Raw genomic sequence first — 54,559 nt, forward strand, 5'->3', positions numbered from 1 at the left:
CCTCCGCCGCACCGCGTTCCTCGTGGTGTCCCTGCTGCTGGCGATGGTCGTGCTGTTCTTCCTGCTGCGCGTGCTGCCGGGCGATCCGGCCAACGCCCTGCTGTCGGCCAGCGCGACGCCCGACCAGATCAAGGCGGCGCAGGAGCAGGTGGGCAGCAACCTCCCGCTGCTCCAGCAGTTCGCGAACTGGTTCGGCTCGCTGCTCACGCTGAACCTGGGGCAGTCGTTCATCACATCGCTGCCGGTGGGGCCGGAGATCGCCTCGCGGCTGGCGGTGACCATCCCGCTCACCCTCCTGTCGTTCGTGCTCGCTCTCGTGCTGGCGCTGCCGATCGGCTTCGTCGCGGCCTGGAAGGCCGACCGCTGGTACGGGCTGGTGCTGTCCGCCTTCTCGCAGCTCGGCATCGCCGTCCCGGTGTTCTGGGTGGGCATCCTGCTCGTGGACGCCTTCGCGGTGAACCTGCGCTGGTTCCCGTCCGGCGGGTTCCCGCGCGACGACTGGGCCGACCCCGCGGCGGCGTTGCAGTCGCTCGCGCTGCCGGTCATCACCATCGCCATCGTGATGAGCGCCTCCATCTCGCGGTACGTGCGCAGTGCGACGCTCGACGTCATCGGCAGCGACTACCTGCGCAACGCCCGCGCGCTCGGCTCCGGTTTCGGGAGGGCGATGTGGCGGCACGGCCTGCGCAACGGCGCGGTCCCGGTCATCTCCATCCTCGGCATCGAGCTGGCGACGACCTTCCTCGGCGCTGTCGTGGTCGAGAGCGTCTACACGCTGCCGGGCCTGGGCAGCATGCTGCTCACGGCGATCCAGCAGCACGACTATCCCGACATCCAGGGCATCCTGTTTGTCTCGACGCTGCTGGTGCTGATCGTCGGCTTCCTCGCCGACATCGTGCAGCGGCTGATCGACCCGCGTCTGCGGCAGAGCATCTCGGGCAACCGATGAGCGCGGTGGTGCAGCAGGCGGCGCAGACGGCGCCGGATCCGCAGGAGCGGGCGCGCCGTCGCGCGCGGCGGTCGGTGACGCTCGGGATCGGCCTCACCCTGGTGGGCATCGTGGTGCTCGTCGCCGCGCTCTCGTTCGTGTGGCTGCCGTTCGCCCAGGGCGACACGTCGGGAGGCCGGCTGGCGCCGCCGGACGGCACGCACTGGCTCGGTACCGACCGCTTCGGACGCGACCTGACGACGCAGCTCATGATCGGCGCGCGCATCGCGCTCGCCGTCGGGGTCGGCGCGGTCGTGATCGGCGCCGTCATCGGCATCACGATCGGGATGCTCGCGGCATTCGCGACGCGCTGGCTGGACGACACGATCTCGGCGGTGCTCGACATCATCATCGCCTTCCCCGTCCTGCTGCTCGCCATGCTCATCGTGGCCGCGCAGGGCGCCTCCCTCGGCACCGCGATCCTGGCCATCGGGCTGGCGATGTCGGCGGTGGTCGCCCGGCTCACGCGGGTGCTGTCCAAGCGGGTGCTCGCCCAGCAGTACGTCACCGCGGCTCGCACCTCCGGCACGTCGTGGGGCGGTGTCGTCGCCCGCCACGTCCTGCCCAACATCTGGCCGACGCTCGGCGTCAACCTGGCCCTCCAGTTCGGCGTCGCCGTGCTCGCGGAGGCCAGCCTCTCGTACCTGGGCCTCGGCGCACCGCCGCCCAACGCGTCGTGGGGCCGGCTGCTGCAGGAGGCGCAGGGGACGGTCGCGGTCGCTCCCGTCGGCGCCATCGCGCCCGGCGTCGCGCTTGTCGTCCTGGTGGTCGGCGTCAACCTGATCGCCGACGGCCTGCGGGACGTCGCCGACCCGACGCGGAGGAGGTCGCGATGATCCTCGACGTGCAGAACCTCGGCGTGACGGCCCGTGACGGTTCGCCGCTGCTGTCGGACGTCTCCTTCCGGCTCGACGCCGGGGAGCGGCTGAGCCTGATCGGGGAGTCCGGGTCGGGCAAGTCGCTGACCTCCTTCGCGATCACCGGTCTCCTGCCGGACGGCCTGACGGCGACCGGAAGCGTCGAGCTCGCGGGCGTCCAGGTGATCGGCGCGAAGGAGCGGGCGCTGGTCCCGCTGCGCGGCCGCACCGCATCGACGGTCTTCCAGGAGCCGCTGACCGCGCTCGACCCGCTGATGCGCCTCGGCGCCCAGGTGGCGGAGCCGCTGCGCCGGCACCTCGGACTCCGTGGCGCCGCACTGCGCGACGCCGTCCACGCGGCGCTGGCGGAGGTCCGCCTCCCCGACCCGGAGCGGATCGCGCGCGCGTACCCGCACGAGATCTCCGGAGGCCAGCGTCAGCGCGTCGCCATCGCCGCGGCGCTCGCCTGCCGGCCTCAGCTGCTCATCGCCGACGAGCCGACGACCGCGCTCGACGTGACCGTGCAGGCGGACATCCTCGCCCTCATCGACTCCCTCGTGGCCGAGCGGGGGATGGCGCTGCTGTTCGTCAGCCACGATCTCGCGGTCGTCTCGCGCATGACGGAGCGGGCGCTCGTGCTGCGCGCGGGCCGCGTCGTCGAGGAGAGCACGATCGAGCGCATCCTCAGCAACCCCGCCGACCCGTACACGGCCGAGCTCGTCCGCAGCGCGCGCGAGCTGGACGCCGCCCTGGAGGTGCGATGACCGCCGTCCTCGAGCTCCGCGACGCGGGCTTCCGCTACCGCCGGTCGAGCACCCCGGCTCTGGAAGACGTGTCGTTCGCCGTCGAGCCCGGCCGCAGCGTCGGGCTGGTGGGGGAGTCCGGCGCGGGCAAGACCACCTTGCTCTCGCTGCTTCTCGGGCTCGCGAGCCCGACCTCCGGGAGCGTGCTGTTCGACGGGAGGCCGCTCGATCGCGGCGACCGGACGCTGATGCGGGAGTTCCGTCGCAGTGTGCAGACGGTGTTCCAGGACCCGTACTCGTCCCTCGACCCGCGCCAGAGCGTCGGCAGGATCGTCGCAGAGCCCCTGGCCTCGCTCCGGATCGCGTCCGGCGCCGACGCGCGCTCGCGCGTCGCGGACGCCCTGCGGGCGGTCGCCCTGCCGGAGGACGCGGCGGCCCGCTACCCGCACGAGTTCTCCGGCGGTCAGCGCCAGCGCATCGCGATCGCGCGCGCGATCGTCTCGCGCCCCCGCGTCCTCCTCGCGGACGAGCCGGTCAGCGCACTCGACGTGACCACGCGCATCCAGATCATCGAGCTACTGGGGGAGCTCGCGGCGCAGGAGGGGATGACCGTGGTGATGGTGTCGCACGACCTCAGCGTGGTCGCGACCCTGTGCGAGCAGACCGTCGTGCTGCGCTCCGGCCGCGTGGTGGAGCAGGGGGCGACGCGGGACGTGCTCGGCGCGCCGCAGGATGCCTACACGCAGCGCCTCATCGCGTCGGTGCCGCGGCTGCCCGCCTGAGCGCGGGTCGGCCGGGCCTCCCGGCGCTCAGGCGCGCGGCCAGACCGGCAGCACGTCGCGCTTCCAGGTCGCGTTCGTGACGCCCGCCCACGAGGTGTAGAGGGCGACGGCGGCGGTCGCCAGTCCCAGCCAGCCGCCGGTCTGCGTCGCTCCCGGCGCTCCCGCCAGGTCCCCGATCGACAGGGCGACGAAGGTCAGGGTCAGCAGCACGAACACCGTCAGCGTCGCTCCGTTGGTCTTCGCCGCAGCGACTGTCATCAGCGCCGTGAAGATCGTCCACGCGAGCAGGAAGAAGCCGACGCCGACCGAGCCGGCGTCCTCCGCCAGCCCGGGGGCGGTGCGCAGCCACCAGAACGCCAGCCAGAAGGCGCCGTACGAGGTGAAGGCGGTGGCTCCGAAGGTGTTGCCTCGCGCGAACTCCCACAGCCCGGCCGCGAACTGGGTCAGGCCGCCGTAGAACAGCGCCATCGCGACGGCCGTGGCCCCCGCCTCGCCGACCAGGCCTGCGTTGGCGAGGCTCAGCAGCATCGTCGTCAGCGCGAACGCGGCGAGCCCGAGCGGGCCGGGATCGGCGACCCCGGCGCGGGCCGGGTTCGTGGCCGGGGTCGTGGGGCGGGCGATGGTCCGCTCGGCGGTCGCGCTCATGCGGTGCACTCCTTCGTACGTGGTCGGCCGGAACGGCCGTCCCTCGACATTAGAATGCCAGATCGCAGATTGCAAACACCTATTGTCAGGCGATTCGGCTGGGCTCAGTCCAGGCCGAGCTTCTTCCGCAGCGAGGCGACGTGGCCGGTCGCCTTCACGTTGTAGAGCGGCAGCCGCACGGTGCCGTCCGGGTTGAGCACGAAGGTGGAGCGGATGACGCCGGTGACCGTCTTGCCGTAGAGCTTCTTCTCGCCGTACGCGCCGTACGCGTTGTGCACCGCGAGGTCCTCGTCCGACAGCAGCGGGAAGTTGAGGCGCTCCTGCTCCTGGAACTCCTTGTTCTTGGCCGGGACGTCCTTCGAGATGCCGATGACCTTGTAGCCGCTGGAGGCGAGCGAGTTGAGGTTGTCGCGGAAGTCGCAGGCCTCGGTGGTGCAGCCGGGCGTCATCGCGGCCGGGTAGAAGTAGACGATCACGTTGTCGCCCGAGTAGTCGGCGAGCGAGACGGCGTTGCCGTCCTGGTCCTGAAGGGTGAAGGTGGGCGCGGGCTGTCCCGCTTCGAGTCGAACGTCAGTCATACTCCCCATTCTGCCGCGATCCGACGAGGGGCACGCAAACGCCCCTAAGACCGCGCCTGAGGGGCGTTTACGTGCCCCTCGGCGACTGCTGGGCGGGGGCGAAGGTGGCGAGGAGGCGCTGCAGCGAGTCGAGGCGGGCTCGGCCGGTCTCGCCGAGGCGGCCCTCCTCGACGGCCTCGATGATCGCGCAGTCCGGCGCATCGGGGAGGTGCGTGCAGCCGCGCGGGCAGTCCTCGGCGATCGCGGCCAGGTCGGTGAACGACTTCAGGATGCTCGCGGTGTCCACGTGGCCGAGCCCGAACGAGCGCACCCCGGGGGTGTCGATCACCCAGCCGCGGCCTTCGGCGCTCTCCACCCGCAGCGACACCGTGGAGGACGACGTGTGCCGGCCGCGTCCCGTCACCACGTTGACGTGGCCGGTCGCGCGCTTGGCGCCGGGCACGATCGCGTTCACCAGGGTCGACTTGCCGACGCCGGAGTGGCCGACCACCACGGTGTCGTGGCCGACGAGCGCCGCCGTGATCTCGTCCACCGGGATGTGGTCCTCCCTGCTGGTGAACACCGGGAGGTCGAGCCCGGCGAAGTTCTCCAGGAACGGCGCGGGGTCGGCGAGGTCGATCTTGGTGACGCACAGCATCGGCTCGATGCCCGCGTCGTAGGCGGCGACCAGGTAGCGGTCCACCAGCCGGGTGCGCGGTTCCGGGTTGGCCGCGGCGACCACGATGAGCATCTGGTCGGCGTTGGCGACGACCACGCGCTCCACCTCGTCGGTGTCGTCGGCGCTGCGCCGCAGCAGGGTCGACCGGGGCTCGATGCGCACGATCCGCGAGAGCGTGCCCTCCTCGCCGGTGGTGTCGCCGACCACGGCCACCCGGTCGCCGGTCACGATCGGCTTGCGCCTCAGCTCGCTCGCCCGCGCTGCGACGACCTGTCGCTCCTCGGGAGTGTCCTCATCCAGGAGCACCGTGTACCGGCCGCGGTCGACGCCGAGGACGCGCGCGATCTCCGCGTCGGCGTGCTCCGGCCGGGTCTTGGTGCGCGGACGGTTCCCCTTGGGGTTCGGCCGGGAGCGGATGGCCGACTCGTCGTAGAGGTCGTACTCGTCGTCCTCGTCGCCGTCATCCGACCACCAGGACATCTACGCCGCCGCACCTTCGGCCAGCATCCGGGTCCAGAGCTGCGGGAACTGCGGCAGGGTCTTGGCGGTCGTCGCGATGTTCTCGATCTCCACGCCGGGGACGACCAGGCCGACGATCGCGCCCGCGGTCGCCATCCTGTGGTCCTCGTAGCTGCGCCAGACGCCGCCGGTCAGCGGGCGCGGCTCGATGCGGAGGCCGTCCTCCAGCTCGGTCACGGCGCCGCCGAGGCCGTTGAGCTCGGCCGCGAGGGCGGCGAGTCGGTCGGTCTCGTGGTGGCGGATGTGGCCGATGCCGGTGATCTCGCTCGGGCCGTCGGCGAACGCCGCGATGGCCGCGATCGCCGGGACCAGCTCGCCGCCGGTGGAGAGGTCGATCGAGATCGGCTGGATGCGCTCCGGGCCGGCCACGGTGAGGCGGTCGCCGTCCTTCGCCACCGTCGCCCCGAACAGCGGAAGCAGGTCGGCGAGGTCGGCGCCCACCTGGGTGGTCGACTCCGGCCAGCCGGTGATCGTCACGGAGCCCCCGGTGACGACCGCGGCGGCCAGGAACGGGGCCGCGTTGGACAGGTCGGGCTCGATGTCCACGTCACGCGCGCCGATGGCGCCGGGCCGGACGATCCAGCGCCCGACCTCCGGCGACTCGACCGTCACGTCACGCGCGGCGAGGGCGGCGATGGTCATCTCGATGTGCGGGAGGCTCGGGAGGCGCTCGCCGGAGTGCGTCAGGTCGAGGCCCTCCTCGAACCGGCTCGCCGACAGCAGCAGCGCGCTGACGAACTGGCTGGAGCTGGACGCGTCGATCCCGATGGCGCCGCCCGTGACGGTCCCGGTGCCGTGGACGGTGAAGGGGAGGGCGCCGCGGCCGTCGTCGTTCACGTCGACGCCGAGCGCCCGCAACGCCGCGATGATCGCGCCCATCGGCCGGCCGCGCGCCGAGTCGTCTGCGTCGAACATGGTCGGCCCGAGCGCGAGGCCGGCGAGCGGCGGCACGAAGCGCATGACCGTGCCCGCCTGGCCGCACTCGATCGTGGTGCTGCCGAGCAGCTCCTCCGCCGGCGTGATCAGGAAGTCGGCGCCGAACTCGCTCTCGCCCGGCTTCTCGACGATCGAGACGCCGAGCGCGCGCAGCGCCTCCACCATGTTGGCGGAGTCGCGGGAGTGCAGCGGCGCGCGCAGCAGCGACGGGCCGTCGGCAAGGGCGGAGAGCACCAGCTCGCGAGCCGTCAGGGACTTGGAGCCGGGCAGCGAGACGGAGGCCGTGACCGGGCCGCCGGCGACGGGCGCGGGCCACAGCGGGTTCGGCTCCTCGGCGCGGTTGTCGCCGTACGGGTCGAACTCGGGGGCGGAATATTTCGAGATGAGCATTGTTGTCAAGGGTATCCGTGATCGAGCCCGAAGGAAGGACCGGCCCGTGCCCGCAGCCAGCGCTGTTCTCGACGCCCCTCGCACCCGTGCGCTGGCGCCGTCGAGGGTCCGACCCTCCCGTCGGGTCGCTCAGCGGTCGCCGCAACTAGACTGGCCCCTGATGAGCACCGAAACCGAGGACAAGGGCGCGCTGTTCGAAGAGCAGGCGCTTCCCTTCATGGACCAGCTCTACGCGGCCGCCCTGCGCATGACGCGCAACCCGGCGGACGCGCAAGACCTCGTCCAGGAGACGTACGTCAAGGCGTATGCCGCCTTCGCGCAGTTCCAGCAGGGCACGAACCTGAAGGCGTGGCTGTACCGCATCCTCACCAACACGTTCATCAACACCTATCGCAAGAAGCAGCGCGAGCCGTACCAGGGGACGATCGACGAACTCGAGGACTGGCAGCTCGGAGGCGCGGAGTCGACCACCGCGTCCTCCAGCCGCTCGGCCGAGGCGGAGGCGATCGACCACCTGCCCGACAGTGCCGTCAAGGACGCGCTGCAGGCCATCCCGGAGGACTTCCGGCTGGCCGTCTATCTCGCCGATGTCGAGGGATTCTCCTACCAGGAGATCGCCGACATCATGAAGACCCCGATCGGCACCGTCATGAGCCGCCTCCACCGCGGCCGCCGGATGCTCCGGGAGCTTCTGACCGACTACGCGCACGAACGCGGGCTCTCAGCGGTCCAGGGCCCGGCCGTGCAGACCACCAGGAGAACGAAATGACCGACTGCGGCTGTGAGAAGGCGAAAGCCGAACTCGAGGAGTACCTGCGCAACGAGCTCTGCAACGAGGATGCTGCAGACGTGCGCGAGCACCTCGCGAACTGCGACGGCTGCTCGAGCGAGGCGCACCTGAACGTCGTGCTCACCGAAGTGGTGCAGCGCGCCTGCAAGGAGACGGCGCCCGAGACGCTGCGCACCGAGGTGCTGCTGCGCATCCGGTCGTTCCAGGCGTCGGTGCACTGAGACCTAGCACCCGATTCGTCACGAATGTCGACTCTGACGCGCTGAAACGCGCGATTCGTGCCGAATGTCGGCGCCTCAGGCGATCGACCCCGGCACCTCGTGGAGGAAGAAGAGGCCGCCGAGGGGGTCGGTGACCTGCGCGAAGCGTCCGAACTCGCTGTCCCAGGGGTCGCGGATAGCGGTGCCGCCGAGTTCCACCACGCGCGCGACGGCCGCCGCGGCGTCTTGGACGCCGAAGTACACCACCCAGTGCGACGGGACGTCCGGCGGGAGCATCCCGTCCGCGTCGAAGACGCCGCCGCTCGGTGAGTCGGGGTCGCCGAACGTCTCGTAGCGGAAGTCCGCGGTGTCGCCGAGTACGGTCGTCCTCCAGCCGAACACCCGCTTGTAGAACTCGACCTGCTCGGCGTAGCTGCGGGCGTACAGCTCGTGCCAGGAGAGCCCGCCGACCTCGGCGACGAGCTCGAAGCCGCGGTGCTGCTCCGGCTCCCAGAGCCCGACGACCGCGCCGCCCGGGTCGGCCACGACGGCGAGCCTGCCCTGGTCGCCGACCGCCATCGTGGGGGAGAGCACCTGCGCGCCCGCGTTCTCCGACGCCCGCTCCCCGGCCGAGGCGTCCTCGACGAGCAGGTACGTGAGCCAGGCGTTCGGCTGCTGGCCCTCCATCGCCTCGCCCATCCCGGCGACGAGGTGCCCGTCGCGCCGGAAGGTCACGTAGCCGCCGTACTCGCCGCCGCCGGTCTCGGCGGTCCAGCCGAACAGCGACGTGTAGAACTCCTGGGCGCGGGGGAGGTCGGTGGCGGCGAAGTCCACCCAGCAGGGCTCACCGAGACGGTGCGTGGTCAGGACGGTCATGCGGTCAACGTACGCCCCGCGGAGGCCGCCCCGCTAGCTGCCTGTCACCGGTATTGCGCGCGGTCGTACGCCCGCAGCTCGCGCCCGTGCACGGTGAGCGCGTAGATGACGATGAGGTCGAGGGCGAACACGATGATCGACCACCACGGCTGGGCAGGCAGCGACAGCAACTGACTCACGGCGTTGACGGCGACCACGATCACAGCGAAGACCCGTGCCCAGGTGCGGCCGTTCGCGAGCGCGATGCCGGCGGCGACGAGCACCACGCCGATCAGGAGGTGCCACCACCCCCACAGCGACACGTAGTAGACAGTGGTTCCCTCGCTCGTCGTGAAGTACTGGCTCGCCGGCAGGAGGATCGCGAGGATCCCGAACAGGATCTCGATGGCGCCGCTGATCAGGATCATGATGGCGGCGAACCAGCCCCACCCGATCCACGCGGTCGGTCTTTCGTCGCTCATGGCAGCCTCCCCGGTCGGCCACACGGTACAACGGCGCCCGGCGCCGCGACAATGCCTGTCAGGCGGGCGCCGGCTCGGCCACCGCGCGCGGAAGCAGCAGCGCCGCGATCAGCCCCGTCGCCCCGAGCACCGCGACCACGGCCATCGCGATGCCGTACGCCTCGCCTCCGCGCTGGAGGTTCGCCACCAGGATGGTGCCGGCGATGGCGGTGCCGAAGGTCGAGCCGAGGTTGGAGACGCTGCGCGAGAGCCCGGAGATCTCGCCCTGGACCCGCTCCGGGAACGCCGACTGCACCACGTTCACCGACGGCGTCAGCATGAGGCCGAGCCCGGCGCCGATCAGGAAGAGTCCTGGCACGAACGGCCAGCCTCCCGTGGCGCCCGCCGCGAGCCAGATCAGCAGCACGACGCCCGGAACGCAGAGCACGAAGCCGGTGACGATCAGCCCGCGCTGCGAGAACCGGCGCGCCAGCCTCCCGGCGAGCAGGGAGGTCAGCAGCAGCCCGACCGTCGCAGCGGTGAAGATCACGCCGGTCTGGATGGCGTTGTAGCCGCGGATCACCTGGAGGTACGCCGAGACGGTGAACGAGGTCCCCATCAGGATGACCCACTGCAGGTTCTGGGTGATCAGCGCGAGGTTCGACACCCGCACCCGGAACAGGCTCGTGGACAGCAGGGGTGCCTTCCCGGTCCGCTCGCGCCGGCGCACCCAGAGGAAGAACCCCACCAGGATCGCGACCCCCGCGAGCACCAGGACGATCATCAGCGGCACGCTCGTGTCGGCGGCGAGGATCCCCATCACCAGCACGAAGAGGCCCAGCGCCGACAGGATCGCGCCCACGAGGTCGAACGGCCGCGTCGGGTCGGCCGGCAGCGGGTCGGTCAGCGACCGGCTGAGCAGCAGGATGACCACGATCACGAGGGCCTGGAACAGGAACGCCGCCCGCCAGCTGATCCCGGTCGTGATCAGGCCGCCGATCAGCGGACCCGCCGCGGCGCCGACGCCGCCCATCCCGCTGATGATCCCGAACGCGACCGCCCGGGTTGGGATGTCCGGCAGGCAGATCGTGGTGAGGATGTAGACCGGCGGGATGAGCATGGCGGTGCCGACGCCCTCCAGGATCGAGTTGCCCAGGATGACCGCCCACAGCCCGGGCGCGAGGGCTGTGATCACGGCGCCGACGCCGTAGACGATCAGGCCGATGATGAAGCTCCGCTTGCGGCCGATGTTGTCGGTCAGCTTGCCCATCGGGATCATCAGGGCCGCCATCGTGAGCAGGAACAGCGTGATGCTGATCTGGATGCCCTGGACCGTCGTGCCGAGATCGCGCGACATGTCGTTGATCATCACGTTCATGTTCGAGCCGGCGAAGCTGCAGATGAACTGCGCCAGCGCCAGCGGCGCGATGATGCGGCGGATGGTGGCTTGCGAAGCTGCTGCGGTCGTTCCGGTCATGTCGGCTCCCGGTGTCTGCCCTGCTCCCACTGTGTGCTCTGGCCGGATGCTACTGCGCGCGGATCGGCCGGTGCAATCGGGGTTGCCGCCGCTGGAAGGGCGGCGTTAGGGTGCGGCCGTCCGGGGTCTGGCGTCGCCTGGCGGACCCGCACAGATCGAAGGGGGACACCATGCCCGCACCGTTCCGAGGCCGGATCGACCTGGACATCCGGGACGCGGAGCCCGACTGGGCGCCGTTCGAGCCGCCCAAAGCCCCGGAGGGCGCGCCGAACGTCGTCCTCATCGTGCTGGACGACGTCGGCTTCTCGGCGATGAGCTGCTACGGCGGCCCGATCGACACCCCGAACATCGACCGGCTGGCCGACTCGGGCGTGCGGTTCACGCAGTGGCACACGACAGCGCTGTGCTCGCCGACGCGCTCCGCCCTGCTCACCGGGCGCAACCACACCCGCAACTCGATGGCGTGCATCACGGAGGCCGCGACCGGGTTCCCGAACGCGAGCGGCACCATCCCGCAGGAGAACGGGATGCTCTCGCAGATCCTGGGGGAGCAGGGCTGGAACACCTACATCGTGGGCAAGTGGCACCTCTGCCCGTCCGACGAGATGAACCTGGCCTCCACCCGCCGCAACTGGCCGACCGGCCGCGGGTTCGAGCGCTTCTACGGCTTCCTCGGCGCCGAGACGAACCAGTGGTATCCAGACCTCGTCTACGACAACCATCCTGTCGACCAGCCGGCGTCGCCGGAGGACGGCTACCACCTCACCGTCGACCTGACGGACAAGGCCATCGAGTTCATCGGCGACGCGAAGGCGCTCGCGCCCGACAAGCCGTTCTTCCTGTACTACGCGCCGGGCGCCGCGCACGCGCCGCACCATGCGCCGAAGGAGTGGATCGAGAAGTTCGCCGGGCGCTTCGACGGCGGGTACGAGGCGATCCGCGAGGAGATCCTGCAGCGGCAGATCGCGCTCGGGCTGGTCCCGGAGGGCACGGAGCTGCCTCCCATCAACCCGATCGGCACGCCGGAGACCCGCAGCGGCCCGGAGGGCCAGCCGTTCCCGCCGCTCGACGTGACCAAGCCGTGGGACTCGCTCGGCGACGACGAGAAGCACCTCTATTCGCGGATGGCGGAGGTCTACGCCGGCTTCCTCGCCCACGCCGACGACCAGATCGGCCGGTTGCTGGACTACCTGGAGGAGTCGGGCGTCCGCGACGACACGCTGATCGTGCTGGTCTCCGACAACGGCGCGAGCGGCGAGGGCGGCCCGGAGGGGTCGGTGAACGAGAACAAGTTCTTCAACGGCATCCCGGACAGCCTGGAGGAGAACCTCGCCATGCTGGACCAGCTCGGCGGCCCGAAGACCTACAACCACTACCCGAACGGCTGGGCGATGGCCTTCAACACCCCGTTCAAGATGTGGAAGCGCTACGACTACAACGGCGGGACGGCGGATCCGTGCATCGTGTCCTGGCCGAAGAAGCTCGGGCACGGCGGCGAGCTGCGGCACCAGTACCACCACGCGGTCGACATCGTGCCGACCATCCTCGACCTGCTGGAGGTGGAGGTCCCCGACCAGATCGGCGGGCACGTGCAGTCCCGGATGGACGGGGTGAGCATGCGCTCGGCGGTCGCGGACGCCGACTCCCCGACCACGCGTCCGACGCAGTTCTACGCGATGCTGGGCTCGCGGTCCATCTGGCACAACGGCTGGAAGGCGGTGTCGAACCACCCCGTGCTCAGCGGCTGGAGCCGTTTCAACGACGACACCTGGGAGCTGTACCACACCGACGTCGACCGCTCGGAGGTCCACGATCTGGCGGCCGAGCATCCGGACCGGGTGCGTGAGCTGGTCAACCTGTGGTTCGCCGAGGCGGGCGCCAACCAGGCGTTCCCGCTGGACGACCGCTCCGCCATCGAGATCCTGCTCACGCCGCGGCCGACGCTGACGAGCCCGCGGAACCGCTACGTCTACCGGGTGGGCGGCGCGGAGGTCCCGGAGTCGCAGGCGGTCAACATCCGCAATCGCTCGTACGCGATCGGCGCGCTCGTTGACCTGCCGTCGCCGGGAGCCCAGGGTGTGATCTTCGCGCACGGCGCCCGGTTCGGCGGCCACGCCCTCTACGTGAAGGACGGGAGGCTGCACTACGTCTACAACTTCGTGGGCAGCCTGGAGCAGCGCGTCGATGCGACAGAGGACCTCCCGACCGGCGAGAGCCTCATCCTCTCGGCCGCGTTCGAGAAGGACGGCGAGGAGGCGCCGGGCCTGGCGACGGGCATCCTGAGCCTGTACCACGGCGAGCACAAGGTCGGCGAGGGGCGCATCAAGACGCAGCCCGGCTACTTCTCGCTCGCCGGGGAGGGCCTGTGCGTCGGGTACGACAGCGGCGAGCCGGTGACCGACGACTATCCGGGGGAGCGGCCGTTCCGGTTCACGGGCGGCACGCTGCACCGCGTGGTCGTGGATGTCAGCGGGGAGCCGTACCTCGACCTGGAACGGCAGGCGGCGGCGATGCTGGCGCGGGAGTAGCGGCCCGGCGGTCACGGCTGTCGGGCGCTCCCGCTACGGTGGCCGCATGGCCATCGACGACTTCCGTATCCAGGTGCCCGACGACGTGCTCGCCGACCTGAGGGACCGCCTCGCCCGCACCCGCTACCTGCGCTCGCCGCGGTCGGGCTGGGAGGGCGGGCTCGGCGGGGAAGGGTTGCGCGCGCTGGTCGACGGCTGGCTGGCGTTCGACTGGCGCGCCGAGGAGGAGCGGCTGAACACGGTGGAGCAGCACGTCGCCACGGTGGCGGGTCATCGCCTGCACTTCGCGCGGGTGCGCGGCACGGGCGCCGGCCCGCACACCCCGCTCCTGCTCGTGCACGGCTGGCCGAGCGCGTTCGTCGAATACCTCCCGCTCGCGCGTCTGCTCTCGGACTCGTTCGACGTCATCGTCCCGTCGCTTCCCGGGTTCGTGTTCTCCGAGGCGCTGGAGCCGCCGCTGACCCGGCGCGCCATCGCTGATGCGCTGCACGGGCTGATGACAGAGGTGCTCGGGTTCGAGCGCTACGCGACGTTCGGCGGCGACATCGGCGGCGGAGCCTCCACCTGGCTCGGCGTCGACCACCCGGACAGCGTGGTCGGCATCCAGGTGCTGAGCGGCCTGTTCCCGGAGGGCGATGCGGCGGACGACGACGAGGCCCGCTACCTCGCTGCGCTGGACGAGTACGACCGGCTGGACGGCGGCTACAGCGAGATCATGCTCACGCGCCCCGACACCATCGCGGCGGCGCTGAACGACTCCCCGGCCGGGTTGCTGGCCTGGATCGCCGACAAGTGGCACGACTGGATCGACGACCGGGAGGGCGGCGCCTGGCAGCGCGTGGTCGACTCCGGCATCCTCTACACGATCGCGACCTTGTACTGGACGACCGAGAGCATCGGGACGTCCTTCCAGCAGTACTACGACTACGAGCAGAACCCGCCCCGGCCGCCGATCGCGGCGCCCGTGGGGGTCTACCTCGGGCGGGAGCCCGGGTTCGCGGGCTTCCCGCGCTCACTGGCCGAGCGCGCGGCCCCGCGGCTGGTGGAGTTCACGGAGGCGCCGGCGGGAGGTCACTTCGCCGGATTCGAGGAACCCGAAGCCGCCGCGGACGCCATCCGTGGTTTCCACGCGCGGCTGCGCGGCGACGCCTGATGCTGGGTCAGACCGACGTCAGGAACGACGACACGATGTCGAGCGAGCCGGGCACGATCCGGTAGTACGCCCAGGTGCCGCGCTTGCTGCGGCTGAGGAATCCGGCCTCCACCAGGATCTTCAGGTGGTGCGACACGGTCGGCTGGGAGAGGTCCAGCGGTTCGGTGAGGTCGCACACGCACGCCTCGCCGTCCTCGTGAGCCGCGACCATCGAGAGCAGCCGGAGCCGCGCCGGATCGGCCAGCGCCTTCATCGCCCGGGCGACGGATACAGCGTTCTCCTCGCTGATCACCTCTTTGGTGATCGGCGCGCAGCACGCCTGGAGGTCGCGCAGGGGGAGGAGCTCGGTGATCGCCATAGCTCGATCCTCCTCGATATATTGACAAACGTCAATGTAGTTGTTCATCCTTGGTTCATCGACAACCGTCGATGAAGAAGGGAGAATGAACATGGGTTGCTGCGACACGACCGAATGCCAGCCGCTGCCGGACGGCTCCTGCCCGCCCGACTGCTGCTGACTCCATCGGGCCGTCGCCCGTGCGGCGGCCCACCACCTCGAACCTGGAGAACCGGATGACCGACACCACCCCCACCGTCCTCTTCGTCTGCGTCCACAACGCCGGCCGTTCCCAGATGGCCGCCGGCTACCTGAGCGCCCTCGCGGGAGACCGGGTGCAGGTCCTCTCCGCCGGCTCGGAGCCCGCGGACCGGCTCAACCCGATCGCCGTGCAGGCGATGGCCGAGGAGGGCATCGACATCGCGGCGAACACCCCAGCGATCCTCACCACCGAGGCGGTCAAGGAGTCCGACGTCGTCATCACGATGGGCTGCGGCGACACCTGCCCGATCTTCCCGGGCAAGCGCTACGAGGACTGGGACCTGACCGATCCCGCGGGGCGGCCGATCGAGGAGGTTCGGCCGATCCGGGACGAGATCAGGCAGCGGGTGGAGGCGCTGGTCGCCGAGATCGTGGCCTGATCGGGGCGCGGCTAACGGAGGACATCCGCCCCGCCACGCCCGGGAAAAGCAGGAAACGGAGGAGCCGCGGCCCGAATCGGGTCGCGGCTCCTCCGTTGTCAGCGCGAGGGCTAGAGCGTCAGCGCGCGCTGGATGAGCAGCGACTGCTCCTGCGCGTGGCGCTTCGCGGAGCCTGCGGCGGGCGACGCGGACGCGGGGCGCGAGATGACCCCGATCGGGCGCGGGCCCAGCTTGGAGGTCTCCAGGATGATGAACGGCCAGGCGCCCTGGTTCTCTGGCTCGTCCTGCGTCCAGACCAGCTCGGCGTTCGGGTAGGAGTCGGCCACGGCCTTGAGCTCCTCGCCGGGGAGCGGGTAGAACTGCTCCACCCGCACAAGCGCGATCTCCGGGTTCGGGTTCTTCTCCAGCTCGTTCGCGAGGTCGTGGTAGAGCTTGCCCGCCATGAACAGCACGCGCTTCACGGCCGCCTTGTCGGTGATCCGTGCGTCGTCGATGACCGGCTCGAACTTGCCGTTCGTGAAGTCGGCGACCTCGCTGGAGGCGCCGCGCAGGCGCAGCATCGCCTTCGGCGTGAACACCACCAGCGGACGGCGCGGCCGGGCATAGGCCTGGCGACGCAGCAGGTGGAAGTACGACGCCGGGGTCGACGGCCGCGCGACGGTCATGTTGTTCTCGGCGCAGAGCTGCAGGTAGCGCTCGATGCGAGCGCTGGAGTGGTCAGGCCCCTGGCCCTCGTAGCCGTGCGGGAGCAGGAGCACGAGCGACGAGCGCTGGCCCCACTTCTGCTCGGCCGAGGAGATGAACTCGTCGATGATGATCTGGGCGCCGTTCGCGAAGTCGCCGAACTGGGCCTCCCAGAGCACGAGCGCGTCGGCCCGCTCGACCGAGTAGCCGTACTCGAAGCCCATCGCCGCGTACTCGCTCAGCAGCGAGTCGTAGATCCAGAACTTCGCCTGGTTGTCGCTGAGGTTCGCCAGCGGCAGCCACTCCTGGCCGTTCATCCGGTCGTGGAGGACGGCGTGGCGCTGCACGAAGGTGCCGCGGCGCGAGTCCTGGCCGACGAGGCGCACCGGGGTGCCCTCCAGCAGCACGCTGCCGAGCGCCAGCAGCTCGCCGAAGCCCCAGTCCACGCCGCCATTGCGGCTCATGTCGCTGCGCTTGTTGAGGAGCTGCTGCAGCTTCGGGTGCACGGTGAAGCCCGCGGGCGGGTTGTTGAACGCGTCGCCGATGAGCGAGATGACCTGGGCGCTGACGGCCGTGGTGTCCGGCTCGCCGACGTTGTCGTTCTCGTCCTGCTGCGCGATCGGGTGCTCGAGGTCGGCCGTGGCCTCGCCCTGCGTGATGATCGGCACCGAGTTGGTCTGGGCGGCGTGCGTCTCCATGAAGGCGCGCTCGAGGCGGTCCTGGAAGTCGGCGTGCGCCGCCTGGTACTCCTCCTCGGTGATGTCGCCGCGGCCGACGAGGGCCTCGGTGTACAGGCGGCGCACCGAGCGCTTGGCCTCGATGAGGTTGTACATCAGCGGCTGCGTCATCGAGGGGTCGTCGCCCTCGTTGTGGCCGCGGCGGCGGTAGACGATGAGGTCGACGACCACGTCGCGCTTGAACTCCTGGCGGTACTCGAACGCGAGCTGCGCCACGCGGACCACGGCCTCCGGGTCGTCGCCGTTCACGTGGAAGATCGGCGCCTGGATGGTCTTCGCCACGTCCGTCGAGTAGACCGACGTGCGGCCCTCGCCGGGAGGCGTGGTGAAGCCGACCTGGTTGTTGATGTTGACGTGGATGGTGCCGCCCGTGCGGTACGCCCGCAGCTGGGACATCTGCATCTGCTCGACCACGATGCCCTGGCCGGCCATCGCCGCGTCGCCGTGGACGAGGATCGGCAGGGTGAGGAAGGTGCCGGCGGGGCGGCGGTCCTGCTTGGCGCGGACGATGCCCTCCAGGACGCCGTCGGCGGCCTCCAGGTGCGACGGGTTCGCGGCGAGGTACACCGGGATCTCGGCGTCGTCGGCGCCCTTGAAGGTGCCCTCCGTGCCGAGGTGGTACTTGACGTCGCCGGAGCCCTGCACGGTGCGCGGGTCCTGGGTGCCCTCGAACTCGCGGAAGATCTGACCGTAGGTCTTGCCCGCGATGTTGGTGAGGACGTTCAGCCGGCCGCGGTGGGCCATGCCGATGGCGGCCTCGTCGAGCCCGGCCTCCGCTGCGCCCTGCAGGATGGTGTCGAGCAGCGCGATGGTCGACTCGCCGCCCTCCAGGCTGAAGCGCTTCTGGCCGACGTACTTGGTCTGCAGGAAGGTCTCGAACGCCTCCGCCTCGTTGAGCTTGCCCATGATGCGCAACTGCTCGTCGTGGGTCGGCTTCTCGTAGGGGCGCTCCAGCTTGTCCTGGAACCACTTGCGCTGGGCCGGGTCCTGGATGTGCATGTACTCGACGCCGACGGTGCGGCAGTACGAGTCGCGCAGAACGCCGAGGATGTCGCGCAGCTTCATCTTCCGCTTGTCGCCGCCGAACGCGCCGGTGACGAACTCGCGGTCGAGGTCCCAGAACGTGAGGCCGTGGTTCTCGATCTCGAGGTCCGGGTGGCTGCGCTGGACGTACTCCAGCGGGTCGATGTCGGCCATCAGGTGGCCGCGGACCCGGTAGGAGTTGATCAGCTCCTGGACGCGGGCGGTCTTGTCGACGGCGCTGGCCAGGTCGACCGAGATGTCCGGGTTCCAATGGATCGGGATGTAGGGGATGCGCAGCTCGGCGAAGATGTCCTCGTAGAAGCTGCGCTTGCCGATCAGCAGCTCGTGCACGATCTTCAGGAACTCGCCGGAGCCCGCGCCCTGGATGACCCGGTGGTCGTAGGTGCTGGTCAGGGTGATGGTCTTGCCGATCGCGAGGCCGGCCAGCGTCTTCTCGCTGGAGCCCTGGAACTCGGCCGGGTACTCGAGCGCGCCGGCGCCGATGATGGCGCCCTGGCCCTTCATCAGGCGCGGGACGGAGTGCACCGTGCCGATGCCGCCCGGGTTCGTCAGCGAGATGGTGGTGCCGGCGAAGTCGCCAGCGGTCAGCTTGTTGTTGCGGGCCTTGGACACCAGGTCCTCGTAGGCGGAGAGGTACTCGCCGAAGGCCATCGTGTCCGCACGCTTGATGCTCGGCACGAGCAGGGCGCGGGTGCCGTCCGGCTTCGGGAGGTCGATCGCGATGCCGAGGTTGATGTGCGCGGGGGCGACGACGGAGGGCTTGCCGTCGACCTCCTCGTAGAACACGTTCTGGCTCGGGAAGTCCTTGAGCGCCTGGATGAGCGCCCAGCCGATCAGGTGGGTGAACGACACCTTGCCGCCGCGGGCGCGCTTGAGGTGGTTGTTGATGACGATGCGGTTGTCGATCATCAGCTTGGCGGGGATGGTCCGCACGCTCGTCGCGGTCGGGACGCTGAGCGAGGCGTCCATGTTGGTCGCCAGCGACTTCGCCATGCCGCGCAGCGGGGTGACCTTGTCCTCTTCGGCCGCCTCGACGGTGGCGTTGGGGGAGGTGACCGGCGCGTCGGCCGGGACCGGCTGCGGCTTGGGCGCGATCGACGTGGTGCGCGCGACCGGCTGGGCGCCGATGATCGGGATGGGAGTCGTGACCGGGCGGGGCTCGGACGACTGAGCTGATCCGGACGACTGGGCAGGGCCGGACGGCTGCTCGGGGGCGCCGGGCGCCGGAGTCGGGGTCGCGGGCTGCGCGGGAGGCGTCGGGACCGTCGGCTCGGCCGGGGCCGGGAAGGTCGGCTCGCTGGGGGTGGGGACACCCGGCTCTGCCGGGGTCGGGGCGGGCGTCTCGCTCGGCGTCGAGGCCTCGCCCTCCTTGATGGTCGGCTTGTAGTTCTCCAGGATCGGCCACCAGGACTTGTCGACCGAGTTCCTGTCCCGGAGGAACTGTTCGTACAGCTCCTCGACGAGCCACTCATTGGCTCCGAACTCACCCGACGATCCGTCGTCGGTTCCCACACCGGTCAATTGGCTCGACACAGCCGATCGCCCACTCTCTCCATTGATTTCGTTACGATCGGGCGGTCTCGGACCGCCCGTTCCATCCGAGGTTCAAGCCTAATCCCATCCGCGACCGGGTGCGGGCGTCCGACCCGGGAGGATACCGTTATTCTCATGCAGTTCTATGCGACGACCCCGCGGCACGACCTCACGTACTCGGACGTCTTCCTGGTCCCCTCCCGATCGAACGTGACGAGCCGTCTCGACGTGTCGCTCGCGCCGCAGGACGGCACGGGGGCGACCATCCCGATCGTCTCGGCGAACATGAACTCGGTGACCGGCAAGCGCCTGGCCGCCACGCTCGCCCGCCGCGGCGGTCTCGGAGTGCTCCCGCAGGACATGCACCTGCAGGACCTGGACGAGGCGATCCGCTGGGTCAAGGCGCAGCCGGTCGGCTTCGACACCCCGTACGAGGCGCGCCCGGAGGAGACCGTGGCCGATGTGCTGCGGCGCGTGCCCGCCGTCGAGGGGCACGGCGTGGTCGTGAGCGACGACGCCGGGAAGTACCTCGGCTGCCTCGCGGCCGTCCAGCTCGGGTCGGCGCTGCCCGACGCGCGGATCGGCGACCTCCTGCACGGCGCGCTCACGTCCCTGGACGCTGACGACCTGCCGGACGGCCGGGCCGCGTTCGAGGTCATGGACGCCGCCGGGCTCGCCTTCGCGCCTGTGCTCTCGCACGGCCGGGTGGTCGGCACGCTGAGCCGCACGAGCGCGCTGCGCTCCACGATCTACACGCCGGCGCTCGACGCCCACGGCCGCCTGCGCGTGGCGGCGGCGGTCGGCATCAACGGCGACGTCGCGTCGAAGGCCAAGGCCCTCGCCGCGGCCGGCGTCGACGTGCTGGTGATCGACGCCGCGCACGGCGACCAGGACGGCATGCGCCGCGCCATCCACACCGTCAGGAAGCTCGGGCTCGGCCTGCCGATCGTCGCGGGCAACGTCGTGACGGAGCAGGCCGTGCGCGATCTGGTCGCGGCGGGCGCCGACATCCTCAAGGTCGGGGTCGGGCCTGGCGCCATGTGCACCACGCGCATGATGACCGCCGTCGGCCGCCCGCAGTTCTCCGCCGTGCTGGAGACCAGCGCGACCGCGCGCGAGCTCGGAGCGCACGTCTGGGCGGACGGCGGCGTGCGGTACCCGCGCGACGTCGCGCTGGCGCTCGCCGCGGGCGGTGCGTCGGTGATGATCGGCTCGTGGTTCGCCGGCACGATCGAGGCGCCGGGTTCGATCGTGAGCGACGAGCGCGGCGCGCTGTACAAGGAGAGCTGGGGGATGGCCTCCACCAAGGCGGTCACCGGCCGGTTCGAGCGGCTCGACGCGTTCGACCGTGCCCGCAAGACACTGTTCGCCGAAGGCATCTCCAGCTCGCGCATCTACCTGGACCCGCTGCGCCCCTCGGTGGAGGACCTCCTCGACATGATCACGACCGGCCTGCGCAGCTCCTTCACGTACGCGGGCGCCCGCACGCTGGCCGAGTTCCACGACCGCGCCCTCGTCGGCATCCAGTCCGCCGCCGGCTACGAGGAGGGCAAGGCCCTCCCCGTCAGCTGGTAGCGCTCCCGCTAGGAGCCGTTGCCGGAACCGGTGCCCGAACCGGTTCCGGAACCCGATTGGCCGCCGAAGCCGTTGCCGGACTGGCCGCCGAAGCCGCCGTTTCCCCCGAACTGGCGCGGTGAGAAGTTCTGGTTCGTGCCGAACCCGGCGCGCGCTCCGCCGTCGACGGCGTGGGCGGTGAAGTAGCCGGCGAAGAAGACGATGACGAGCACGGCGACCGCGCCGACCGCCAGCGCGGTGTTCTGCGCCCAGGTGGGCCAGCGGTGGAGCACGCTGCCGTGCGACTCCTTGGCCGGGGGTACGGATCCTTGCGGCGCGTAGTGCGGCGCGGGCGGCGCGTACTGCGGCGCCGGCTGGCCGTACTGCGGGTCCGGTTGCCAGGGCTGGCCGGGGTTCGGGGCTGTGGTGCTCATGGAACGTTCCTCTCGGTGGACTTCTGCCGTGAGGATGCCGCCGCCCGCTCCGGAGGCGCTATGGCGATTCGATGCGTCCGCTGGGAATCGCGCGGGCGGTCCGATCCCCGGCATTTCCGCGGGACGCGCAGCTATACTTCTCGGGAAATGGACGACCCTCCTTCTGCCAGCCCATTCCAACCGTTGAGCCCGCCCGAGTGGGGTGGTCGCCATGCTCTCTGAGTGGATCATGCTGGGGGTCGGCCTCCTCCTGATCGTCGGCACCGGCCTCTTCGTCGCCAGCGAGTTCGCCCTGGTGAACCTCGACCGCGGCGACCTCGAAGCGCGGCGCGAGCGGGGCGAGTCCCGGCTGACCATGACGATCGCCGCGCTCAAGATCACCTCGACGCACCTGTCGAGCGCCCAGCTCGGGATCACCCTGACGACGCTGCTGACCGGTTACACGATGGAGCCCGCGATCAGCTCGCTGCTGCGCGGCCCGCTCACCGCCCTCGGCCTCCCGGACGGCGCGGTCGTGGTGATCGCGTCGGTAGTCGCGATCACCGTGGCGACGCTGCTGTCGATGATCCTCGGCGAGCTCGTGCCCAAGAACTTCGCGCTCGCGCTGCCGATCGCGACGGCCAAGCTGGTCATCCCCTTCCAGACGGCGTTCACGACGGTGTTCCGGCCGTTCGTGTTCATCCTCAACGGCACGGCCAACGGCTTCCTGCGGCTGTTTGGCATCGAGCCGAAGGAGGAGCTGTCGGCGGCCCGCACCGCCGACGAACTGTCCTCCCTCGTGCGGAGGTCGGCGAGCGCAGGCGTGCTGGAGGCCGACACGGCCACGCTGCTGAGCCGCACGCTCGCCTTCGCGTCCCGCACCGCCTCCGACGTGATGACGCCGCGGCCCCGGGTGGAGGCCGTCAAGCGCACCGACCCGGCGCAGACCGTGATCGGGCTCGCCCGCAGCACCGGCTACTCGCGCTTCCCCGTCATGGACGAGGACGTCGACGACGTCGTCGGCTTCGTGCACGTCAAGCAGGCCGTCGCCGTCCCGCGCCAGCGCCGCGCACGGGTGCCCGTCTCCGCACTCCAGACCGAGGCGCTCCGCGTACCGGAGACGATGACGCTCGACACCCTGCTCGGCGAGCTCCGCGGCCGCGGCTACCAGATGGCGGTCGTCGTGGACGAGTACGGCGGCACCTCCGGCATCGCGACGCTGGAGGACCTGGTCGAGGAGATCGTCGGCGACGTCGCGGACGAGCACGACCGCACCCGGGCCGGCGTGGTCCGCGGCCGCGACTCCATCACGTTCCCCGGCATCCTGCGCCCGGACGAGCTGCGGGAACAGGCCGGCGTGACCGTTCCGGAGGAGGGTCCGTACGAGACGGTGGCCGGCTTCGTCATGAACGAGCTCGGCCGCCTCCCGAAGGTGGGCGACGAGGTCCTGATCGACGGCGGCACGCTGCGCGTCGAGCGGCTGGACGGGCGGAGGGTCGACCGGATCCGCTACACGCCCGATCCGGACGAGCCGCCGACGGGAGGTGCCGCATGAGCGACTGGGCCGGCATCGCCTGGCTGGTGGTGCTCCTCCTCGTGAACGCGTTCTTCGTCGGTGCGGAGTTCGCGGTCATCTCCGCGCGCCGCTCGCAGATCGAGCCGCTCGCCGAGCGCGGCAAGCGCAGCGCGAAGACCGCGCTGTACGCGATGGAGCACGCGACCCTCATGCTCGCGACGACGCAGCTCGGCATCACCGTGTGCTCGCTGCTGATCCTGAACGTCTCCGAGCCCGCCATCCACCACCTGCTGGAGGCGCCGCTGGAGGCGACGGGCTGGTCGGAGGACGTGATCGGCACGGTGGCGTTCATCATCGCGCTCGTGCTGGTGTCGTTCCTGCACGTGGTCTTCGGCGAGATGGTGCCGAAGAACATCTCGTTCTCGATGCCGGACCGGGCGGCGCTGCTCCTCGCGCCTCCGCTGGTCGGGATCGGCCGGGCCGTCCGCCCGATCATCGTGGCGCTGAACGCGAGCGCGAATGCCGTGCTCCGCCTGTTCCGGGTGGAGCCGAAGGACGAGGCGGCCAGCACCTTCACGCTCGACGAGGTCGCCACGATCGTGAGCCAGTCGCAGCGGGAGGGTCTGCTGACCGACCGGATCGGCGCCCTGACCGCCGCGTTCGAGTTCACCGAGAAGAAGGTGCGCGACGCCATGGTCAAGCCGGAGACGCTGGTCTCGCTGCCGCCCGCGCCGACGCCCGCGGACGTGGAGAAAGCTGTCGCCAAGTACGGCTTCTCGCGCTACGTCGTGCCCGACGCCGACGGTGAGCCGACCGGCTACCTGCACCTCAAGGACGTGCTCGACCTGGAGGAGACCGGCTTCGACCTCCCGGTGCCCGTCAAGCGGATCCGCCGCCTGGTCACGGTGTTTATCGACTCCGACCTGGAGGACGCGCTGGAGAGCATGCGCCGCACCGGCAGCCACCTGGCGCGCGCGGTGGACGGCGAGGGCACGACCGCCGGCGTGGTGTTCCTGGAGGACATCATCGAGGAGCTCGTCGGCGAAGTGCAGGACGCGACGCGGCGCCTCTAGACCGTTCTGTTCAGGGGGCCAAAGCAGCCACCGGCGAGTAGCATGCCGCGCGGAAAGAAGAGGAGGAATTCTCATGTTGTCGTCGAGCAAGACGTACTCCGTCCTTCCTGCTTCGGACCTGGCGCGCGCCACGGCGTGGTTCCGCGACAAGCTCGAACTCGAACCGGAGGACACCAGTGAGCAGGGGGTCCGCTACCGCACGGGCGGGGACTCCTGGATCTACATCTACGAGACATCCAACGCCGGCACTGCGCAGAACACCGCCATGTGCTGGCTGGTGGACGACATCGTCGCCGAGATGGACCACCTGCGCGGCAGGGGAGTGCAGTTCGCGGACTACGACTTCCCCGGCCTGAAGACCGAGAACGGGGTGGCGACGGACGACACCGGCAAGTCGGCCTGGTTCCAGGACAGCGAGGGCAACTACCTCTGCCTGACCCAGCCCATCACGCCTATGTGACGCCCGGGGCCTCAGCCCCGCCAGACCGCGCGCAGGTACTGCGGCGGCCAGTAGTCGATCCTGACGCCGAGCTCGTGAGCGGCCCGCAGCGGGAAGTGCGGGTCGCGCAGGAGTTCGCGCGCCAGCATGACCGCGTCGGCGCTGCCGCCCTCCACGATGTCGGCCGCCTGCTGCGGCGTCGTGATGAGGCCGACCGCGCTCACGTCCACCTCGGCCGAGCTGCGCACGTGCTCGGCGAACGGCACCTGGTAGCCGGGCTGCAGCGGGATGCGCACGCCGGTCTGGATGCCGCCGGAGGAGATGTCGAAGAAGTCGGCGCCGGCCTCCTGCGCCCAGCCGGCGACGGTCGCCGTCTGCTGCTCGTCCCAGCCGCCCGGCGTCCAGTCGCTGCCGGAGAACCGCACGAACAGCGGCAGGTCGTCGCCGATCTCCTCGCGCACCGCGGCGACGATGCGCAGCAGCAGCCGCGCGCGGTTCTCGAGCGAGCCGCCGTACTCGTCGGTGCGGTGGTTGGCGATGGGCGAGAGGAACTCGTGCAGCAGGTAGCCGTGCGCGGCGTGCAGCTCCAGGATGCGGAAGCCCACGTCGACCGCCCGTCGGGCCGCTGCGCGGAAGTCGCCGACGATCGTGTCGATTCCGGCCGAGTCCAATTCCTGCGGCACGGCAAGGTCGCCGAACGCGATCGGGGAGGGCGCGACGGCCGTCCAGCCGCCCTCCTCGGCCGGGACGGAGCCGTGCCGGTCCTCGAAGCCCCAGGCCGGCCAGCTCGACGCCTTGCGGCCGGCGTGCGCGAGCTGGATGGCGGGCACCGCGCCCTGCGACGCGACGAACTCCACGATCGGCCGCCAGGCCTCCGCCTGCTCGCCGGACCAGATGCCGGTGTCGCGCGGCGAGATGCGGCCCTCCGGGCTGACGGCGGTCGCCTCCGTGAAGACGATCCCGCTGCCTCCCGTCGCGAGCGAGCCCAGGTGGACGAGCTGCCAGGTCTGCGGCACCCCCGAGTGGTCGAGCACGGAGTACTGGCACATCGGGGAGGTCCAGATCCGGTTGCGGACCGTCACGCCGCGCAGGGTCAGCGGATCGAAGAGCGAAGTCATACTCGTAACTAAGCCGCCAGAGTCTGGAGATATGCCCGGAGGTCGTCGGCCGACGTGTAGACGTGCCCGGCGATCCCGAGCGCGCGGGCGCCCTCCACGTTCTCGGCCTTGTTGTCGATGAACACGGTCTGGGCGGGCGTCACGCCGAGCTCGGCCATGACGTGCTCGAAGATCTCCGCGCTCGGCTTCACCGTTCCCAGCTCGCCGCTGACGAACACCTGCTCGAACAGGTCGCCGAGCGTGCCGTGCCGGAAGTAGGAGCCGAAGTCGCGGCCCGCGTTCGATAGCAGCGCCAGCCGGGTGCCGCCCTCCTTGAGGTCGAGCAGCACTTGGAGCGTGTCGTGGTCGATGCTCAGCCAGCTCCGGAAGTCCGCGAGCCACAGCCGGTGGATCGTCGCGTCCTCCCAGCTCTCGCCGAGCTCCCGCTCGATGCCGCGCCAGTACTGCTGGATCGACACCGTACCCTGGTCGAGCGCGTTGCGGTGCCGCCAGTACGCCGGCCAGAACTGCTCGGCGTCGCCACCGGCGATCCCGACGAGCGCGGTGCGGTCCGCGTCGCTCGGGGTGACCGAGATGACCTCGCCGTAGTCGAAGACGACCACCGTTCCGGGGATGGAGATGCTCACTACTTCAACCTATCGTGGGCCAGGGAAGTTCGATGGAGGAGATGGCGAGGTTCGATGGAGGAGATGACGGTCCCGTCCGACCTCGCGGTGGGGACGGCCTGGAGCGGTGAGCTCGCCCGCGGCTGGATCGCGGTGCCCACCGAGTCCGACGACAAGTACTCGCGCGGAGTGCTCGGGATGGTCACCGGCTCCGCGCGCTATCCCGGCGCCGCCGTGCTCGGGGCCGAGGCGGCCGCCCGCACCGGCGTGGGGATGATCCGGTACCTGGGCGCCGAGCACGCCGCGCACGAGGTGCTGCGCCGCAGGCCCGAGGTCGTCTCGGCGCCCGGACGCGTGCAGGCGTGGCTCCTCGGCTCCGGGATGGACGCCGACGACCGCGACGACGGCGACCTCCGCCGGCTCCGTGAGGCGCTCGACGACGGGACCCCGCTGGTGATCGACGCCGGCGCGCTCGACCTGGTGAGGCGGGCGCGCGGGCCGGTCGTGATCACCCCGCACTACCGCGAGCTGTCGAAGGCGCTCGCTGCGGCGGCCGACGACGGCGCTCCCACGCCGGAGCCCGACGAGATCCGCCAGGACCCGGGAGGCTGGGCCGAGCGCGCGGCCTCCGCCCTCGGCGCGACGGTGCTGCTGAAGGGCCACACCACCCATGTCGCCACCCCCGACGGCTCGCGCGTCGCCGTCACGGCCGGGCCGCCGTGGCTCGCGACGGCCGGCAGCGGCGACGTGCTCGGCGGCGTCCTCGGCGCGCTCGTCGCGACGCACGCCGACGCCGTCCGGGAGCGCGGGCACGAGGCGCTCGCGGCTCTCGCGGCGACCGCCGCCTGGGTGCACGGCCGGGCCGGCGAGGCAGCCTCGCAGGGCGGCCCGGTAGCGGCTCTCGACGTGGCGGAGGCCGTCCCGGTGGTGCTGCGGAGGCTGCTCGCGGGAAGCTGAGCGACCTCGCACGCTGGCGGCCCTCCCGGGGCGGCACCATCGATACCCGTCCCATAAGATGAGGCGCTATGGGGATAGACGCCGCGGGGATGGACGCCGCTCCGGTACCGGTTCCAGCGCCGCAGGACGCGTCGACTCTGCGCCGGGTCGCGGCCAGCCCGCTGAGCCTGTGGATCGGCTTCCTCGTCGTCCACCTCGTCATCGGCGGCCTCGGACTCCTGCAGCACACGGGCCTCGGCGACGTCTTCTGGGTCTACAAGCCGTGGGCGCAGCTCGCCGCGCAGGGCACTGAGATCGTCGGCCTCAACGCCGACTGGGTGTACCCGTTCGGCGCGATCGTGCCGATCATGCTGCCGCTGCTCTTCGGCGACGACAACTACCTCGGCGGCTGGCTGACCATGGTCATGCTGCTGAACGCCGCCGCGTTCGCCGTCCTCATCGTCGGACGCGAGCCGCGCCGTCTCGTCGCCGCCTGGTGGTGGCTGGGCTTCCTGCTGCTCCTCGGTCCGATCGCGGTCGGCCGCCTCGACGCCGTGTCCGGCTCGCTCTCGATCATCGGGCTGCTCTGGCTGACCTTCCACGAGCGCGCCGCCGTCGTGGTGCTCACCATCGCCACCTGGATCAAGGTGTGGCCGGCCGCCATCATCGTCGCCGCCGTGGTCGCGATGAAGACGCGCTGGCGCATCGTGGTGACCGGAGCGGTGACCAGCCTCATCATCGTGGCCGTGCCGCTCATCTTCGGCGGCGGCATGCACGTCCTCAGCTTCATCACGGCGCAGACCGGACGCGGCATCCAGATCGAGGCGCCCGTCGCGACCTTCTGGATGTGGCAGGCCGCGTTCCACGTCCCCGACGCCGTCGTCTACTACGACAGGGACCTGCTCACCTTCCAGGTGACCGGCCAGGGGACGGTGGAGGCCGGCGCCCTGATGAACCCGCTGCTCGCGATCACCGTGCTCGTCGTCGCGCTCATCGGCATCCGCTCGCTCCGGCGCGGGACGCCGTACACACGCATCCTCCCCGAGCTGTCGCTGGCGCTGGTGACGGCCTTCATCGCGTTCAACAAGGTGGGCTCGCCGCAGTACATCGTCTGGCTCGCCGCCCCGGTCGTGATCGGGCTGGTGTACCAGGGCCGAGGGTTCAAGACGCCGGCGATCCTGGTGCTGACCACGGCGGCGCTCACCCAGCTCATCTATCCGTACCTGTACGACGGCCTCCTCGTCCCGCTGCCCGCGATGGTCGCGGTGCTCACGGCGCGCAACCTGATGTACTTCGTCATCCTCGGCTGGACCATCGGGGCGCTCTGGCGCAAGCGGCACCGGGACGAGGCGGCGGGCGACCTGCTGCCGGCGCACGCGTGGCCGTTCCGCTCGGCGCCGGATGCGCACCCGGTTCCCGTGAGCGAGGCGCCGTAGCCCGGGCTCGCGTCTCCGCTCCCTCCTAGACTGGTTCGGGTGCCGGACGTACCATCCCGGTGCACGACACAAGGAGGGCTCATGCTGGTCGCATTCTCGGTTGCTCCGAGCGGGGGAGAGGCGCCGGACGCCTCGGTGCACGACGCGGTCGCCGCCGCGGTCCGGATCGTCCGCGAGTCGGGCCTCCCGAACCGTACGAACTCGATGTTCACCGAGCTCGAGGGCGAGTGGGACGAGGTCTTCGACGTGATCCGCCGCGCCACGGAGGCCGTCGGCGCCTACGGCACGCGCGTCTCGCTGGTGCTGAAGGCCGACATCCGCCCCGGCCACACGGGCGAGCTCGACGGCAAGGTCGAACGGCTGGAGGCCGCGCTGCGGCAGGGCGAGGCGGCGGGCGAGTAGGTGGATCCGAACCCGCTCCTCACGATCGGCTACTTCGTGCTGCTCTACGGGTGGCCGATCTACCTGCCGGTGCTCGTGCTCATCGCGGGCACCCTCACGGGCGCCGTGGTCGTCGCGATCGTCGGCGCGGTCCGGTCCGGTCTCCGCCGCCCGGAGCGGTCGGAGCAAGGCGTGGACGTGGACGTGGCGGAATTCTTCGAGGACGGGGCGCGGTAGCCGCCGGTCAGTCGATCGGGACGGGGTCGGGGTGCTGCGCGTGCACGACCCCGGTGTCCACCCCGCGCCGGGCGCGCGAGTGGTCGATCCCGAACGACACCAGCGCGAGCACGATGCCTGCGACCGCGAGGATCGCGCCGACGACGATCGGCGAGAGGTAGCCGAAGCCTGCCGCGATGGTCAGGCCGCCGAGGAAGGCGCCGGAGGCGTTCGCGATGTTGAGCGCCGAGTGGTTGAGTGCCGCCGCGATCGACTGGCTGTCGTGGGCGACGTCCATCAGGCGGGTCTGGATCATCGGCGACAGCGCGGAGGCGGCAGCGGCGATGACGAAGACCGAGATCAGGAGGCCGACGAGACTCCACGCGGTGAAGAACAGCGCGGCCAGTCCGGCGAGCATGATCGCGAAGAACACCAGCATCCCGCGTTCGACGCTGCGGTCGGCCATCCGTCCGCCGAGCAGGTTGCCGACCGTCATCCCGATGCCGATCAGGATGAGGACCAGCGGGACGGCCGAAGCGGAGAGCCCGGTGACCGTCGTGACCATCGGCGCCACGTACGTGTAGACCGCGAAGAAGCCGCCGAAGCCGATCGCGCCGATGAGCAGCGCCAGCCAGACCTGGAGGCGGGTGAAGGCCCTCAGCTCGTTGCGCAGCGTGGCCTTCGGGTCCCCCGCCTGCCACGGCACCAGGAGTGCGACGGCGGCGAAGGTGAGGGCGAAGATCGCGGCGACCACGATGTAGGCGATGCGCCAGCCGTGCTGCTGCCCGATCCAGGTGATGAACGGGACGCCGATGACGTTCGCGATGGTGAGCCCCGAGAGCACGAACGCGACGCCCTGGCCGCGCTTGCCCGGTCCCATCAGCGACGCGGCGACAAGGGAGGCGATGCCGAAGTACGCGCCGTGCGGCAGCGCGGAGAGGAACCGGGCGACCAGTACGAGCTGGAAGGTCGGGGCGAGCGCCGACGCGATCGTGCCGATCGTGAAGGCGACGAGCAGCCAGAGCAGCAGCTTCTTGCGCGGCCAGCGCGCGGCGAACGCGGCGATGGTCGGCGCCCCGACGACGACGCCGAGCGCGTAGGCCGAGATGATCCAGCCGGCCTGCGCGTTGGCGGCCGTCGGGGAGGCCGCGTAGAGCTGGGGCAGGAGGTCGTGGGCGATGTTCGGCAGCAGGCCCATGGCGACGAATTCGGTCGAGCCGATGCCGAAGCCGCCGAGGGCGAGCGCGAGGAGCGCAAGACGAGTACGGGCCGGCGACAACGTCGTCGGCCCGTCGATTACCGGGTTCACCGTGAAAGTCTATCGAATCGTTTCGACTATGACGTTTCAATCACGTTACGACCAAACGAACTGACAGAACACGCCGCCTGCGCGCGGCGCGAGACGGCGTGTCCTGTCAGGTGGATTGCGCGGGCGGTGCGCGTCAGTCGTTCTGGAGGAGGATGCCGTCCTGGATGGCGCGCTTGCGGAGGGCGACCTTGGTGCCGACGTCGTAGCCGGCCACGCGGTACTTCTCGCGGATGCGCTTGAGGTAGCTCTTGGCCGTCTCGTCCGAGATGCCGAGCTGGAAGGCCACGGCCTTCACCGGCTCGCCCGCGCCGTACAGCGCCATCACGCGGCGCTCCTGCGCGCTCAGCTTGGGCGCGCCACCCAGCTCGCCCGCATTGAGCGCGAGGTCGAGCTCGGCGGAGATGAAGGACTCGCCCTTGCTCGCGGCGCGGATGGCCTCCACGATCATCTCGGCGTCCTCGCTCTTGACGAGGTAGCCGAGGGCGCCGGCGGCCAGCGCCTCGCGCACGACGGCCGGCTCCGAGTACGTGCTCATCAGCACGGTGCGCACGCCGGTCGTCTTCAGCGTCGACAGCTTCAGCGAGATCGGGATGTTGTCCTTGAGGTCGAGGTCGAGCAGCACGACGTCCACCGGGAACTCGGGGTGCGTCAGCAGCTCCGGCCAGCTCGCGACGGCCGCGACCATGCTGATGTCGTCGGCAGCACCCCTGATCCACTCGGTGAGTGCGCCGAGGAGCATCTTGTGATCGTCGACGATGGCGATCCTGATGGGGGGAGTCTCGCTCATGAGCAGCCCTTTCTTCCGGTGTGACCGGTCTTCCTGGTTGGCCGGCTGGGTCAGGTCAGCTCGGCCGTCGTGTCGCTCACGGTGGTGATCTCGATCCGCAACGCCGAATCGCTGAACGACTCGGCGTGACGCCCCACCTTACGGATAGCTTGCCACGCCGCAGGGTCTACCCCGTTTCGCGGCACACCGGTGGTCGTGATCACGATGCCCATTGTGGCACCCGTGGCGACGGCCGACCCGGCGGCGACCTGCGGCCCGGCGGCGCGCACGATGTCGAGGGTGAGGCTGCGGGTCTGGCCGGCGCCGGAGCGCACCGGGTCGCTGATGATCAGCCAGACCGCGGTGAGGAGGCCGTCGCGCTGGTCGCGGGTGAGACCGGCGGCGAGGCCGTCCGGGTCGCTGAGGGTCACCGTCGGGCCGAGCAGCGCCGACTCCGTGACCGCGTGGTACAGCCAGGTCTCCTTGCGGCCCTGGATCAGGTGCAGGCGCAGCTCGGTGGCGATCGAGGCCGCCTGGTCCGCGGTCGCCTCGTCGAGCGGGAGGGCGGTGCGGCCGGTCGCGACGCCGTCGAGCAGCCGCTCGGCCGCGAGGTCGAGCCTGGCGAGCTCCTCCGAGGCCATCATCCCGACCGCGTAGCCGGGGGAGGACACCGTGCTCTGCGCCTGGACGAGGTCCAGCTCCAGCTGGACCAGCGTGCTGAGCGAGCGGACGATCTCCACACCGACGAGCGGCGGGGCGACGGCGATCGCGACGGTCGCGATGCCGGGCCCGAGCATCTGGATGTCGTGGAACGACCGCAGCAGCAGGACGACGGACAGCGCCACCCCGAGCGCCGCCGTCGCGACGAGGATGTCGCGCGCCGGACGCACTGGCACGCACAGCAGCAGCGCCGGGCCGACCGAGGCGGCCGCGGTGAGCGGGAGCCAGTCCGTCGGAGACGCCGTGCCGAGGACGTCGAGCACCACGACCGCCGCCCACAGCACGAGCGCGACGCCGAACAGCCAGTCCGGCAGCACGTCGGGCAGCCGGAAGCGGAGGACGAGCGCCGTCACCAGGGTGGCGATCAGCACGGCCCACGCGGCGATGCTGAACGGCAGGTTCGGGTAGTACGGCGCGGTGATGACCATGATCGCGAACAGGAAGGCGATCAGCGCGATGGAGGCGACGTTGAAGCCGAGGTCGAGTCGCGCCCGCCCGAGGGCGTCGCGCTCCTGCCGGCCGCGCGGGAGCGACGCGGCCCCCAGCTTGGCGGTGCCCGACGTGCCGGGCTTGGGCGCGCCGGGCACGCGGCCGCCCAGGATCCCGCGGGAGATCGGGATGGTGCGATCGTTCCTGGTCACTTCGGCACCTCCAGCACGACGGTGGTCCCGCTGCCCGGCGACGAGAACAGCCGGGCGTTGCCGCCGACGTCTCGCAGCCGGGCGACGATCGACTCGGTGAAGCCGAGCCTGCCCTCCTCGATGCTCGCGACGTCGAAGCCCTTGCCCGCGTCGGTGACCATCGCGCGCACGGTGGTCTCGTCGTCGGTGATGGTCACGTGCGCCTCGAGGACGCCGGAGTGCCTGCGCACGTTCTCCAGGCACTCGCCGAGCGCCAGCAGGAACGAGTCGAGCACGTCGCTGGGCAGCAGCACCTGGCCGGCCCCGTGCCAGTTGACCTCCAGCCCCATCCGGCGGAAGCGCTGCTTCACCGATTCGAGCGTGTTGCCGAGGGTGGACTCCTCCACGGGCTTCAGCCGGTAGTCGCCGGAACGCGCAGGGTCGGGGGTGAAGCCGAGCCGGAGCTGGCGGAGCAGCGCCGCGTCCTCCGCGGCCTGCTCGCGCAGCGCGCCGACGCCGACTCCGACACCGGAGTGGGCCAGCAGTGTGAGCGTGGCGAGCACGGTGTCGTGCAGCAGGCGCGCGCCCTGGCGGCGGCGCGCCTCCGTCTCGCTGGCCTGCCGCTCCACCCGGTAGGCGCGGCTCATGGTGGAGATGCGCTTCAGGCTCCGCGGCACCGCCCGCGACAGCCAGATGCCGGTCGCGGTCAGGGCGACCCAGCCGGCCGCGATGAAGATCAGGATCTCGACCAGCAGCGATCCGCCGCCCCGCACCGCGAGCACCGTCGCGCCGATGGTCGCGACGCCGGCCAGGACGGCCACCACCGTACGGGTGCGGGAGGTCGGTGCGACCACCGAGACGCTGGCGATCCCGACCGCGCCGACGACGCCGATCGTGGTCAGCGCGGACGGACCGAGTCCGGTCCGCGGGAGCAGGTGCAGGAGCATGAGCCCGAGCCCGGCGACCACGGTCACGCACATCCAGATCGTGAGCCGGTTGAGCGCGGTGAACTGGAACTGGGCGACGGCCATGCAGGCCAGCAGGACGAGCGAGGCGAAGTACAGGGGCAGCGGAATGGTGCCTGGAACGCTCAGGGTGAGCAATGTCGTCGCCGTGGCGGTGAGGCCGACGGTGCGGGCGGTGGTGGCGAGCAGCCGATCACGCTCCTTCTGGATGCGCGACATGCCCCTCCGTTCCCCTCTACGCCGCGAACAGCCTCCTGAGCTGCTCGCTGACGGCATCGTCCTCGATCAGGAATCCGTCGTGACCGAAGTCGGAGCGGATCACCACCGGAAGCCTACCGTCGATCGTCTCCGGGAGGTGGGATGCGATGAGCTGCTGTCCCTCGAGCGGGAAGAGCCGGTCGCTGTCGATGCCGACCACCAGAGTGCGGGATTCCACGCGTGAGAGCGCGGCCGCGAGTCCGCCGCGACCCCGTCCGACATCGTGCGAATTCATCGCCTCGACCAGCGTGAGATAGCTGTTCGCGTCGAAACGCCGGGTGAATTTGTTGCCGTGGAAGTCGAGGTACGACTCCACCGCGAACCGTCCGCCGCCCCCGAGCGGGCTGATCCCGCTCTGCCAGGCGCGCTCGAACCGCTCGTTCAGCTCTGACGGGCTGCGGTAGTTGAGCAGCGCCATCCGGCGCGCCAGCGCGAGGCCGCGGTGCGGGCCCTCGCCGTCCTTCTCGTCGTAGTAGTAGCCGCCGTGGAACAGCGGGTCGGTGCGCACCGCCTCGATCTGCACCGAGTTGAGCGCGATCTGGTCTGCGGTGGAGAACGGGGGCGCGGCGATGACCGCGAGCCGCTCGACGCGCTCCGGGAATGTCACGGCCCACTCCAGCGCCTGCATGCCGCCCATCGAGCCGCCGACGACAGCGGCCCAGCGGTCGACGCCGATGGCGTCGGCGAACGCGGCCTGCGCGTTCACCTGGTCGCGGATGGTCGTGAACGGGAAGCGCGGTCCCCACTCGGCGCCGTCCGGCGCGATCGAGGCGGGGCCGGTGGTCCCCTGGCAGCCGCCCAGCATGTTCGGCGCGACGACGAACCAGCGGTCGGTGTCGATCGCCTTGCCCGGCCCGATGATGCCCTGCCACCAGCCGGCGGTGGGATGCCCTGGGCCGTTGGCGCCGACCGCGTGGCTGTCGCCGGTCAGGGCGTGCAGCACCAGCACCGCGTTGTCGCGTGCCGCGGACAGCTCGCCCCAGGTCTCGTAGGCGACCCGGACGAACGGGAGGCTCTCGCCGCTCTCGAACGCGAACGCGCCGATCCCTGCGAACGATCGCGCCCCGGCCGGGTCGGACTCCTTCCAGGCGCCGCTCGCCGCGGGCTTGCCGAGGAGCGACCGCGCCTGAGCCTCCGTGATGAAGCTCGAGGGTGCCGTGTCCGCCGAGGTCTGCCACTCCATGCGCCCATTCTCGCGGAGCGGGGGAGTGCGCGGTGCAGTGTTACGGCCGACCGGCCTCAGCCGTCGTCGGGGCGGGGCGGGTCGGAGTCCTCGACAGGCCTCGGCCCGTCGTGCCGCTCGTGCTCGCGTTCCCTGCGGTCCCTGGCCTGCTGCGTCTGCTCGCTGAGGTAGTTGACGATGGTGGCGCTCGCGGTGCCGACGATCGCCACGCCGCCGATCATGAGCACGATCGCCAGCAGGCGCCCCGTCACCGTCACCGGGTAGTAGTCGCCGTAGCCGACGGTCGCCATCGTCACGCACGCCCACCAGAGCGAGTCGCCGAACGAGTGGATGTTGGACCCGGGGGCGTAGCGCTCCACCTGGTAGACGGCGAGCGAGATGACGTAGATGAACATCAGGACGAACGTGCCGGCGATGATGATGATGCGTCTGCGCAGGTGGCTCCCGCTCCCGCCGCGCAGGCTCGGGATGCGGAAGAGGTCGCCGATCAGGCGGAACGGCCGGGCGACCGGGATCAGCACCGACAGCAGGTCGATCACGTTGTGCTGCACGAACCTGCGCTTGTCCTCCGCGAGGTGGAAGCGCACCACGTAGTCGACGAGGAACGCCACCCAGATCAGCGCGAGCAGCGAGATGAGCGTCCCGTAGAGCAGACGGCCCATCCGCGGATCGAGCACCGTCCACGAGTACGCGACCAGGAAGACGACGCTCGCGACGACGCCCGGCCACACCGTGGCCGACTCCCACCGCCTCCGCTTCGCGTCGTCCGCCATCGTCAGTCCTTGACCGCCAGCGCGCCCTTGGCGAACCGGTAGGACGCCGCCTGCGCCACCGGCTTCACCACGATCAGGTCGAGGTCCACGTGCCGCGGCAGCTCGAGCGCGTGCACGATCGTCCCGGCGACGTCCTCCGCGGTCAGCGGCTCCGGCACGTCCTCGTAGACGGCGTCGCGGCGGGCCCGGTCGCCGTCGAAGCGGACCAGCGAGAACTCCTCGGTCGCGACCATGCCCGGTGCGACCTCCACGACGCGGATGGGCTCGCCGTTCAGCTCCAGGCGCAGCACCTCGGTGAGGGCGTGCTCGGCGAACTTCGCCGCGTTGTACCCGCCGCCGCCGACGTAGGCGTTGAGGCCGGCGATGGAGGTCAGGTTGAGGATGTCGGCGTGGCCGGTCTCCCTGGCTCCGTCGCGCAGCAGGGGGAGCAGTGCGCTGATCACGCGCTTGGTGCCGATGACGTTGATCTCGTACATCCACACCCAGTCGTCGACGCTGGAGGCCTCCACCGAGTCGAGCCCCTTGGCGCCGCCCGCGTTGTTGACGAGGGCGTGGATCGGGCCGGTCGCGGCGAGGTGGTCGCGCAGCGCGTCCACGTCCTCCTGGCGGGTCAGGTCGGCGGCGAACACCTCGGCGCCGGTCTCGGCCGCGAGCTCGTCCAGGCGCTCCTGCCGGCGCGCGACGCCGACGACCTCCCAGCCCCGCTCGCGGAACAGGCGGACCGTCGCCGCACCGATCCCCGAACTCGCACCCGTCACGACCACACGTCTGTTGCTCATGCTGCCTATTCTCACGGGTTACGGCATGTTTCGGGCACGTTGCCCACGCGCGGCCGCGAGTCTAGCGTGTGAGCGACCACCGAACGGTGCCACCCACCCGCAGGACATCACCCGAACAAGGAGCTCAAGCCATGACCGACGCCGCCGACTGGCAGTTCGAGACCAAGCAGATCCACAGCGGCGCCGCGCCGGACCCCGTGACCAACGCCCGCGCGACCCCGATCTACCAGACGACCTCCTACGTCTTCAACAACGCCCAGCACGCCAAGAACCTGTTCGCGCTCGCCGAGTTCGGCAACATCTACACCCGCATCCAGAACCCGACCCAGGCGGTCGTCGAGGAGCGCGTCGCCGCGCTCGAAGGGGGCACCGGCGCCCTCCTCGTCGCGTCGGGCCAGGCGGCGGAGACCTTCGCGGTGCTGAACATCGCACAGGCCGGCGACCACATCGTGTCGTCCAGCTCGATCTACGGCGGCACCTACAACCTGTTCAAGTACACGCTCGCCAAGCTCGGCATCGAGACCACCTTCGTGGAGAACCAGGACGACGCCGAGGAGTGGCGTCGCGCGGTCCGCCCGAACACCAAGCTGTTCTTCGCGGAGACGATCGGCAACCCGAAGATCAACATCCTCGACATCGAGCTCGTCGCCGAGGTGGCGCACGAGTCCGGCGTCCCGCTGATCGTGGACAACACGATCGCGACCCCGTACCTGATCCGCCCGTTCGAGCACGGCGCCGACATCATCGTGCACTCGGCCACCAAGTTCCTCGGCGGCCACGGCACGGTCATCGGCGGTGTCGTCGTGGACGGCGGGAAGTTCGAGTGGTCGAAGAACGCCGACAAGTTCCCCGGCCTGACCCAGCCGGACCCGTCGTACCACGGCGCCGTCTACACGGCCGCGGTCGGCGACGGCCTGGCCTACATCATCAAGGCCCGCGTCCAGCTCCTCCGCGACCTCGGCGCGGCGATCGCGCCGGCGAGCGCCTGGCAGCTCATCCAGGGCATCGAGACGCTCTCGCTGCGCGTCGAGCGGCACACCCAGAACGCGCAGGAGATCGCGGAGTTCCTGGAGGCCCACCCGGACGTGGCCACCGTGAACTACTCCGGCCTGCCGACCAGCCCGTGGTACGCCGCGGCCAACCGGTACGCCCCGAAGGGTGTCGGCGCCGTGCTGTCCTTCGAGCTCAAGGGCGGCGTGGACGCGGGCGCGGCCCTCGTCGACAGCCTGAAGCTGTTCAGCCACCTCGCCAACATCGGCGATGTGCGCAGCCTGGTCATCCACCCGGCGTCGACCACGCACTCCCAGCTCACCCCGGAGCAGCAGCTCACCGCGGGCGTGACGCCGGGACTGGTGCGCCTCTCGGTCGGCCTGGAGAACATCGACGACCTGAAGGCCGACCTGTCGGCCGGCCTCGCCGCCGCCCGCGCCGTCGCCGACGCCGCCCGGGTCTGACCCGCGCGTCCTACTCAGCCGAGGGGCACGTTGTTGTCACTTTTCCGCGAGAAAAGTGACAACGACGTGCCCCTCGGTCGTCTGCTCAGGCGCGGGCGAGGGTGACGCACTGGCGCAGTAGGGCAATGGCCTCCCGGGCGTCGGCGGTGACGAAGGTCTGGTGGTCGCCGGCGCGGTCGCGGATGGTGCGGTCGAGCAGCTCTGCGTGCTCCGGCCAGCGCGACGCGGCCCTGCGGGCGGCGTCGGTCTTCGACAGGATGCGGCCCGACTCCATCGTCTCCACCAGCCGGATCGGCCCGAGCGCCAGCCAGCGCACCGTCTCCGCGCGCACAGGGTCGCCGGGTTCGCGGTCGGCGAGCTCGGCCTCCGCACTGTCGCCCACCGGCCCCCAGAACTCGATGAGGTCGCTGCGGGAGCGGGCGCCCACCCGCGCCGCCGTGTCCGGGTGCCGGTCGGCGGTCGGCGTCCAGATCACGTCGCCGCCGTCCACGACGCCCTGCACGCCATCCTCCAGCTCCAGCCAGGTCGCCCAGTTGAGCTGACCGCCGGCAAGGGCGCTGACCAGCACGCCCTCCACCACCTGCGGTGCGGTCTCCACCTGATCCGGCCCGCGCGCGATCTCGGACTCGGTGAGGTAGACGCCGTCGATGTGCGGCGACGACTCCGCGTGCAGGGGCGCGAGGGCCGGGAGGTCGTCGACCGGGTCGCGCGTGACGACGAAGACCACGTCGATGTCGCTGACGCCGTCGTACCAGTCGCCGGTCGCCGCCGAGCCGGTCACGACCGCGCGGCTGACCAGTCCGGGCGCCAGGCGGCGCTGTTCGAGCAGGAACCGGGTGAGTGCCTCGCCGACCTGCGGCGGTAGTTGAGCGTCCATGATTCCCCCTCCGTGGCGAACCCTAGTCGATCGTCGCCGCCGTGCCCACTGCCGAATCCGCGGCGATGGTCGCCGCCTCCGCGTCGGCGAACGCCAGGCGCGGCACGAAGAACAGCAGCACCGCCGCCACCAGGGCGCCGAGCCCGCAGATCGTCCAGACCAGCATGTAGCCGAACAGGCTCGCGGCCGTGGCGGTCACGGTCGCCGCTCCCGTGAGCAGCACGACGCCGAAGACGGCGGAGGCGAAGGACCCGCCGATCGTCTTGGTCGTGTTCGTCATCGCGGTCGCGACGCCGGTCTGGCCGCGCGGGGCGGCGGCGGCCGCGGCAGCGGGGAGCGCGCCGACCAGCGCGCCGGAGCCGATGCCCGCGATCGCCATGTTGGTGAACACCTGCCAGGTCTCCAGATGGAACGGCAGGAACAGCAGGTACCCGATGGCCACCAGGAAGGACGCGCCGATGAGCGTCACGCGCGGGCTCAGCCAGGACGACACCACGGGGAAGAGCACCGCGCCGACGATCATCGAGATGAGGTAGGCGCCGATCAGGATGCTGCGCTGCCCGGCGCTGAGCCCCAGGCCGTACCCGTTGACCGGGTCGGTCCCGGCGTACGTGCTGAGCGGGGCCTGCGCGCCGAGGAGGCTGATCCCGATGAGGCCCGCGGTGAGCTGCACCGGCCACATGTTCGGCTGCCGCAGCACGCGCAGGTCGATGGCCGGGTCCTTCTGCTTCAGCTCCCAGCGCCCGAACGGGATGAAGGCGAGCACGCCGAGCACGATCAGCGCCCAGACCCACCAGGTGCCGACGCCGTTGATCCGCAGGAACGTCAGGCCGGACGTGATGAGCAGCAGGGCGAGCGTCAGGAGGATGAACCCGACGCCGTCCAGCGTCCGGCCGCGGACCGGCTCCGACTCGGGGACGCCGAACAGGATGGCGAAGAACACGAGCGTGACCGCCGCGGCGGGGACCATCAGGGTGGTCGTCACGTTCTGGCCGAACGCGTCGAACAGCAGTCCGGCCCCGATCGCGCCGACGATGGCGCCGAACTCCAGGGCCACCACGAGGAGGCCGGCCGCCCGCCGGGTGCGCGACGCCGCGGTGCCGGTGCGCCGGCCGCGGTCGAAGATGAGCGCGATCTCCAGCGGCAGCCAGACCACGTAGAAGCCCTGCAGCGCGAACGCGATGAGGTACGTCGTGAAGTCGTGCGAGAACGCGAGTGCCCAGCTCGACAGCGCGGTGAGCACAGTCGCGACCAGCAGGATCCGCTTGTGCCCGAACATGTCGCCGAGCTTCGCGAGCACTGGCACGACGAGCGCGGAGAGCAGGAGCTGGGCGGCCTCGAACCAGTTGTAGTCGGCGTCGTGGATGCCCAGATGCTTGACGATGTCGGAGATCAGCGGGACGTAGTAGCCCTGAAGGATGCCGCTGGTGAGCTCGACCAGTGCGAGCCAGCCGATCAGCGCAGCGGTCGCGCCGATCGCGGTGGTCGCCCGACGCTGGGCGACCGTCTTCTCCGATGTCATGCGCGGATGCTAACACCTGGCGCAGCCTTGTACGGTAGAGGCGTGGCCAGCGAACTCGACGATTCAGGTGCAGACGTCCTCGAAGAGACGGAGCGGGAGGTCCTGGGCTGGCTCGAGTTCGGCGACGCGGCCCGACACCTGGCCGGCGAGGTGGTCGAATCCGGCTTCGAGCCCGACCTGGTCGTGGCCATCGCGCGCGGCGGCCTCCTGCTCGCCGGCGCCATCTCGTACGCCCTCGGCATCAAGGCCTGCGGCGCCCTCAACGTCGAGTTCTACACCGGTGTCGACACCCGGCTGCCCGAGCCCGTCGTGCTGCCGCCCATGCTCGACTCGTCCGCTCTGGAGTCCAAGCGCGTGCTGCTCGTGGACGACGTCTCCGACTCCGGCCGCACCCTCGCGATGGTCGTCGACCTGATCGCAGCCTCCGGCGCCGACGTACGCACGGTCTGCCTGTACTCGAAGCCGCGCACGGTGCTGGAGCCCGACTTCGTCTGGCGCCGGACCGACAGGTGGATCACCTTCCCGTGGTCGGCGCTGCCGCCGGTGACGGCCTCCACGCACTGAGCGCCTCATGAGCAAGTCTTTGGCCGAGCTCGCCGCCGACGGCTCGATGGATCCCGGCTGGGCGCAGGCCCTCGCCCCGGTCGCCGACCGCATCGCCGGGATGGGCGACTTCCTGCGCGCCGAGGTCGCGGCGGGGAGGCCCTACCTGCCCGCCGGCGACAACGTGCTGCGGGCGTTCCGCGCGCCGTACGCCGACGTGCGCGTGCTGATCGTGGGCCAGGACCCCTACCCGACGCCCGGCCATCCGATCGGCCTGTCCTTCGCGGTGGAGCGTCACGTCCGGCCGATCCCGCGCAGCCTCCAGAACATCTACCGTGAGCTGCGCGACGACCTCGGCGTCGTGCCGCCCCCGCACGGCGACCTCAGCGCGTGGGCGGCGAACGGCGTGATGCTGCTCAACCGGGTGCTCACGGTGCGCCCGGGAGAGCCGGCCTCGCACCGCGGCACGGGCTGGGAGGCCGTCACCGAGCACGCGATCCGCGCCCTCGTCGCGCGCGGCCGGCCGTTCGTCAGCATCCTCTGGGGGAGGGACGCCGCCACCCTGAAGCCGATGCTCGGCGGCAACCCGGTCATCGAGTCCCCGCACCCCAGCCCGCTCTCCGCCTCCCGCGGCTTCTTCGGCTCGCGGCCGTTCTCCCGGGCGAACGCGCTGCTGGAGGGGGCGGGGGAGAAGCCCGTGGACTGGTCGCTGGAACCGTAACGCGGGCGAAACGCGCGACGACGTACCCTGGAACGGTGCTGGAAGAGGAATATGAGACGCGCCGGGTCCTGCCGAGACACCTGCGCAAGCCGGAGCCGTCCGAGACGCCGTTCGACTACAGCATCCGCGAGGCGCGCCCGGAGGACCTGCCCGACGTGCGCGAGATCTACAACCACTACGTCGCCAACAGCACCGTGACCTTCGACGAGGACGCCATGACGCTGAAGGAGTGGAAGAGCAAGTTCGCCTACCTGAAGAAGCTCGGGATGCCGTTCATCGTCGCCGAGTCGCCGAGCGGGCAGATCCTCGGCTACGCGCTCGTCTCGCCGTGGAAGCAGAAGCGTGCCTACCGCTTCACGGTCGAGAACTCGATCTACCTGGGCGCGGCCTCCACCGGCAAGGGCCTCGGCCCCATCCTGATGCAGGAGCTGATCGACCGCTCGAAGGCCGCCGGCCTGAAGGAGATGATCGCGGTTATCGCGGACAAGGGCGCGGAGGCCTCGATCAAGATGCACGAGAACTTCGGCTTCACCGAGATCGGCCGCATGGGCCGCGTCGGCTACAAGTTCGAGCGCTGGCTCGGCACGGTGCTGATGCAGAAATCGCTCAAGTAGGCGGCGCGGGAGCGGTTTCAGTCGGCCGCCACCAGGAAGAGCCGCAAGAGCGTGCCCTCGGCAGGGTAGCTCGACCGAGCGGGCCAGACGTTGTCGGCGACGAACGGGCCGGCCTCCCACCGCATCACGAGCCGGACGCGTTCGCCGAAGTGGTCCTGTCCCCAGCCGTCTGTGCCGCGAAGGACGAACGGATCCGAGGCCGCCGTACGTGTGGCGAGCGAATATCGGATGGTAGCCGGGTCACGTTCGGTGATCTCACGGGCCAGCGCCGGGCGTGTATCGAAGACGTCCTCGCGTCCGAAGGTGACACCGCTCGTGCCCGTATCCGAGGCGCGGAACATGCGCGACTCCACGGTGCCTCTGGCGGGATTCGCGCATGCGTAGCGCACGACGAGTCGACCATCCTCGAGGGAGACCGGCTCGGTGTGCCACATCGTGTTGCTGGTCAGGGTCTGTGCGCCTGACCACGATGACACGTACGACTCCGTCGGGTCGCCCGTCACGTTCTGAGACAGGTTCGCCGTTGCGGTGAGGTCGCTGACCCGCCACACGGAAGCGGGGCCGTTCGCCGGGCCAGAGGGTCTCGCCGCGTACAGCTTGGTCTCACCCCTGGCGTTGTTGCGCGGGTACGTGATCACGATCCGGTTGCTGTAGTCGAAGCCGAGCTGGATCTGCCCGTTCACGAGGCCGCCGAAGGAGCCTGGGTCGACGAGGGTCGCGGGCTGGGCTGGTTGAAAGGGGAGCGTGAGCGGCGCACCCGGGTTCGCCGGCGTGCGGTCGACGGGGAACCAGGAGACCAGATCGCGGCTCCATGCGTAGGACAGTCCGCTGTTCCGGGCGTCGTTCCCCCGCCAGACCCAGGCCACATGGTATGCACCGCCGTCGGCATCGTCTCGCCAGCTCGGCGTCGTCGGGTAGGGTCCGAACGCCGATGGCGATGCTGTGAACGACTCGGCGCCGTTCCAGAGGGGCGCGAGTCCGGTCGCGCTCGACCACGTGGTCGTCGCTGGGTCGTAGTTGTAGATGTACTCGTTGCCGGCGGAGGTCATGCCGTTGCGAAAGATCAGGTGCAGACTCCCGTCACCGCCGGTGAAGAAGCGCGGGTAGCTCACCGTGTTCTCCAGACCGAAGGCGACGAGGAAGCCCCACTTGGCCGTGCCCGCGAGTTCGGTCCGGAACTCGAGGGAGCCGAGGTCGCCGGGAGAGCTCACCCGCCAGTAGAGCATCGGCTGATTGTGGACCGCGCCCGCGAGATGGAGCGCTCCTCGCGAGTCGAGGGCCAGGCTGAGCTCCTCGTGGGAGTCGCTCGCGTTCTCCGGAAGCGTCACCCGTCGCCACCCCACCTGGGTGCCGGACGCGTCGCTCAGGGGCTGTCGCGGGTGCACGGTCGTCCACGAGCCGTCTGCACTGCGGGCGGAGACCGTGAGTGTGAAGGATGCGTCGAAGTACGCGAGATAGTCGATGCCTCGCTCGGCGTCGTGCGCGACCGCCTGTGCGATGGTGATCGCGGCGCCCACTGTGGCATCGCCATCCGGAGTGCTCACTGTGGTCGCGGCGAGAACAGCGGACCCAGCCCCGACCTCGGGCTGCGGTGCGTTCGAGGGATTGCAGGTGAGTGCGGAAACAGCGAAACCCGGCGCCGAACCCGAATCTCCCGCGGCGATCAGGAGAGCGGCCAGTGTGGCGAGTACTGCCAATCGCGTCGGACGGTTGGTGGTCACGGCCATCGACGTTCCTTTCTGAACAGCGGTCTCGGTCATTAAAACCTCTAGCATTAAAACACCATGCCTATGAGTGATAGCTTTAACACATGGGCATAAATCACCTGGATAACCCTGCCGTCTCCTCGCTCCGATTCCGCCGTCAGTTCCTCGTGACTCCGCGCAGCACCCAGCTGCCCGGCTGGACGCACCGCAAGGTGGGTGGCCACAACGTGTATGCCCACCCGGATCTGCCGGTCACGGTGCACGAGCAGTCCACCGGTCTGACGCTCGTGCTCCTCGGGTTCGCGATCGATCCCGACCAGCCCGAGCGGGACGACGCCTCCGTGCTCGAGGCTCTGGCCGTCGAATGGGCTGCGGGGGACGGACTGCCCTTTCTCGACAGACTCTCGGGGCGGTTCGCCCTCTTCGTCTTCACGGACGACGACATCGAGGTCCATATCGACGCGACTGGCACCCGCACGGTCGAGTACACCTGGACAGGCGACGAATTCCACGCGGCGTCCCAGGCATACCTGCTCGCCGAGATCCTCCCGCTGCGCGAGGGGGAGCGCGCTGAGCAGTTCCGGTCGTCGTCCTATGCGAACGAGGACCGGGAGGCCTTCCTCCCTGCGAATACGTCCCTCTACGAGGAAGTCGGGCGCCTCCTTCCCAATCACCGCCTCAGTGCAGCCGATCGGTCCCAGCAGCGGGTATGGCCGCGCGACCCGATCCCACCGGTCACCCTCGCCGATGCTGCCGCGTTCGCGGCGGGCCAACTGACGTCAGCGATCGTCGCCGCCTCGCGACGGTACCGTCTCAGCCTGCCTCTGACGGCAGGGTACGACTCGCGCACTCTGCTTGCCGCAGCGCCGCCCTCGCTGCGCAGCTCGATGCACGTCTACACCCTCCTGTACCGGCATCTCTCCCGGCTCTCGGCGGATGTCAGCATTCCGGCGCGGCTGACCCGCCGCGCGGGGCTCTCCCACCATCGGATCGACTGCCGCGCCCTGCCGGACCGTTCGTGGCGGGAGCTCTACACACGGAACTCTCCGCTGGCGCACTATGACGATTGGGGCATCATCGCGAGCGGCCTTCTCGCCGGGCACCCGAACGATCGTGTGGCACTCAAAGGCAACGCGAGCGAGATCGTCCGCAAGTACTACTGGCAGGACGGGGCGCCTCCGTGTCTGCAGAAGCCGTCCGACCTTCTTGCACTTCAACGCGGTTGGTCGGAATTGCCGTTCGCCGTGGCGTCGATCGAGGAGTGGTTCGCCGCGGCAGCTCCGATCGCCGCCGAAGCAGGAGTCCCGCTGGATGCCCTCTTCTACTGGGAGCACCGCTGCGGCTCCTGGCAGGCTCAGAGCCAGCTCGAGTGGGACATCGCACAGGAGGTCTTCACTCCGTTCGGTAACCGTCGCATGCTGGCTGTCCTTCTCGGCGTGCCCCGAGAGGATGTCGGCGAAGAGGGGACGGCTCTGCTTCGCGAGATCATGGAGCTCAGCGATGCGGACATGCTCCGGCTTCCGTTCAACCCGCGCACGACATGGTTTCGATCCCTCGATGTGCTCCAGCGGGCGCGCCACCGCCTTCGGCGGGAGCTTCGTCGGCTGCGGCCGGCGGGAGCGCGTCGCCTCCTGCGCCAGCCGGGGCCTCGGCGCTAGGCTCGCGTTCGTGACCACCGCCACCCCGCACTCCGGCGAGGTCGCCTCCGCCGCCCCGGCGACGCCCGCGAACCTCCCGCTCCGCAAGCGTCCGTTCGACATCTTCTTCGTCGTGATGTTCTCGCTGTTCAGCCTGACGTGCATCATCAGCGACGCCATCCCGACGCTCGGGATCCCGCAGACGGCGACGACCACCAACATCCTCGCGCAGTGGAACTACACCTACTCATCGCAGTACGACCCGCTGTACCAGCACGAGGCGCTGTGGCTGCGGTTCATCACCGGCACCAGCGCGTTCGTCTACCTGCCCTTCTACATCCTGCTGATCGTGTGCCTGGTCAAGGGCTTCAACTGGATCCAGCTGTTCTGCGTGATCTACGCGACCATGATCATCAGCCTGACCGCCATTCCGATCTTCGGCGTCGAGTTCTTCGGGCCGGTGGGGGAGCGCACCCCGAACCCGGTCGTGTTCCTGCTGTACAACGGACCGTACGTGCTGGTGCCGTTGCTGCTGCTCATCCGGATGCGCAAGCCCATGCCGTTCACCAGGAGGTTCTGAGATGCCGCTGCTGGAAGACCTGTCCGTCTACGAGGACGGAGAGACATTCACCGTCTACGACCACTCCTACGAGGACGAGGACGCCGAGCCCGGCCGCGGGAGACCCCTCGGCGCCATCACGCGCAGCGCGGACGGCGGCTACATCCCGGACGGGCCCGGCGCGATCTTCGCATGGGTGTCGCCCGCGCGCACCATCGACGACGCGCTCGCGGCGTTCGTCGGCTGAGGCCCGGTTCTGCGGCTCAGGCCGCCGGGTGCCGGCCGCCCAGTTCCAGCAGGCCGACGCCGCCGATCAGCAGCACCAACCCGAGGATCTGGACCCAGGTCAGCGACTCCTTGAAGAACACCCAGGCGATCACCGCGATCACGGCGACTCCGACGGCGGACCAGATCGCGTAGGCGACCCCGAGTGGCACGCCGCGCGACAGCGACTGGGACAACGCGATGAACGAAGCGACGTAGCCGACCACGACGATCGCGAACGCCCACCACTTGGGATTGTCACCCGAGGTGAACTTCAGGAAGGTGGTCGCGATGACCTCGGTCGCGATCGCGATGGCGAGGAAGATGTAACCCAGCACGGCACCACGGTAACGATCAGGGAGGACAACGGATGGACGACACAGCGCCGGTGCGGCAGTTGCGCATCGTGGTGGAGGCCGAGGACTACGACGAGGCGCTAGCGTTCTTCCGTGACGTCCTCGGGCTCCCCGAGCAGGCGAGCTACTCCGGCGACGGCGGCGCGCAGGTCGCCATACTCGACGCAGGACGGGCGACGCTCGAGTTGGCGAATCCGGCGCAGAAGGCGATGATCGACGGCGTGGAGGTCGGCCGCCCGGTGGCGCCGCGCATCCGGCTCGCCTTCGAGGTGGACGACGGGCGCACTGTCACCGCGAGGTTGGTGGAGGCCGGCGCTGAGCTGATCGCGCCGCCGACCGTGACGCCGTGGAACTCGCTGAACTCCCGGCTCGCGACGCCGGCCGACCTCCAGGTGACGGTCTTCCAGGAGCTCGGCGGAGACGGCGTATAACGATTCGGGCATGCCCGGCGGGGCGGTCTCCCCGGCGGCCCTAGGATTCGATCACGCGGCGCCCGACCAGACGGTGCGCCCGGTGGACGAGTCGCGGGATTCGATGATGACGATTGTGCGCGCGCCCGGTGCGTTTCGCGCGGCAGGGGCGGCGCTCCTCCTCGTCGCGCTGCTCACGTCGTGCGCCGCGCCCGGCCCGGCCGCGCCGCCCCCGACTTTCCGGCCCAGCACGCCCACCGCGACGGCGACCGCCGCGTCCGCGCCGACCCTGCGCGTGGCGACGACGTGCGACGCCCTGCTTCCGGCCGCCTCGGCGGAGGCCGCTGCCGGCACGGGAGTCCAGGCTCGGGAGTGGGCGCCCACCACCCGGAACCCGGTCGAGTTCGGGGACCTGCGAGCAGGGGCGCTGACCTGCGAGTACCGCGGAGAGCTTGCGGCCGGCTCGACCTGGCTCGCCCCGGACGTCTTCGTCGGAGTGCTGCCGACGCTCGGTGCGAACGACCGCTTCGGCGCACTGGCGACCATCGCCGGAGTGACGGTCGACGGCGACCGCTACTTCGCCTGCCCGGTCTCCGCCGGCTCGACCCCCACGTCCTGCCTGTTCGGAGCGATCGTGGGCGACTACCAGGTGATCGGCACCGTGACGTACCCCGATCGCACCACGCTCGACCAGGCCGCCGTCCGCAAGGTCTTCGACGATGCCACCGCGGTCGTCGGCCGCCTTGGCGCGCCCGCTCCGCTGTGGCAGCCGTCGGGTGGCAGTCTGCGCGGGGTCACCTCGTCGGACGGTTTCGTCCCGTTGGTTCGCATCGCCGCCGGCCTCGGTGTCCCCTCGGTGTACTCGCCGAAGTCCGAGGGCGGTGAGTACACGACGACCCAGCTCGCCTCCGCCCAGCTCAGCGGCGCCTACTGGTCGGACTTCGTCGACGAGGGCAGCGCGGCCTCGGTCGGCATCGCCGTGCTGCCGGGAGGTTCGAGCTACTACGACGACGTCAAGCGCACGCCCGTGCCGGGCACGAGCGACATCCAGGCCGTCCCCGGGCTCGGCGATGACGCCTACCTCTCGATGTTCCGGATCGCCATGCCAGGCGGTCCGGGCAGCCCGATCCCGTACCTGGACGTGAAGGTGAAGAACAGTTGGCTGCAGCTCTCGGACGCGCCGCCCGCCGTGCTCGAGCAGCTCGCGCGCGAGGTCATCGCGAACCTGTCCTGAGTCAGCTATGAGTCTGCTGCGGATCATGTCGCCGTGTCCGGTGCCGACCTAGGCTGACGTCGACGACATCGTCGGACGGCCCGCGTGGCGGGTCGGCCGAGTGAGGCCGATGGCACAAATCGTGGCCGGGAGCGGGGCTCCCGGCCACGTCCATGTCTGCGGCCGGTCGCACATGAGTGCAGTACGATATCTCTTTGGGGGAGCTCCGATATCCCTTTGGCAGAAATGCATCCGCTCGAGGAGATTCAGTATGGCACGCCTGGCTCGTGGCGCACACCGACGGTCGCACCTTGCCCGTTTCGCTACAGCGACCCTGATGCTGGCGGCACTGGCCGGCGGGTTCCTGGCCGTGAACAACGACATCTCCCAGCGTGCGGCGGTGTTCAATCCCTCAGTCGCTCTGGTCAACGAGGACCTCGCTTCCGAGTTCAATGCGAAGACGTACGCGTTCGGCGCGAGCTTCGTCGACCGGGTCTCGAAGGACTCGGAGTACAACTGGTCGGTGCTCTCGCGGCCGATCGCCGAGAAGGCGTATAAAGACGGATCCGTCGACGCGGTCATCTACCTGCCTCAGTCGTTCTCGCACGACATCCTGACCCTCCAAGACCTCGACCCGACGAAGGCGACCGTCGAGTACAAGCTGAGGCCCCAGCTCGACGAGCAGTCGGATCGCGTCCTGAAGAGCAAGATCGTCGACATCGTGCACGGATTCAATCGGAGCGTCGTCACGATGTATTACGCCTCGGTCGCCGACAACATCGCCGAAGCCGACAGCTCGATGCACGCCGCCCTGGGCAACCAGGAGGCTCTCATCGCGGCCCTGACGTCGGACGTGGAGCAACCCTTCTCGTTGACGAAGCCGAGTTTCGAGAACTTCGTCTCGAACGCCACCGGCCTCAAGGACGTGAACGCCGCAACGATCGACGCCCAGAACTCCTTCACGGAATCGGTCACCGACACGCTCGCCCGGACCAGCGAGACGTTCTGGGCGAAGCTGCCCGAGATCGACGAGTATGCGAGCCGGCAGAAGGAGATCGCACACATCAACGCGACGAACAGCAACACCCGGATCACCGATCAGGCCGCCTCCGATCGGGACTTCTACGGCAGCCAGTTCGACGCGTTGAGAACGAACACGTTGTGCACGCTGAGCGGGGTGGATGCCGCCGAGGATGCGGAGCCCTGCACGAATCCGGACGGCACGGTCCCGCCTCACCTCGCCGGACACCTCCTGTCGTTGCGGCAGGCGATCGCCGACTACACCACGGCATACACCGGGCCCGTCAACGAGCTGCAGTCCACCGTCCTCATCATTCGAACCTCCCTCACCGCCAGCATCGCGAACTTGGAGGCCCTCGTCGCGATCCTGGAACCGCTGGCCCAGCCGGCCGAGCCGACCGACCCAACCGAGCCGGCCGCGCCCACCGATCCGACTGATCCCGCCCCTGCCGTCCCGATCGTCGACCCGGCGGTCCTGAAGACCTTGAAGACGGACATCGTCGCCCTGAAGAACGCGAGGGACGCCCTGCGTGCGGACAATCTGCCCGCCCCGAACTTCGATTCGAATCTGACAGACCTCGACTCGTGGTACGCGGACATGCTCGCGACCATCAAGGACTCCGCGCTCACTGCGAGCGGGGTCGGCGGTCTCGACATCACAGACTGGGCCGACTACGACCCCGCCGCCCTCGGACTGTACGTCGACAACAGCGACGGACTTCACTGGAGCATCGCCGACCTGGTGAAACAGACCGCAGAGACCGGCAGCAGGATCGCGAGCGGCAAGCTGGCCGTCCCGGACAACCGCTCCCAGTTCGACACGCTCCTGAGCAGCGCCCTCACCACATTCACCCGCTCCGAGTCCGTGCGCAACGGGGTCGCCGGCCTGCTATCGAAGGGAAGCGCCGGCCTGGGCAAGAACAAGCAGTACTACCAGAACTTCTCAACCGTGCTGGCCAACACGAGAACACAAGGCGTCGACACCGGCAAGCTCCACGACTTCTTCTCCGCCCCGATAGCCGCCACGGACATCACCACGCAACGGCCCGCCGTCCCGGCCGCCTTCGACCCGAAATGGATGATCGTCTTCGCCTGCGGCCTGTTGGCTGGTGCGCTCGTCATGGTGCTCGGGCGGACGTTCCGAGTGAAGAGGGACGGCTGAAGCCATTCCTCGGCGCCCGCCTCGTGCCGGCTCGAGTGTTTGAGCTGTCTTCCCCTCCGTCGGCCCGGCCCGCATGCGCTGCGTGATCCCGTTCACCAGTTCTTCGGGAGTGTAGGGTCGTCCGGATCGATGGGAGCGCACCGGCTGTAGCCCACGAAGTCGGAGTAGTTCTCGCCGATGGTGAACTCGATTGCGAAGCCGTCTGCACGGACTCCGGTGAGGTAGGGCGGGTAGGAGACGACCTTCCGCAGCGGGCTCACTGCGACGATGCGCAGCATGAGGCGGGGGCGGTGTGCGGTGAGGGTGGTCATTGTCCTGCTCGGCACGGGGTCGGGGTCCCGGGGTCGGTGGTTCACCAGTTTTTCGGGAGTCGCGGGTCGTACGGGTCGATTGGAGCGCACCGACTGTAGCCCCGGAAGTCGGAGTAGTTCCCGCCGATCGTGAACACGATCCCGAGTCCGTCTTTGCGGACCCCGGTGAGGTACGGCGGGTAGGACACGACCTTCCGCGGCGGGTAGATGTTGTTGTCCTCGATTACTTTCGTCGGGAAGCCGCGCTTTGTCCACAGCGCCGCGACCCGCTCCGCCGTCTCCTCAGGACTCGACTTGGTCGGGCCCTTGTACTGATTGAAGATGTTCCAGCTCTCCGACTCGGTGCCATCGGCATATTCACCACAGCCGTATCCCCATTCGAACTCTGGTTTGGGCCAGGTGTCCGCGACGAGGGCGGTGGTTTCGTCGTAAAGAGCCTGGATTTCTTGTTGCACGGCGGCGCGGTCGGACCGGTCTTGGTCTTCCATCTGCTGGATCTCCTTCGCAGTTTTAGGCTGTGCTCCACATCCCGTCAGGGTTCCCGTGACGAGCAGAGCGCTCAATGCCACGATGCGCAGCACACTACGGCGGTAGCGTGTGGTCGAGGCGGTCATCGTCTTGGTCCGATTGGGTTCCAGGCAGATCCGGGTAACGGGTTCGACAGGGCTGACCGGTCGAGGGGGGTTCCGCTGACGGGAAGGTCCTGCCCGCGTCCCATTGTCGCCATCGCACTGCCGTACTGGGCGGAAGTGAGGTTGTCGAGGTAGCTGTAGGAATCAGGGTTCTTCTGGCTGTTGCCGAACGGGCCGTGTTTGGTGATCCCTTCGAGCGTGATGCCGTCGAGGACGGTGTTCTCCGCACTGAACGTGTGGGCGCCGAAAGCCGGGTTGGTGGGGTCGGTGCGCCTAGACAAGAACTGCCCGGGCCCGGCCCACTCGTCCTTGGCGCCCTCGGCGGCGAAGACCTCCCCGCCGGGCACGTGCAGTGCGCCGGCAGACGCAACCTCGTTTGCGACACCGGCTGAGCCGAGCAGCACCACATGCCCCGCCGAAACCTCCTTCCCGGTCAGCGCGAGGGTGGCGACGTTGGTCCCGTAGGAGTGCGCGATGACCGAGAGCCCTGCCGCTTGTGACGGCCAGTCCTTCACCGCAGTTAGACCTCGCAGCGTGTTCCCCAACCGTTCCGCCCCAGCTCTGGCGAGATCATCGTGAGTGACACCCCACACATCCATACCACCGGGCGGGTCGTAATCCAGCCACGACAGGACCGCGATCTTGCTCGGATCAACACCAGATGCCTGTGACTGTTGCTGCCGCATGTCTCTGGCAGCATTACCGTATTGGCCGATGTCGTTGGCCGTGGTTCCCATTCCGGGGACGAGGACGCTGATGTGTTCGGCGGTCTCCAGGAGCCCCGTGCTGATGGCGACCTTGGTGCGTTCGCCGGGCTGGTAGACATACAACTCGTGCGGTACGGCGCCGGTCGGGCCGGCACCGTAGGCGATATCGATGCGGGAGAGAGTGTCGGCCAGCTTCTCCGCTTCGGCGAGACGGTTCAGCGCCGCCTGACGAACTCCGGCGAATTGCGAGCCGAGCTCCGGGTCGGCCTTCGCAGCCTTCAGGCGCTCCTTCGCCGCGGCAAGGTCGTCGATCAGGCACTGGCGGTTCGCGTCGGAGCGCACCCGCGGGGGAACACCGTCGAGGTTCCCGACCAGGCGAGGAACCGACCTCGCCCACTCCGCCCGCTGCTTCGCATCCAGGTCGTTCCACCAGGCGAACGTCTTCTCCGGTGCCGGCGGGTGGTCCCAGAACCTCTGAAACAGTTCGGGATGCGCGGCGAGCATCGCCTTCATCTGCGATGGCGACAAGTCCCTCAGAAGCGATGACAGCTCTCCCGGCGTGGCTGACGTCCAGTCCTTCGACGACCCCAGGCCGGCTATGTAGTGGAGAGCCTTCCTCCTCGAGGCGAAAGCACCGAGTCCGGCGCTCAGATCACCGACGAGCGCGACGCCGCCATCGGTGTCGTTCAGGCGCTTCAGCAGAGCCACGGTATCGCGAGTAGCGGCGGCCAGCTTCTCGAGACTGTCGCGGAAGAGCCCGCACGTTGCCGCGTGGAAGCTCCGTACCGCGTGGAGCTTGTCCTCCAGATCGCGGATGTCGTTCTCCAGCTGGGTGAGCACCAGCTCCAGCCGAGAGTCGACGGCACGCAACGCGTCGCCCAGCATCGGCACGGCGATAAGCGTGTTCGCGGCGGCGCGGTTCGCTTCCCTGAGGCTCTCGGTCGCATCCCGCTGGGTCCGGGTCGCGATGAGCTGTATGTTCAGTTCGTCCTCTTTCAGCACGCCGTAACGGCTGATCTTCGAGTCCTCGAACGTGAACGTGTCGAGCTCACGCTGGATGTCGTCGATTTCGCTTTTCGCGTCCGAGAGACACGGTGCAATGATCTGCGAGAACAGCGCGTCGACGGCGGAGTAGCCCTTCCCGGACAGTTCGCCTGTGCCCAGAGCGGCGACAAGGCGATCGGTCGCACTCTCAGCCGCATCCAGCGCGGATTGGGCGGTTCTGAGATTCCCGGAAAGGGCGCTCTTCACACTGCCTGAGTCGCCCGAATCGTACGTCAAGCCCACGCTGCGCCCGCCTTCTCCTGCCGTAGCCGATCCAGCTCCGCCTCAGACGTCGACCGGATCCCCCTCGCCGTCTCCGCCAAGAGCTGTTCCTGTTCGTCGGCGAGTCGTCCCACGTAACTGTCGAGCTCTCTGCGGGCGGCCAACCCCTTCTGCACGAAGTAGTTCTCTGCGCCCATGCCGATCCCGGCCTCTTCGAAGCGGGCGGTGTTCTCGCGCATCACCTGCCGGTGTTCCTCCCACTGCTTCTCGAGCCGGAGGATCGTCGCGAGGTCCTCCGCGGTTCGGGTCTCGTGAGCGCTGATCTCCTGATCGAGCTCACCGCTCTGATGCGGGGGGCTGCTCACGGCTTTCCACTCCAACTTCCGGCGTCTCGGCTGTCGCGCTGCTCGATCTCGGTCGCGAGCGAGGTGACGTTGCCGGCTTGACCCTTCACACCTGCGACCAGCTCGGAGAGGGAGCTCAGGAGCGTGTTCGCTACGGTCGCTCCGTCGTGGATACTCCCGATGGTGCTCGACCCGAGGCTCACCTGTCGGCCACCGCCGTCGAGGTCGACGTCGGCGAACCCTGAGACGGCATCGTGTGCGGCGCCGACATTCGAAGAAAGCTTCACGATTCACTCCCTTGATATTCCGGGTCGACCAGCCTGCGGAGTTCCGAAAAGGGATCGCCGCGGGTCGGCGCGCTGCCGCCCTCCGCAACCACCTCTCTGGCCTCCGGAATGGCGGTGAGCGGTTCCGTGAACTGTTGCGCTCGCGTCGTCCCTCTTCGTCCGTTCTGCATCTGGTCGAGGAGATCCTCGAGAAACGCGGCGTCGGCTTCATCGGTGTAGCCCTCGTGAACGACTTCGCGGACGTCACCGGCCAGGATCGGAAAAGTCTCCTGATCAGGCGTTTCGCCGTAGGGATGCGGCCCGACCAGGTAGCGAGGAACGACCTCGTCCAGATCGCTGTCCGGACGGAAGGCTCCGC

The 54,559-nt window shown here is 69.8% G+C and carries 56 protein-coding genes (2 of these 56 running past the window's edge); 27 read left to right on the top strand and 29 right to left on the bottom strand.

From position 1 onward, the window contains the following. The 4 genes in view from ABH923_RS17140 to ABH923_RS17155 are tightly spaced (each overlapping or abutting the next) and all read left to right on the top strand, a layout consistent with a single transcriptional unit that may run on beyond the window. Positions 1 to 949 carry the 3' portion of an ABC transporter permease gene (locus ABH923_RS17140; protein WP_370056598.1) on the top strand. Its footprint begins 14 nt before the window's first position, so the window shows 949 of its 963 coding nt (coding positions 15–963); its start codon lies off the left edge, out of view; it ends in the stop codon at positions 947 to 949. Next, complete coding sequence (locus ABH923_RS17145) at positions 946 to 1,824, top strand: ABC transporter permease (RefSeq protein WP_370056599.1); 879 nt, start codon at positions 946 to 948, stop codon at positions 1,822 to 1,824. The genes ABH923_RS17140 and ABH923_RS17145 overlap by 4 nt, the downstream gene beginning before the upstream one ends. Further along, the gene (locus ABH923_RS17150; RefSeq protein ID WP_370056600.1) at positions 1,821 to 2,609 is read left to right on the top strand and encodes an ATP-binding cassette domain-containing protein; all 789 of its coding nucleotides are present in this window, start codon (positions 1,821 to 1,823) and stop codon (positions 2,607 to 2,609) included. Before ABH923_RS17145 ends, ABH923_RS17150 begins: the two co-directional genes overlap by 4 nt. Then, positions 2,606 to 3,370 carry an ABC transporter ATP-binding protein gene (locus tag ABH923_RS17155; protein WP_370056601.1) on the top strand — a complete coding sequence of 255 codons (765 nt, stop codon included), beginning with the start codon at positions 2,606 to 2,608 and terminating at the stop codon, positions 3,368 to 3,370. Before ABH923_RS17150 ends, ABH923_RS17155 begins: the two co-directional genes overlap by 4 nt. A 27-nt stretch (positions 3,371 to 3,397) precedes the next feature. Here the strand turns inward: ABH923_RS17155 and ABH923_RS17160 are convergent, their stop codons facing one another. The 4 genes from ABH923_RS17160 to aroA form a co-directional block, all read right to left on the bottom strand. Continuing rightward, a complete protein-coding gene (locus ABH923_RS17160) occupies positions 3,398 to 4,015 on the bottom strand; it encodes an acetate uptake transporter (RefSeq protein ID WP_370056602.1) in 618 nt (205 codons plus the stop codon). A gap of 104 nt (positions 4,016 to 4,119) precedes the next feature. Then, positions 4,120 to 4,593, bottom strand: coding sequence for a thioredoxin-dependent thiol peroxidase (gene bcp / locus ABH923_RS17165; RefSeq protein WP_370056603.1), 474 nt, complete (start codon positions 4,591 to 4,593; stop codon positions 4,120 to 4,122). Between the two features lie 67 nt (positions 4,594 to 4,660). Then, complete coding sequence (gene rsgA / locus ABH923_RS17170; protein WP_370056604.1) at positions 4,661 to 5,731, bottom strand: ribosome small subunit-dependent GTPase A; 1,071 nt, start codon at positions 5,729 to 5,731, stop codon at positions 4,661 to 4,663. Continuing rightward, complete coding sequence (aroA, locus tag ABH923_RS17175) at positions 5,732 to 7,096, bottom strand: 3-phosphoshikimate 1-carboxyvinyltransferase (RefSeq protein ID WP_370056605.1); 1,365 nt, start codon at positions 7,094 to 7,096, stop codon at positions 5,732 to 5,734. It abuts the gene before it with no gap. Positions 7,097 to 7,256: 160 nt separating this feature from the next. On the opposite strand from aroA, the gene ABH923_RS17180 reads away from it, so the two are divergent. Next, a complete protein-coding gene (locus ABH923_RS17180) occupies positions 7,257 to 7,865 on the top strand; it encodes a sigma-70 family RNA polymerase sigma factor (RefSeq protein WP_370056606.1) in 609 nt (202 codons plus the stop codon). Continuing rightward, on the top strand, positions 7,862 to 8,107 hold the full coding sequence (locus ABH923_RS17185; protein ID WP_179607524.1) for a zf-HC2 domain-containing protein: 246 nt from the start codon (positions 7,862 to 7,864) through the stop codon (positions 8,105 to 8,107). Before ABH923_RS17180 ends, ABH923_RS17185 begins: the two co-directional genes overlap by 4 nt. Positions 8,108 to 8,182: 75 nt before the next feature. Here the strand turns inward: ABH923_RS17185 and ABH923_RS17190 are convergent, their stop codons facing one another. Genes ABH923_RS17190 through ABH923_RS17200 form a run of 3 tightly spaced genes read right to left on the bottom strand, consistent with a single transcriptional unit; the run spans position 8,183 to position 10,879 of the window. Then, positions 8,183 to 8,962 carry a VOC family protein gene (locus tag ABH923_RS17190; RefSeq protein ID WP_370056607.1) on the bottom strand — a complete coding sequence of 260 codons (780 nt, stop codon included), beginning with the start codon at positions 8,960 to 8,962 and terminating at the stop codon, positions 8,183 to 8,185. 44 nt (positions 8,963 to 9,006) lie between these two features. Beyond that, positions 9,007 to 9,423 carry a hypothetical protein gene (locus ABH923_RS17195; RefSeq protein WP_370056608.1) on the bottom strand — a complete coding sequence of 139 codons (417 nt, stop codon included), beginning with the start codon at positions 9,421 to 9,423 and terminating at the stop codon, positions 9,007 to 9,009. 58 nt (positions 9,424 to 9,481) lie between these two features. Further along, on the bottom strand, positions 9,482 to 10,879 hold the full coding sequence (locus tag ABH923_RS17200; protein ID WP_370056609.1) for an MFS transporter: 1,398 nt from the start codon (positions 10,877 to 10,879) through the stop codon (positions 9,482 to 9,484). Positions 10,880 to 11,049: 170 nt separating this feature from the next. On the opposite strand from ABH923_RS17200, the gene ABH923_RS17205 reads away from it, so the two are divergent. Next, positions 11,050 to 13,407: an arylsulfatase gene (locus ABH923_RS17205; protein WP_370056610.1), complete on the top strand. Its 2,358-nt coding sequence runs from the start codon at positions 11,050 to 11,052 to the stop codon at positions 13,405 to 13,407. A 46-nt stretch (positions 13,408 to 13,453) separates the two neighbouring features. Next, complete coding sequence (locus ABH923_RS17210; RefSeq protein ID WP_370056611.1) at positions 13,454 to 14,560, top strand: epoxide hydrolase family protein; 1,107 nt, start codon at positions 13,454 to 13,456, stop codon at positions 14,558 to 14,560. A gap of 7 nt (positions 14,561 to 14,567) precedes the next feature. Here ABH923_RS17210 and ABH923_RS17215 read toward each other — a convergent pair whose 3' ends face one another. Further along, positions 14,568 to 14,918: a metalloregulator ArsR/SmtB family transcription factor gene (locus ABH923_RS17215; protein ID WP_370056612.1), complete on the bottom strand. Its 351-nt coding sequence runs from the start codon at positions 14,916 to 14,918 to the stop codon at positions 14,568 to 14,570. Between the two features lie 215 nt (positions 14,919 to 15,133). Between ABH923_RS17215 and ABH923_RS17220 the strand changes: the two genes are divergently transcribed. Continuing rightward, positions 15,134 to 15,538, top strand: a complete 405-nt coding sequence (locus ABH923_RS17220) for an arsenate reductase ArsC (RefSeq protein ID WP_370056614.1) — start codon at positions 15,134 to 15,136, stop codon at positions 15,536 to 15,538. 110 nt (positions 15,539 to 15,648) lie between these two features. Here the strand turns inward: ABH923_RS17220 and ABH923_RS17225 are convergent, their stop codons facing one another. Further along, entirely contained in the window at positions 15,649 to 19,536 is a 3,888-nt protein-coding gene (locus ABH923_RS17225; protein WP_370056615.1) for a multifunctional oxoglutarate decarboxylase/oxoglutarate dehydrogenase thiamine pyrophosphate-binding subunit/dihydrolipoyllysine-residue succinyltransferase subunit, read from the bottom strand. Positions 19,537 to 19,671: 135 nt separating this feature from the next. Here ABH923_RS17225 and ABH923_RS17230 point away from each other — a divergent pair, with 135 nt between their 5' ends. Next, a complete protein-coding gene (locus tag ABH923_RS17230; RefSeq protein WP_370056616.1) occupies positions 19,672 to 21,111 on the top strand; it encodes a GuaB1 family IMP dehydrogenase-related protein in 1,440 nt (479 codons plus the stop codon). A gap of 8 nt (positions 21,112 to 21,119) precedes the next feature. Here ABH923_RS17230 and ABH923_RS17235 read toward each other — a convergent pair whose 3' ends face one another. Then, positions 21,120 to 21,524, bottom strand: coding sequence for a hypothetical protein (locus ABH923_RS17235; protein ID WP_370056617.1), 405 nt, complete (start codon positions 21,522 to 21,524; stop codon positions 21,120 to 21,122). Positions 21,525 to 21,735: 211 nt separating this feature from the next. Between ABH923_RS17235 and ABH923_RS17240 the strand changes: the two genes are divergently transcribed. The 3 genes from ABH923_RS17240 to ABH923_RS17250 all read left to right on the top strand — a co-directional run bounded on the left by ABH923_RS17240 (position 21,736) and on the right by ABH923_RS17250 (position 24,552). Continuing rightward, positions 21,736 to 23,058 (top strand): hemolysin family protein, encoded by a 1,323-nt coding sequence (locus ABH923_RS17240; protein ID WP_370056618.1) that lies wholly within the window; start codon positions 21,736 to 21,738, stop codon positions 23,056 to 23,058. Beyond that, positions 23,055 to 24,092, top strand: a complete 1,038-nt coding sequence (locus tag ABH923_RS17245) for a hemolysin family protein (protein ID WP_370056619.1) — start codon at positions 23,055 to 23,057, stop codon at positions 24,090 to 24,092. Before ABH923_RS17240 ends, ABH923_RS17245 begins: the two co-directional genes overlap by 4 nt. Positions 24,093 to 24,165: 73 nt before the next feature. Further along, positions 24,166 to 24,552, top strand: coding sequence for a VOC family protein (locus ABH923_RS17250; protein ID WP_370056620.1), 387 nt, complete (start codon positions 24,166 to 24,168; stop codon positions 24,550 to 24,552). Positions 24,553 to 24,563: 11 nt separating this feature from the next. Here ABH923_RS17250 and ABH923_RS17255 read toward each other — a convergent pair whose 3' ends face one another. Beyond that, a complete protein-coding gene (locus ABH923_RS17255; protein WP_370056621.1) occupies positions 24,564 to 25,649 on the bottom strand; it encodes an NADH:flavin oxidoreductase/NADH oxidase in 1,086 nt (361 codons plus the stop codon). A gap of 8 nt (positions 25,650 to 25,657) precedes the next feature. Further along, positions 25,658 to 26,275, bottom strand: a complete 618-nt coding sequence (locus ABH923_RS17260; protein WP_370056622.1) for an HAD family hydrolase — start codon at positions 26,273 to 26,275, stop codon at positions 25,658 to 25,660. 63 nt (positions 26,276 to 26,338) lie between these two features. Here ABH923_RS17260 and ABH923_RS17265 point away from each other — a divergent pair, with 63 nt between their 5' ends. The 4 genes from ABH923_RS17265 (at position 26,339) to ABH923_RS17280 (ending at position 29,244) form a co-directional block, all read left to right on the top strand. Beyond that, positions 26,339 to 27,211 carry an NAD(P)H-hydrate dehydratase gene (locus ABH923_RS17265; RefSeq protein ID WP_370056623.1) on the top strand — a complete coding sequence of 291 codons (873 nt, stop codon included), beginning with the start codon at positions 26,339 to 26,341 and terminating at the stop codon, positions 27,209 to 27,211. 68 nt (positions 27,212 to 27,279) lie between these two features. Beyond that, on the top strand, positions 27,280 to 28,626 hold the full coding sequence (locus ABH923_RS17270) for a hypothetical protein (RefSeq protein WP_370056624.1): 1,347 nt from the start codon (positions 27,280 to 27,282) through the stop codon (positions 28,624 to 28,626). 81 nt (positions 28,627 to 28,707) lie between these two features. Then, positions 28,708 to 29,028, top strand: coding sequence for an MTH1187 family thiamine-binding protein (locus ABH923_RS17275; protein WP_370056625.1), 321 nt, complete (start codon positions 28,708 to 28,710; stop codon positions 29,026 to 29,028). After that, entirely contained in the window at positions 29,029 to 29,244 is a 216-nt protein-coding gene (locus ABH923_RS17280; protein WP_370056626.1) for a hypothetical protein, read from the top strand. 7 nt (positions 29,245 to 29,251) lie between these two features. Here the strand turns inward: ABH923_RS17280 and ABH923_RS17285 are convergent, their stop codons facing one another. The 7 genes from ABH923_RS17285 to ABH923_RS17315 all read right to left on the bottom strand — a co-directional run bounded on the left by ABH923_RS17285 (position 29,252) and on the right by ABH923_RS17315 (position 36,596). Continuing rightward, the gene (locus ABH923_RS17285) at positions 29,252 to 30,532 is read right to left on the bottom strand and encodes an MFS transporter (protein ID WP_370056627.1); all 1,281 of its coding nucleotides are present in this window, start codon (positions 30,530 to 30,532) and stop codon (positions 29,252 to 29,254) included. 133 nt (positions 30,533 to 30,665) lie between these two features. Continuing rightward, entirely contained in the window at positions 30,666 to 31,319 is a 654-nt protein-coding gene (locus tag ABH923_RS17290) for a response regulator transcription factor (protein WP_345836675.1), read from the bottom strand. A gap of 50 nt (positions 31,320 to 31,369) precedes the next feature. After that, positions 31,370 to 32,659, bottom strand: coding sequence for a hypothetical protein (locus ABH923_RS17295; RefSeq protein ID WP_370056628.1), 1,290 nt, complete (start codon positions 32,657 to 32,659; stop codon positions 31,370 to 31,372). Continuing rightward, positions 32,656 to 33,822 carry a sensor histidine kinase gene (locus tag ABH923_RS17300; RefSeq protein ID WP_370056629.1) on the bottom strand — a complete coding sequence of 389 codons (1,167 nt, stop codon included), beginning with the start codon at positions 33,820 to 33,822 and terminating at the stop codon, positions 32,656 to 32,658. Before ABH923_RS17300 ends, ABH923_RS17295 begins: the two co-directional genes overlap by 4 nt. 16 nt (positions 33,823 to 33,838) lie before the next feature. Beyond that, on the bottom strand, positions 33,839 to 35,044 hold the full coding sequence (locus tag ABH923_RS17305; protein ID WP_370056630.1) for a homoserine O-acetyltransferase: 1,206 nt from the start codon (positions 35,042 to 35,044) through the stop codon (positions 33,839 to 33,841). 56 nt (positions 35,045 to 35,100) lie between these two features. After that, the gene (locus ABH923_RS17310; RefSeq protein WP_370056631.1) at positions 35,101 to 35,817 is read right to left on the bottom strand and encodes a potassium channel family protein; all 717 of its coding nucleotides are present in this window, start codon (positions 35,815 to 35,817) and stop codon (positions 35,101 to 35,103) included. A 2-nt stretch (positions 35,818 to 35,819) separates the two neighbouring features. Then, on the bottom strand, positions 35,820 to 36,596 hold the full coding sequence (locus tag ABH923_RS17315) for an SDR family oxidoreductase (protein WP_370056632.1): 777 nt from the start codon (positions 36,594 to 36,596) through the stop codon (positions 35,820 to 35,822). Positions 36,597 to 36,727: 131 nt separating this feature from the next. On the opposite strand from ABH923_RS17315, the gene ABH923_RS17320 reads away from it, so the two are divergent. Beyond that, complete coding sequence (locus ABH923_RS17320) at positions 36,728 to 38,050, top strand: bifunctional o-acetylhomoserine/o-acetylserine sulfhydrylase (RefSeq protein WP_370056633.1); 1,323 nt, start codon at positions 36,728 to 36,730, stop codon at positions 38,048 to 38,050. An 85-nt stretch (positions 38,051 to 38,135) separates the two neighbouring features. Here the strand turns inward: ABH923_RS17320 and ABH923_RS17325 are convergent, their stop codons facing one another. Then, entirely contained in the window at positions 38,136 to 38,927 is a 792-nt protein-coding gene (locus ABH923_RS17325) for a nucleotidyltransferase domain-containing protein (protein ID WP_370056634.1), read from the bottom strand. Between the two features lie 22 nt (positions 38,928 to 38,949). Next, a complete protein-coding gene (locus tag ABH923_RS17330) occupies positions 38,950 to 40,449 on the bottom strand; it encodes an MFS transporter (protein ID WP_370056635.1) in 1,500 nt (499 codons plus the stop codon). A 42-nt stretch (positions 40,450 to 40,491) separates the two neighbouring features. Between ABH923_RS17330 and ABH923_RS17335 the strand changes: the two genes are divergently transcribed. Genes ABH923_RS17335 through ABH923_RS17345 form a run of 3 tightly spaced genes read left to right on the top strand, consistent with a single transcriptional unit; the run spans position 40,492 to position 42,327 of the window. Next, positions 40,492 to 41,013 (top strand): phosphoribosyltransferase, encoded by a 522-nt coding sequence (locus ABH923_RS17335; RefSeq protein ID WP_370056636.1) that lies wholly within the window; start codon positions 40,492 to 40,494, stop codon positions 41,011 to 41,013. Between the two features lie 7 nt (positions 41,014 to 41,020). Further along, on the top strand, positions 41,021 to 41,713 hold the full coding sequence (locus ABH923_RS17340; protein ID WP_370056637.1) for a uracil-DNA glycosylase: 693 nt from the start codon (positions 41,021 to 41,023) through the stop codon (positions 41,711 to 41,713). A 35-nt stretch (positions 41,714 to 41,748) separates the two neighbouring features. Beyond that, the gene (locus ABH923_RS17345) at positions 41,749 to 42,327 is read left to right on the top strand and encodes an N-acetyltransferase family protein (RefSeq protein WP_370056638.1); all 579 of its coding nucleotides are present in this window, start codon (positions 41,749 to 41,751) and stop codon (positions 42,325 to 42,327) included. A gap of 17 nt (positions 42,328 to 42,344) precedes the next feature. On the opposite strand, the gene ABH923_RS17350 is transcribed toward ABH923_RS17345, so the two are convergent. Beyond that, complete coding sequence (locus tag ABH923_RS17350; protein ID WP_370056639.1) at positions 42,345 to 43,871, bottom strand: BNR-4 repeat-containing protein; 1,527 nt, start codon at positions 43,869 to 43,871, stop codon at positions 42,345 to 42,347. A 329-nt stretch (positions 43,872 to 44,200) separates the two neighbouring features. Here ABH923_RS17350 and ABH923_RS17355 point away from each other — a divergent pair, with 329 nt between their 5' ends. The 3 genes from ABH923_RS17355 to ABH923_RS17365 are packed head-to-tail and all read left to right on the top strand — an operon-like array spanning position 44,201 to position 46,476. After that, positions 44,201 to 45,691: a hypothetical protein gene (locus ABH923_RS17355; RefSeq protein ID WP_370056640.1), complete on the top strand. Its 1,491-nt coding sequence runs from the start codon at positions 44,201 to 44,203 to the stop codon at positions 45,689 to 45,691. A 10-nt stretch (positions 45,692 to 45,701) separates the two neighbouring features. After that, the gene (locus ABH923_RS17360; protein ID WP_370056641.1) at positions 45,702 to 46,250 is read left to right on the top strand and encodes a DUF2781 domain-containing protein; all 549 of its coding nucleotides are present in this window, start codon (positions 45,702 to 45,704) and stop codon (positions 46,248 to 46,250) included. A gap of 1 nt (position 46,251) precedes the next feature. Continuing rightward, a complete protein-coding gene (locus tag ABH923_RS17365) occupies positions 46,252 to 46,476 on the top strand; it encodes a hypothetical protein (RefSeq protein ID WP_370056642.1) in 225 nt (74 codons plus the stop codon). A 16-nt stretch (positions 46,477 to 46,492) separates the two neighbouring features. Here ABH923_RS17365 and ABH923_RS17370 read toward each other — a convergent pair whose 3' ends face one another. After that, positions 46,493 to 46,831 carry a multidrug efflux SMR transporter gene (locus ABH923_RS17370; RefSeq protein WP_370056643.1) on the bottom strand — a complete coding sequence of 113 codons (339 nt, stop codon included), beginning with the start codon at positions 46,829 to 46,831 and terminating at the stop codon, positions 46,493 to 46,495. A 32-nt stretch (positions 46,832 to 46,863) separates the two neighbouring features. On the opposite strand from ABH923_RS17370, the gene ABH923_RS17375 reads away from it, so the two are divergent. The 3 genes from ABH923_RS17375 (at position 46,864) to esaA (ending at position 50,654) form a co-directional block, all read left to right on the top strand. Further along, positions 46,864 to 47,280 (top strand): VOC family protein, encoded by a 417-nt coding sequence (locus ABH923_RS17375; RefSeq protein WP_370056644.1) that lies wholly within the window; start codon positions 46,864 to 46,866, stop codon positions 47,278 to 47,280. A 10-nt stretch (positions 47,281 to 47,290) separates the two neighbouring features. Beyond that, a complete protein-coding gene (locus ABH923_RS17380; protein WP_370056645.1) occupies positions 47,291 to 48,493 on the top strand; it encodes a hypothetical protein in 1,203 nt (400 codons plus the stop codon). Between the two features lie 316 nt (positions 48,494 to 48,809). Then, the gene (gene esaA, locus ABH923_RS17385) at positions 48,810 to 50,654 is read left to right on the top strand and encodes a type VII secretion protein EsaA (protein WP_370056646.1); all 1,845 of its coding nucleotides are present in this window, start codon (positions 48,810 to 48,812) and stop codon (positions 50,652 to 50,654) included. 92 nt (positions 50,655 to 50,746) lie between these two features. Here esaA and ABH923_RS17390 read toward each other — a convergent pair whose 3' ends face one another. The 6 genes in view from ABH923_RS17390 to ABH923_RS17415 are tightly spaced (at most 41 nt apart) and all read right to left on the bottom strand, a layout consistent with a single transcriptional unit that may run on beyond the window. Then, positions 50,747 to 50,965 (bottom strand): hypothetical protein, encoded by a 219-nt coding sequence (locus tag ABH923_RS17390; RefSeq protein ID WP_370056647.1) that lies wholly within the window; start codon positions 50,963 to 50,965, stop codon positions 50,747 to 50,749. A gap of 41 nt (positions 50,966 to 51,006) precedes the next feature. Continuing rightward, positions 51,007 to 51,579 carry a hypothetical protein gene (locus ABH923_RS17395; protein ID WP_370056648.1) on the bottom strand — a complete coding sequence of 191 codons (573 nt, stop codon included), beginning with the start codon at positions 51,577 to 51,579 and terminating at the stop codon, positions 51,007 to 51,009. Further along, positions 51,576 to 53,555, bottom strand: a complete 1,980-nt coding sequence (locus ABH923_RS17400; protein WP_370056649.1) for an alpha/beta hydrolase — start codon at positions 53,553 to 53,555, stop codon at positions 51,576 to 51,578. Before ABH923_RS17400 ends, ABH923_RS17395 begins: the two co-directional genes overlap by 4 nt. 26 nt (positions 53,556 to 53,581) lie before the next feature. After that, the gene (locus ABH923_RS17405; RefSeq protein WP_370056650.1) at positions 53,582 to 53,935 is read right to left on the bottom strand and encodes a hypothetical protein; all 354 of its coding nucleotides are present in this window, start codon (positions 53,933 to 53,935) and stop codon (positions 53,582 to 53,584) included. Then, a complete protein-coding gene (locus tag ABH923_RS17410) occupies positions 53,932 to 54,201 on the bottom strand; it encodes a hypothetical protein (protein ID WP_370056651.1) in 270 nt (89 codons plus the stop codon). Before ABH923_RS17410 ends, ABH923_RS17405 begins: the two co-directional genes overlap by 4 nt. Continuing rightward, positions 54,198 to 54,559, bottom strand: partial view of a DUF4176 domain-containing protein gene (locus tag ABH923_RS17415; RefSeq protein WP_370056652.1) — the 3' portion only. The gene runs 94 nt beyond the window's last position; 362 of the gene's 456 nt are visible here — the last part of the coding sequence; its start codon lies beyond the right edge, outside the window; it ends in the stop codon at positions 54,198 to 54,200. The genes ABH923_RS17410 and ABH923_RS17415 overlap by 4 nt, the downstream gene beginning before the upstream one ends.

This window comes from Leifsonia sp. EB41, from assembly GCF_041262565.1.
In the GTDB taxonomy this organism is placed as follows: Bacteria; Actinomycetota; Actinomycetes; order Actinomycetales; family Microbacteriaceae; genus Leifsonia.

What these genes read in the sequence shown, in the direction of transcription:
- ABH923_RS17155 (WP_370056601.1), top strand. Translation starts at nt 2,606, where the DNA reads ATGACCGCCGTCCTCGAGCTCCGCGACGCGGGCTTCCGCTACCGCCGG.
- ABH923_RS17365 (WP_370056642.1), top strand. Translation starts at nt 46,252, where the DNA reads ATGCCGCTGCTGGAAGACCTGTCCGTCTACGAGGACGGAGAGACATTC.
- ABH923_RS17255 (WP_370056621.1), bottom strand. Translation starts at nt 25,649, where the DNA reads ATGACTTCGCTCTTCGATCCGCTGACCCTGCGCGGCGTGACGGTCCGC.
- ABH923_RS17320 (WP_370056633.1), top strand. Translation starts at nt 36,728, where the DNA reads ATGACCGACGCCGCCGACTGGCAGTTCGAGACCAAGCAGATCCACAGC.
- ABH923_RS17160 (WP_370056602.1), bottom strand. Translation starts at nt 4,015, where the DNA reads ATGAGCGCGACCGCCGAGCGGACCATCGCCCGCCCCACGACCCCGGCC.
- ABH923_RS17205 (WP_370056610.1), top strand. Translation starts at nt 11,050, where the DNA reads ATGCCCGCACCGTTCCGAGGCCGGATCGACCTGGACATCCGGGACGCG.
- ABH923_RS17250 (WP_370056620.1), top strand. Translation starts at nt 24,166, where the DNA reads ATGTTGTCGTCGAGCAAGACGTACTCCGTCCTTCCTGCTTCGGACCTG.
- ABH923_RS17235 (WP_370056617.1), bottom strand. Translation starts at nt 21,524, where the DNA reads ATGAGCACCACAGCCCCGAACCCCGGCCAGCCCTGGCAACCGGACCCG.
- ABH923_RS17230 (WP_370056616.1), top strand. Translation starts at nt 19,672, where the DNA reads ATGCAGTTCTATGCGACGACCCCGCGGCACGACCTCACGTACTCGGAC.
- ABH923_RS17315 (WP_370056632.1), bottom strand. Translation starts at nt 36,596, where the DNA reads ATGAGCAACAGACGTGTGGTCGTGACGGGTGCGAGTTCGGGGATCGGT.
- ABH923_RS17275 (WP_370056625.1), top strand. Translation starts at nt 28,708, where the DNA reads ATGCTGGTCGCATTCTCGGTTGCTCCGAGCGGGGGAGAGGCGCCGGAC.
- ABH923_RS17325 (WP_370056634.1), bottom strand. Translation starts at nt 38,927, where the DNA reads ATGGACGCTCAACTACCGCCGCAGGTCGGCGAGGCACTCACCCGGTTC.
- ABH923_RS17215 (WP_370056612.1), bottom strand. Translation starts at nt 14,918, where the DNA reads ATGGCGATCACCGAGCTCCTCCCCCTGCGCGACCTCCAGGCGTGCTGC.
- bcp (WP_370056603.1), bottom strand. Translation starts at nt 4,593, where the DNA reads ATGACTGACGTTCGACTCGAAGCGGGACAGCCCGCGCCCACCTTCACC.
- ABH923_RS17180 (WP_370056606.1), top strand. Translation starts at nt 7,257, where the DNA reads ATGAGCACCGAAACCGAGGACAAGGGCGCGCTGTTCGAAGAGCAGGCG.
- ABH923_RS17245 (WP_370056619.1), top strand. Translation starts at nt 23,055, where the DNA reads ATGAGCGACTGGGCCGGCATCGCCTGGCTGGTGGTGCTCCTCCTCGTG.
- esaA (WP_370056646.1), top strand. Translation starts at nt 48,810, where the DNA reads ATGCTGGCGGCACTGGCCGGCGGGTTCCTGGCCGTGAACAACGACATC.
- ABH923_RS17340 (WP_370056637.1), top strand. Translation starts at nt 41,021, where the DNA reads ATGAGCAAGTCTTTGGCCGAGCTCGCCGCCGACGGCTCGATGGATCCC.
- ABH923_RS17150 (WP_370056600.1), top strand. Translation starts at nt 1,821, where the DNA reads ATGATCCTCGACGTGCAGAACCTCGGCGTGACGGCCCGTGACGGTTCG.
- aroA (WP_370056605.1), bottom strand. Translation starts at nt 7,096, where the DNA reads ATGCTCATCTCGAAATATTCCGCCCCCGAGTTCGACCCGTACGGCGAC.
- ABH923_RS17185 (WP_179607524.1), top strand. Translation starts at nt 7,862, where the DNA reads ATGACCGACTGCGGCTGTGAGAAGGCGAAAGCCGAACTCGAGGAGTAC.
- ABH923_RS17190 (WP_370056607.1), bottom strand. Translation starts at nt 8,962, where the DNA reads ATGACCGTCCTGACCACGCACCGTCTCGGTGAGCCCTGCTGGGTGGAC.
- ABH923_RS17300 (WP_370056629.1), bottom strand. Translation starts at nt 33,822, where the DNA reads ATGTCGCGCATCCAGAAGGAGCGTGATCGGCTGCTCGCCACCACCGCC.
- ABH923_RS17375 (WP_370056644.1), top strand. Translation starts at nt 46,864, where the DNA reads ATGGACGACACAGCGCCGGTGCGGCAGTTGCGCATCGTGGTGGAGGCC.
- ABH923_RS17390 (WP_370056647.1), bottom strand. Translation starts at nt 50,965, where the DNA reads ATGACCACCCTCACCGCACACCGCCCCCGCCTCATGCTGCGCATCGTC.
- ABH923_RS17195 (WP_370056608.1), bottom strand. Translation starts at nt 9,423, where the DNA reads ATGAGCGACGAAAGACCGACCGCGTGGATCGGGTGGGGCTGGTTCGCC.
- ABH923_RS17200 (WP_370056609.1), bottom strand. Translation starts at nt 10,879, where the DNA reads ATGACCGGAACGACCGCAGCAGCTTCGCAAGCCACCATCCGCCGCATC.
- ABH923_RS17220 (WP_370056614.1), top strand. Translation starts at nt 15,134, where the DNA reads ATGACCGACACCACCCCCACCGTCCTCTTCGTCTGCGTCCACAACGCC.
- ABH923_RS17305 (WP_370056630.1), bottom strand. Translation starts at nt 35,044, where the DNA reads ATGGAGTGGCAGACCTCGGCGGACACGGCACCCTCGAGCTTCATCACG.
- ABH923_RS17265 (WP_370056623.1), top strand. Translation starts at nt 26,339, where the DNA reads ATGACGGTCCCGTCCGACCTCGCGGTGGGGACGGCCTGGAGCGGTGAG.
- ABH923_RS17310 (WP_370056631.1), bottom strand. Translation starts at nt 35,817, where the DNA reads ATGGCGGACGACGCGAAGCGGAGGCGGTGGGAGTCGGCCACGGTGTGG.
- ABH923_RS17270 (WP_370056624.1), top strand. Translation starts at nt 27,280, where the DNA reads ATGGGGATAGACGCCGCGGGGATGGACGCCGCTCCGGTACCGGTTCCA.
- ABH923_RS17330 (WP_370056635.1), bottom strand. Translation starts at nt 40,449, where the DNA reads ATGACATCGGAGAAGACGGTCGCCCAGCGTCGGGCGACCACCGCGATC.
- ABH923_RS17290 (WP_345836675.1), bottom strand. Translation starts at nt 31,319, where the DNA reads ATGAGCGAGACTCCCCCCATCAGGATCGCCATCGTCGACGATCACAAG.
- ABH923_RS17395 (WP_370056648.1), bottom strand. Translation starts at nt 51,579, where the DNA reads ATGACCGCCTCGACCACACGCTACCGCCGTAGTGTGCTGCGCATCGTG.
- ABH923_RS17240 (WP_370056618.1), top strand. Translation starts at nt 21,736, where the DNA reads ATGCTCTCTGAGTGGATCATGCTGGGGGTCGGCCTCCTCCTGATCGTC.
- ABH923_RS17145 (WP_370056599.1), top strand. Translation starts at nt 946, where the DNA reads ATGAGCGCGGTGGTGCAGCAGGCGGCGCAGACGGCGCCGGATCCGCAG.
- ABH923_RS17210 (WP_370056611.1), top strand. Translation starts at nt 13,454, where the DNA reads ATGGCCATCGACGACTTCCGTATCCAGGTGCCCGACGACGTGCTCGCC.
- rsgA (WP_370056604.1), bottom strand. Translation starts at nt 5,731, where the DNA reads ATGTCCTGGTGGTCGGATGACGGCGACGAGGACGACGAGTACGACCTC.
- ABH923_RS17380 (WP_370056645.1), top strand. Translation starts at nt 47,291, where the DNA reads ATGCCCGGCGGGGCGGTCTCCCCGGCGGCCCTAGGATTCGATCACGCG.